The sequence below is a fragment of the Martinezella paranaensis genome, assembly GCF_014200235.1.
In the GTDB taxonomy this organism is placed as follows: Bacteria; Pseudomonadota; Alphaproteobacteria; order Rhizobiales; family Rhizobiaceae; genus Rhizobium; species Rhizobium paranaense.
In genome coordinates this window covers 1-45586 of sequence record NZ_JACHBI010000013.1, presented here as the reverse complement: position 1 = coordinate 45586, position 45586 = coordinate 1, and the positions used below count along the sequence as shown (strand labels likewise).

General features: G+C 60.2%; 36 protein-coding genes and 1 pseudogene. 9 read left to right on the top strand and 28 right to left on the bottom strand.

Annotated features, from left to right (window positions below; translation table 11 throughout):
- Positions 1 to 8655, bottom strand: an 8655-nt coding sequence (locus GGD50_RS25355) for a T1SS-143 repeat domain-containing protein (RefSeq protein ID WP_183939879.1), incomplete at its 3' end; no start/stop codon positions are given.
- Positions 8656 to 8896: 241 nt separating this feature from the next.
- Here GGD50_RS25355 and GGD50_RS25350 point away from each other — a divergent pair.
- Together GGD50_RS25350 and GGD50_RS25345 are read left to right on the top strand one after the other, a co-directional pair.
- Positions 8897 to 10108: a type 1 periplasmic-binding domain-containing protein gene (locus GGD50_RS25350; protein WP_107109489.1), complete on the top strand. Its 1212-nt coding sequence runs from the start codon at positions 8897 to 8899 to the stop codon at positions 10106 to 10108.
- Positions 10109 to 10357: 249 nt separating this feature from the next.
- Positions 10358 to 11308 carry a transglutaminase-like cysteine peptidase gene (locus GGD50_RS25345; protein ID WP_107109490.1) on the top strand — a complete coding sequence of 317 codons (951 nt, stop codon included), beginning with the start codon at positions 10358 to 10360 and terminating at the stop codon, positions 11306 to 11308.
- Positions 11309 to 11369: 61 nt separating this feature from the next.
- Here the strand turns inward: GGD50_RS25345 and GGD50_RS25340 are convergent, their stop codons facing one another.
- The 5 genes from GGD50_RS25340 to GGD50_RS25320 form a co-directional block, all read right to left on the bottom strand.
- Positions 11370 to 12023, bottom strand: coding sequence for a ribbon-helix-helix domain-containing protein (locus GGD50_RS25340; RefSeq protein ID WP_107109491.1), 654 nt, complete (start codon positions 12021 to 12023; stop codon positions 11370 to 11372).
- Positions 12024 to 12031: 8 nt separating this feature from the next.
- The gene (locus GGD50_RS25335; protein WP_107109492.1) at positions 12032 to 13333 is read right to left on the bottom strand and encodes an HlyD family type I secretion periplasmic adaptor subunit; all 1302 of its coding nucleotides are present in this window, start codon (positions 13331 to 13333) and stop codon (positions 12032 to 12034) included.
- Entirely contained in the window at positions 13333 to 15483 is a 2151-nt protein-coding gene (locus GGD50_RS25330; RefSeq protein WP_107109493.1) for a type I secretion system permease/ATPase, read from the bottom strand. Before GGD50_RS25330 ends, GGD50_RS25335 begins: the two co-directional genes overlap by 1 nt.
- A 29-nt stretch (positions 15484 to 15512) precedes the next feature.
- A complete protein-coding gene (locus GGD50_RS25325) occupies positions 15513 to 16919 on the bottom strand; it encodes a TolC family outer membrane protein (RefSeq protein WP_280951176.1) in 1407 nt (468 codons plus the stop codon).
- A gap of 483 nt (positions 16920 to 17402) precedes the next feature.
- Entirely contained in the window at positions 17403 to 17549 is a 147-nt protein-coding gene (locus GGD50_RS25320) for a hypothetical protein (protein WP_183939877.1), read from the bottom strand.
- A gap of 90 nt (positions 17550 to 17639) precedes the next feature.
- Between GGD50_RS25320 and GGD50_RS25315 the strand changes: the two genes are divergently transcribed.
- A complete protein-coding gene (locus GGD50_RS25315) occupies positions 17640 to 18638 on the top strand; it encodes a sensor domain-containing diguanylate cyclase (RefSeq protein ID WP_245407519.1) in 999 nt (332 codons plus the stop codon).
- 95 nt (positions 18639 to 18733) lie between these two features.
- Here GGD50_RS25315 and GGD50_RS25310 read toward each other — a convergent pair whose 3' ends face one another.
- A complete protein-coding gene (locus GGD50_RS25310) occupies positions 18734 to 19276 on the bottom strand; it encodes a YbhB/YbcL family Raf kinase inhibitor-like protein (RefSeq protein ID WP_107109496.1) in 543 nt (180 codons plus the stop codon).
- A gap of 38 nt (positions 19277 to 19314) precedes the next feature.
- A complete protein-coding gene (locus GGD50_RS25305) occupies positions 19315 to 20169 on the bottom strand; it encodes a helix-turn-helix domain-containing protein (protein ID WP_107109497.1) in 855 nt (284 codons plus the stop codon).
- Here GGD50_RS25305 and GGD50_RS25300 point away from each other — a divergent pair.
- Positions 20161 to 20358: a hypothetical protein gene (locus GGD50_RS25300; protein WP_107109498.1), complete on the top strand. Its 198-nt coding sequence runs from the start codon at positions 20161 to 20163 to the stop codon at positions 20356 to 20358. The genes GGD50_RS25305 and GGD50_RS25300 overlap by 9 nt on opposite strands.
- Positions 20359 to 20448: 90 nt before the next feature.
- Here the strand turns inward: GGD50_RS25300 and GGD50_RS33535 are convergent.
- From GGD50_RS33535 to hemA, 4 genes and pseudogenes are all read right to left on the bottom strand, one after another.
- Positions 20449 to 21473: pseudogene (locus tag GGD50_RS33535) on the bottom strand (patatin-like phospholipase family protein); the annotation flags it as partial.
- 261 nt (positions 21474 to 21734) lie between these two features.
- Complete coding sequence (locus GGD50_RS25290; RefSeq protein WP_107109499.1) at positions 21735 to 22688, bottom strand: helix-turn-helix domain-containing protein; 954 nt, start codon at positions 22686 to 22688, stop codon at positions 21735 to 21737.
- 168 nt (positions 22689 to 22856) lie between these two features.
- A complete protein-coding gene (locus GGD50_RS25285; protein ID WP_107109500.1) occupies positions 22857 to 24716 on the bottom strand; it encodes an ABC transporter transmembrane domain-containing protein in 1860 nt (619 codons plus the stop codon).
- Between the two features lie 114 nt (positions 24717 to 24830).
- Positions 24831 to 26042: a 5-aminolevulinate synthase gene (gene hemA / locus GGD50_RS25280; RefSeq protein WP_183939875.1), complete on the bottom strand. Its 1212-nt coding sequence runs from the start codon at positions 26040 to 26042 to the stop codon at positions 24831 to 24833.
- A 146-nt stretch (positions 26043 to 26188) separates the two neighbouring features.
- Here hemA and GGD50_RS25275 point away from each other — a divergent pair, with 146 nt between their 5' ends.
- Both GGD50_RS25275 and GGD50_RS25270 read left to right on the top strand, forming a co-directional pair.
- The gene (locus tag GGD50_RS25275) at positions 26189 to 26953 is read left to right on the top strand and encodes a heme ABC transporter permease (RefSeq protein WP_183939873.1); all 765 of its coding nucleotides are present in this window, start codon (positions 26189 to 26191) and stop codon (positions 26951 to 26953) included.
- Position 26954: 1 nt separating this feature from the next.
- A complete protein-coding gene (locus GGD50_RS25270) occupies positions 26955 to 27110 on the top strand; it encodes a heme exporter protein CcmD (protein WP_183939871.1) in 156 nt (51 codons plus the stop codon).
- 128 nt (positions 27111 to 27238) lie between these two features.
- Here GGD50_RS25270 and GGD50_RS25265 read toward each other — a convergent pair whose 3' ends face one another.
- The 15 genes from GGD50_RS25265 to ccoN form a co-directional block, all read right to left on the bottom strand.
- On the bottom strand, positions 27239 to 27919 hold the full coding sequence (locus GGD50_RS25265; protein WP_183939869.1) for a CBS domain-containing protein: 681 nt from the start codon (positions 27917 to 27919) through the stop codon (positions 27239 to 27241).
- 74 nt (positions 27920 to 27993) lie between these two features.
- Positions 27994 to 28470 (bottom strand): cytochrome c-type biogenesis protein, encoded by a 477-nt coding sequence (locus GGD50_RS25260; protein WP_183939867.1) that lies wholly within the window; start codon positions 28468 to 28470, stop codon positions 27994 to 27996.
- Positions 28467 to 30455, bottom strand: coding sequence for a heme lyase CcmF/NrfE family subunit (locus tag GGD50_RS25255; RefSeq protein ID WP_183939865.1), 1989 nt, complete (start codon positions 30453 to 30455; stop codon positions 28467 to 28469). Before GGD50_RS25255 ends, GGD50_RS25260 begins: the two co-directional genes overlap by 4 nt.
- Positions 30452 to 30901, bottom strand: a complete 450-nt coding sequence (gene ccmE / locus GGD50_RS25250) for a cytochrome c maturation protein CcmE (RefSeq protein WP_183939863.1) — start codon at positions 30899 to 30901, stop codon at positions 30452 to 30454. Before ccmE ends, GGD50_RS25255 begins: the two co-directional genes overlap by 4 nt.
- Complete coding sequence (ccmI, locus tag GGD50_RS25245) at positions 30898 to 32049, bottom strand: c-type cytochrome biogenesis protein CcmI (protein ID WP_183939861.1); 1152 nt, start codon at positions 32047 to 32049, stop codon at positions 30898 to 30900. The genes ccmE and ccmI overlap by 4 nt, the downstream gene beginning before the upstream one ends.
- A 137-nt stretch (positions 32050 to 32186) precedes the next feature.
- Positions 32187 to 32852 (bottom strand): Crp/Fnr family transcriptional regulator, encoded by a 666-nt coding sequence (locus GGD50_RS25240; RefSeq protein ID WP_183939860.1) that lies wholly within the window; start codon positions 32850 to 32852, stop codon positions 32187 to 32189.
- Between the two features lie 21 nt (positions 32853 to 32873).
- Positions 32874 to 33032, bottom strand: coding sequence for a cbb3-type cytochrome oxidase assembly protein CcoS (gene ccoS / locus GGD50_RS25235; RefSeq protein WP_183939858.1), 159 nt, complete (start codon positions 33030 to 33032; stop codon positions 32874 to 32876).
- The gene (locus GGD50_RS25230) at positions 33029 to 35314 is read right to left on the bottom strand and encodes a cation-translocating P-type ATPase (RefSeq protein ID WP_183939856.1); all 2286 of its coding nucleotides are present in this window, start codon (positions 35312 to 35314) and stop codon (positions 33029 to 33031) included. Before GGD50_RS25230 ends, ccoS begins: the two co-directional genes overlap by 4 nt.
- Positions 35311 to 35796, bottom strand: a complete 486-nt coding sequence (locus GGD50_RS25225; RefSeq protein ID WP_183939854.1) for a FixH family protein — start codon at positions 35794 to 35796, stop codon at positions 35311 to 35313. Before GGD50_RS25225 ends, GGD50_RS25230 begins: the two co-directional genes overlap by 4 nt.
- Positions 35793 to 37361, bottom strand: a complete 1569-nt coding sequence (gene ccoG, locus GGD50_RS25220) for a cytochrome c oxidase accessory protein CcoG (protein ID WP_183939852.1) — start codon at positions 37359 to 37361, stop codon at positions 35793 to 35795. The genes GGD50_RS25225 and ccoG overlap by 4 nt, the downstream gene beginning before the upstream one ends.
- 297 nt (positions 37362 to 37658) lie before the next feature.
- Positions 37659 to 37844 carry a hypothetical protein gene (locus tag GGD50_RS32870; RefSeq protein WP_246451507.1) on the bottom strand — a complete coding sequence of 62 codons (186 nt, stop codon included), beginning with the start codon at positions 37842 to 37844 and terminating at the stop codon, positions 37659 to 37661.
- A 9-nt stretch (positions 37845 to 37853) separates the two neighbouring features.
- Entirely contained in the window at positions 37854 to 38717 is an 864-nt protein-coding gene (ccoP, locus tag GGD50_RS25215; protein ID WP_183939850.1) for a cytochrome-c oxidase, cbb3-type subunit III, read from the bottom strand.
- Between the two features lies 1 nt (position 38718).
- Positions 38719 to 38871 (bottom strand): cbb3-type cytochrome c oxidase subunit 3, encoded by a 153-nt coding sequence (locus tag GGD50_RS25210; protein WP_183939848.1) that lies wholly within the window; start codon positions 38869 to 38871, stop codon positions 38719 to 38721.
- Between the two features lie 9 nt (positions 38872 to 38880).
- Positions 38881 to 39615: a cytochrome-c oxidase, cbb3-type subunit II gene (gene ccoO / locus GGD50_RS25205; RefSeq protein WP_183939846.1), complete on the bottom strand. Its 735-nt coding sequence runs from the start codon at positions 39613 to 39615 to the stop codon at positions 38881 to 38883.
- A gap of 11 nt (positions 39616 to 39626) precedes the next feature.
- A complete protein-coding gene (gene ccoN / locus GGD50_RS25200; RefSeq protein WP_183939844.1) occupies positions 39627 to 41249 on the bottom strand; it encodes a cytochrome-c oxidase, cbb3-type subunit I in 1623 nt (540 codons plus the stop codon).
- A gap of 238 nt (positions 41250 to 41487) precedes the next feature.
- Between ccoN and GGD50_RS25195 the strand changes: the two genes are divergently transcribed.
- The 3 genes from GGD50_RS25195 to GGD50_RS25185 all read left to right on the top strand — a co-directional run bounded on the left by GGD50_RS25195 (position 41488) and on the right by GGD50_RS25185 (position 44888).
- Positions 41488 to 42219 (top strand): Crp/Fnr family transcriptional regulator, encoded by a 732-nt coding sequence (locus GGD50_RS25195; RefSeq protein ID WP_183939842.1) that lies wholly within the window; start codon positions 41488 to 41490, stop codon positions 42217 to 42219.
- A gap of 22 nt (positions 42220 to 42241) precedes the next feature.
- Entirely contained in the window at positions 42242 to 44164 is a 1923-nt protein-coding gene (locus tag GGD50_RS25190; protein WP_183939840.1) for a hybrid sensor histidine kinase/response regulator, read from the top strand.
- 280 nt (positions 44165 to 44444) lie between these two features.
- Positions 44445 to 44888, top strand: a complete 444-nt coding sequence (locus GGD50_RS25185; protein WP_183939838.1) for a pseudoazurin — start codon at positions 44445 to 44447, stop codon at positions 44886 to 44888.
- Positions 44889 to 45382: 494 nt separating this feature from the next.
- On the opposite strand, the gene GGD50_RS25180 is transcribed toward GGD50_RS25185, so the two are convergent.
- Positions 45383 to 45586 (bottom strand): cytochrome c1 (locus tag GGD50_RS25180; RefSeq protein WP_246451504.1); only part of this gene is annotated, 204 nt, incomplete at its 5' end.

Genomic DNA, 45586 nt, shown 5'->3' with positions numbered 1-45586 from the left:
CGAAAGCACTCCGTTCGCCGTCGGCACTCCAGCCGTCCCGTTGTTGACACCACCGTCTTCCGTCACACTCTTGGCAACGTCACCAGTGATCACCGCTGGATCGTTCGTGCCGTTGATCGTCACGACGATGTCATGGATCGTTCCATCAACCGAGGAGACCGTGAACGTATCGGTCGTGCTCTGGTTCACACCCAGCTTCTGCACGGCTGACAGGCCGTCATCGACCTTATAGCTCCAGTTGCCGTCCGCATCGATCGTCAGCGTACCGAGATGCGTATTGTCCGGGTCTATGGTCGCCGGCTGGAATTTGCCTTCGCCCCGATCCGCATCGTTGATCGCCAATGTGCCGCTTACCTGCAGATAACCGTCGGGGGAAACGTTCAGGTCTTCCGTGACGGCGCCGGTATCGGCACCGCCGATCTCCGCCGGGTGATTGACGTGGTCCACAGCGATGGTGAAGGCGCCTGTGCCCAACGTCACGGAGTCGCCGTCTGAATCCGTAGCCTTCACGTATTGCGAGAAGTCGAGCGTCTGATCCTTGGCACCGTCGATCGTCTGGTCAAGCACGAAGGTGGTATGGCCGTTGCTGTCGACGGTCAACGTGAAGACCGTGACGCCTCCGGCCGAGCCGGTGATCGTGTGCCCATCCGTGCTGTCGAGGGTGATGGCCGCACCGTTGTACGTCAACGCGGCGCCGCCTGTCAGCGTGCTGGAAGAGGTACCGGCCGCGACGGCGTTCGCCGACCAGCTCAACGGGCTGTCAGCACCGGAGTTAACGAGCGAGGTCAGTTCCGCTGTCGTCGTTGCGGAATGTTCGGCGGTCGTCACCACACCATCGTCGGAGACGGTTGCGGAAATCCCGGTACCGGTCAGCGTCGGCGCGTCGTCGGCGATATTAAACGTCAGGGTCTCCTGAGCCGTTTTGCCGTTCATGTCCGTCACCATATAGGTGAACTGATCCGTATCTCCCGATGGGTTCGAGCCCGCATGCGTCAGCGTGTAGGTATACGCGCCGTTCGCGTCGATTACGAGATCACCGTAGGAACCGTGGATCGTTGTCGTCTGGCTGTCCGGGGCCGTTTGATCGACGCTTACCGCCGTGCCGTCGGCACCCGCAACGCTGGTGATGTGCGGATTATCCAGGGTGCCCAGGGCAATGGTGCCCGTGGCTGTCAGCTCAGAAGGCTGCGGGTTGGAGCCATCCGAAAGATTGGCTTCCGACAGGGGCGTTGCATCGACTGTCGGAGCGAAGACCGTCGGAGCGATGACAGCAGACGTCGTCTGCGTCGCGACATCGCTGAAGCCCTGGCCATCCGTATAGTTCACCGTCAGGATCAACGAATGCCCGACATCGGCGCTCGTCACCGTGTAGGACGATCCGGTTCCGAGAACCGTATGGGACTGATCGTCCGCCCAGCTCCACGCATAGGTCAGACCGGACTGCCCGTGATCCGGGTCGTTTGTCGCGATCGCCGCGTTCAGCGTGTCGCCTGCAACGAGCGCTTTGCCCGTATGCGTCGTCTGATCGGCGATCGAGACCTTCGCCGCACCGTCGTCAACGGCGGTCACGGTGACCGTTATCGTATGAGCCGCCGAGGTGTCGACGCCGCCGTTGGCGGTACCGCCATTATCCTGCACCGTGAAGCCGAAGTTCGCGGTTTCGGTCGTGCCGGCAAATCCCGCCGAAGGCGTGAAGTGAAGCGTTGAAAGCGCGCTCGCGGCGATGTGTTGACCGACCGTGACGGCTGTCTCGCCGAGATAAAGCGTCCCACCGGTCGGAAGGGTGGTGATGGTGACGGATTTGAGCGTATTGCCGTCGATGCTATCGCTGAAGGCGAAGTCCTTCGACGAGAAATAATAGGCCGCATGTTCGCCGGTGGTGACGCTTCCGTCCGCCGTGGTCGGCGCGTGGTTGACGCCGTCGACCCTGATGGTGAAGGTGCCGCTGGTTTTGCTGCCGTCGCCGTCGGTGACCGTGTAACCGATCGAGAGTGTCGACGAGTGGCCGAGCGGCAGCGTATCGAGTGCGCTGCCCGGCGTGACGGTCACGTGACCGGCGTCGATCGTGACCATGGAGGTGCTCAGCGTCGACCCGGCGAGATCTCCGTTGGCGCTGACGCTGTCGACATGGATCGCGCCGCTCTGGGCCGCTCCGTCGGCGCCGAAGGCGATGGTCCCGGAAGCCAGCGCGAAGGTCGCGCTGCTGTCGTTCTCATGCATCGATCCGACCAGAATGGTGCTTGCGATCGGCTTATCATCGGCGATGTTGAAGGTCAGGGTTGCAGTCTGGCTTTCACCGTCAATCGGCGCGTCGCTGACCCTGACGGAGAAGGAGTCATGGTTGCTCGCCCCGCTCGTGGTGCTGGTCAGCGTATAGGTGTAATTAATGGCTGTCGTGGTGACGCTGAGGATATGCAGCGTTCCGTAGGCACCCTGAATGGTGGCATTGGTATCGCCATTGGCGATTGTGGCACCGACGTTGAACGTATGGCCTGCGATTGTCACCGTCGAAGGTGCATCGCCTGCAGTGATTGCGATACTACCCGAATGAACATTGGCAACGCCTGCCGTCCCCGTACCACCCGGCAAGCCGCTTTCGCTGACGCTCGACACCAGGCCGGCCGAAGAGATTGTCGGAAGGCTGTCCGTGGCCGACTGCACGACGATGGTGACGGAGCCGTTGCCCAGGGTGACAGCATCGCCGTCGAAATCCGTCGCCGTAACGTATTTCGAGAAGTCGAGCGGCAGCGTTTTGCCGCCGTCGATCGCATGGTAAAGGTCGAATGTGGCGTGACCGCTCGCAGGATCGATAGTCAACGTGAAGACCGTGACGCCTCCGGCCGAGCCGGTGATCGTGTGTCCATCTGTGCTGGCGAGCGTGATGGCCGCGCCGTTGTAGGTCAATCCGGTACCGCCTGTCAGGTTACCGGAAGACGTTCCGGCGGCAACCGTGTTCACCGACCAGGTCAACGGGCTGTCGGCGCTGGCGTGGACGAGCGAGGTCAGATCTACCGTCGTCTCGGCGGGAGCTTGGGTGGGCGTCGTCGTCGTGTCGGTGACATGGATGTTGTCGACCGTGACTGTCAGCGAGTTGTCATGCGGATCGATCTCGAGCGATGTCAGTTGTTTGCCTTCGAGGGCAGTGCCGGCAGCAGAGAAGGTCGTACCGGTAGTCGTTGCCGAATACGTATGGCCCTGCGCATCGGTACCGATGATCGTGACCGTCTTGGACGACGGGCCTTTGTGGTCAAACACACCGATATCCATCTGTGTCACGACAAAGGTCGTTCCCGTGTTGGACACGAGCACGATCTCACCACCCTTGGACGACGAGCCTACCTCACCGCCGCTGACGCTGCCTTCGGTAACCGTCAGTTTGGCGGCCGAAGGGTTCACCGCGTCGAAATCGACGGTGTAAGATCCCGTCGTCACCACGGGAGCATTGATCGCCGTTTCCGAGACGGTCGCGGAAACCGAGGCATGATTAACCAGTGTCGGCACATCGTCTATCACATCGACCGAGAAGCTCTGCGTGCTGCTCGTGGTGTCGCCATCGCCATCATGGCCAGCAACCTGGAAGGTCAGCTTGACATCCGAGAGGTTGGCTTGACCGTTGACGTCGTCGAGCGACTTGTAAAGCGTGAAGTTGTAGGCACCGCCGGCATGGCCGCTGTCCTGAGACAGGACAACCTTGAAGACCCAGCTCGACTGGTCGGCGGCATTGCTGCCGGTGTAGGCGATGAGCGTCATGCCGTCGCCGCTGAGCGAATAGGACAGCGCATGGCCGCCAGAGCTGAGCTTGGTCGCGTCAAGCGTCTGATTGTTGCCGTAGCTTGCGGTGAAATAGCTGCCGTTCGAACCCGCTACCAAGGTAGCAGCATGGGCGGCCGGGCCGTCAGCGCCGAAGGCGAGATTGAGCGCAACCGTGCCAGTGCTGATGCCAGAGGGCGACAGCGAACCCGAATTCGTCAGAAGGTCATGCTCGGCAAGTGTCTTCGTCGATACGGCACCGCCGATCGACGGGCCGTCATCATCGAAACGAATGCTGCTGCCGATGGAAACGGACTTGGCGACGGTGTCGCCGTCACTATCGGTCGCGCTCAGCACCGCCGAGAGCTTGCCGGTGAGATCGATCGTATCGCCGTCCGACTTCGACGTGTTCGGGTTGGCGAGCGACATGTACTGGGCGATGCTGACCTTGCCGCTATTGTCGAGGCGGATCGCAAAGGCGATCTCGCCGTCGGCGATCTTGCCGACAACCGTGCCGTTTGCGAGCTGCGAGAGCGTGATCGCCTGACCAGCTGTCGTCGTCAAGCCGGAGTCGGCATTGTCGATATGAAGCGTCAGGCTGCTCGTCGTACCCGACGCATCGTCGGCGCCCATCGAGACCGACGGCGAGACGACGTTGTGCTGAGCGTAGACGGTCGACATATCGGGATCGGTGCCGCCGGTGATGCCGGCAAACAGGCTCTTGACCGAATTGCTGGCGTTGACGTCGTTGTCGCCGCTGCCGCTCTCGTCGATCGTGATCGAGCCCGTGAGGGCAAGATCGACCTTCGGCGCGTCGTCGACGATGGTGACCTTCAAAGCGCCGGTCAGCGTCACGCTGTCGCCGTCACCGTCAGTCGCCTGGATGACTGAGCCGAAATCGATGGCCGAGATCGAGCTATTGCCTGAGCGCAGGTCGTTGCCGGGACCAGCGACGTTGTCGAGCTGATCGTACTGCTGGAAGGTGAAGCTGCCGTTGCCAGACAGCGACAATGACAGGACCGGGCGGTCGAGGAGCGGATTGTAGCCGCTGTGGTGGTCATTATCGACATAGCCGATGATCACGTTGTTGACGACGGCATAGGAGAGAGCTTCGCCACCCGAAGTCAGATGCAGAGCGGTAAGCGTCGACGCCGCATTGGCGGTGAAGCTGAAGCCGCCACCGACCGCTGCGCCGTCAGCACCGAAGGAAACGGTGGAAGCAACGGAGCCGGATACCGTTGCCGCAAAGCCGAAACCGAACAGTGCGGGCTGCGAGGACGATCCGTCATGCGTGCCATCGAGCGCGCTGTTGCCATGCGACAGGAGATTGTAAATGTCGCCCTCGTCGGCCCTGACCGCAACGGTCGTGCCGGAAGCAACCGGGACGTCGTCCGTGATGGCAATCGCCAGCGAGCCCTTCGCTGTATCACCGTCGCCATCCGTGACCGTGAAGCCGAAATTCAGCGTCAGGCTGTCTTCGGTCGTCGACGACGTCGAATGAACAAGCGGCGCATCCGCGGTGAAGCTGTAGGAACCGTCCGAATTGATCGTCAGAACCGCAACGGTAGCATGGCTGGAGGCACCGGTTGCTGTCCAGGTCGTCACACCGTTCGCCGCAGATGACGTCCAGGACACGGCTTCCTGATGGCCGATGCCGTGGCTGTCGAGGTAGATCGCCTTCAGCGTCGGCAGGCTGTCCATCGACACGCCCTTGACGCCATCGGCACCGGCGGAGAACAGAGCTCCTGCGTCGCCATTGATCGTCTTCGCGTCGGCGGCGCCATCCAGGTTGCCATGTGCCTGCGCATCGTCGTTGAGCGGCGTCGAGGTGGCATCGACCTTATAGGCGATTGGTGCGTCGTCCTTGACGGTGACCGTCAGCGAGCCGCTGGCCGTATCGCTGTCACCATCGGTGACGGTGAAGTTGAAGGTCAGATTCTGCGTATTTTCCGCGGCCGCATGGACGACTGGCGCACTGAGCGTGAAGCTGTAGGAACCATCCGTGCCGATCGTCAGCGTCGCGACCGTCTGGCCGCTGTCCTTGCCCGTCGCGATCCAGATCGTCTCGCCGCCCGCCGCCGTCGTCGGGCTGCCCCAAACGACCGACTCGACATGGGCAAAGCCGTCCTTGCCGGTATAGATGGCGCTGAAATCCGTTGTCGCTCCGAGCGTCACCTGATGGACGCCATCAGCGCCGCCCGAAAAGAGCGTGCCGCTCGTGCCGCTGACCGTGTCGGTATCGGTTACGCCGACCGTGTCGGGATTTCCGCCCTTCAGCGCGTCGTCGTTCAGCGTCACGCTGGTCACGGTGACGCTGTTTGCCAGCGGCACGTCATCCGTAACATGCAGAGTCAGCGAGCCGGTCGAGGTATCATTGTCGCCATCGGTCACCGTGAAGGCGAAGGTTAGCGACAAGCTTTCTTCCGTCGTGCCGGAGGTCGGGTGGACGAGCGGCGCGCTGGTGCTGAACGTGTAGGAGCCATCGGCATTGATGGTCAGCGTGGCGACGGTTTCGTGATTGGCGCTGGAAGCAACCCAGGTCGTCGCACCGCCAGAAACCGTCGGCTTGCCCCAGGTAACGTCTTCCTGCTGTGCGAACCCGTTGGCGTCGACATAGATCGTCTTCAGAGCCGGAAGGCTGGACTGATCGATCGAGACGCTTGCAGAACCGTCGGCGCCAGCGCTGAACAGGGCGCCGGCAGCGCCCGAGACGCTATGCGCGTTGGCGTCGTTGGCATCCAGGTTTCCGCCGATCTGCGCATCGTCATTCAGCGGTGAAGCAGTATTGTCGATCGTGTTAGCGACAGGCTTGTCGTCGGCGACAGTGATGGTGAAGCTGTTCGCGGCGGTATCGCCGTCGGAATCGGTTGCCGTGTAGCCGAAGGTCAGTGTGATGGCATCCGAGCCCTTGGCATCGTCAAGCGACTGCACCAGCGTGAAGTTATAGTGGCCGTTATCGGTGTCCGAGACCGTCGCATAGAAGACGATGTTCGAGCCAACCCCGCCCTCGCCATTCGTCACGGCCGTTGGAGCAGTCTCGCCGGTGTAGCCAACCAGCGTGCCGTCAGCCAGCAGTACTGTATGAACAGCCAGACCATGCGAGCTCAGTGCTTCGCCATCCTGGCCCTGCGTCGTGACCGAGGCATCGGTGAAGGCGACAGAGCGGTCGCCGGCGCCACCATTGTTGGTGTTGGCGTTATCGGCACCCCAGGAGATGTTGAGCGAGCCGGTGGTGATGGCGTCGGTCTCGACATGCGGGTTCTCATTGCCGCTCGTCAGCGCGCCTTCGGTAACCGAGCCTGCATCGCCGGTCGAGGCGACAGGCTTGTCGTCGGCGACAGTGATGGTGAAGCTGTTCGCGGCGGTATCGCCGTCGGAATCGGTTGCCGTGTAGCCGAAGGTCAGTGTGATGGCATCCGAGCCCTTGGCATCGTCAAGCGACTGCACCAGCGTGAAGTTATAGTGGCCGTTGTCGGTGTCCGACACCGTCGCATAGAAAACGACGTTGGATGCAGAGGTTGCCGTCGGAGCGGTCTCGCCGGTGTAGCCGACCAGCGTGCCATCGGCCAAAATCGCCGTGTGAACGGCCAGACCATGCGAGCTCAGCGCGCCGCTGTCCTCACCCGTCGCCGAAACTGCGGCATTGGTGAAGGCGACCGAGCGATCGCCAAGGCCGCCCTTGTCGGTGTTGCCGCCGTCAGCGCCCCAGGAGATGTTAAGTGAACCAGTGGCGGTCGCGGCGCCGGTCGCATGGGTCAGGGCTGCATTACCGGCAGACAGAGCTGCTTCGGCAACCGAACCCGCCGTACCGACGGCCGCAACCGGCACGCTGTCCGTGATATCGACGGTCGCGACAGCCGAAACCGTATGGCCGCTCGTGTCGGAGACCGTGTAGCGAAATTGCAGTTCAAGCACATCGCTGGCCGAATTGGCGCCGCGGGGATGGTCGAGGGCAGCGAGCTGGGTGAAGGTGTACGCGCCGGTCGAGGCGTTGAATACCAGCGTGAAGACAGTGACGCCATTGGCGACACCGGTGACGGTCTGGCCGTTCTGGGTGACGACAACAGGAACACCGCCGGAGGTCAGGCCCGATAGCTGCTGCGTGCCGCTGCTGGTGATTTCTGTCTCGCCGACCAGCGTGACAGTGGTGATCGAGGCATTGTTGCCGCCGAAGCCGAAGCGGCCAGTGCTGCTTGTCGTGAGGAAGGCGCCAGTGCTGCTGCCGCGTTCGGTCAGCGAGGCTGTTTCGGTCGCCTGCTGAAGGATAAAGGGAACGCGAGTCTGGGTGCCAGACAGATTGCCGCCGTTACCGTTGCCGCCTATGTCGCCAGGACCGAGGAGACCGATCAGATTAAGCGGCGTGCGGGCATTCGCGGCCTGGCTGTCGGTGAACTGGTGGCCGGAATCCGTGCTATTGCCGGCGTGAACCGAACCGTCGGGACCCTCAGCGACGTTGATGCCCTGCTGCTGTAGTGCAGCGACAACGGCCTGCTGCGGCAGCGTGACTTCGCCGATCAGGAAGGTCGGGACGTGCAGCGCGCCGTTGATGATGACGATGCGCGTGCCGTCAGCCTGGATGAGAACAAGGTTGCGACCCTCGACATGGATATCGTCGATCGAGGTGTTCGCCGGCAGGTGGACGATGTTGCCATTGTCCGGCACGATTTGGATCGGCTGATGGCTGTCGGCGTTTTGCGGCTCGTTGGCGGCGACGCGCGCCGTCTTGCCGTTTGCCTGCTGCTCGGCGGCCTGCGCCACTTCGAACGCGGCAACATCAGCATTTTGCGACAACGGCAACCGCTGATCCACACCGATATCGGCTGCAAGGCCCCCGTTCCGGTCGCCCGATGCGAAATCGTTCGAAACCGCTTCGTGGTCTACCGTCGAAATGCGCGAATCTTCCATAAGTCTAACTCCCGGTGTCTCGTAATGTGGCGCCAATCAATTACGAGAGCGGGATGATTGCAATACTTCATTAACCTCACCGATATAGCCGGTTATGCACGACCGCAGATATATTTACCCATGGTTAACTCAACAACCGAACAACTCCTTAAGTATACCGCTTGACTTTCCGCCGGCCGCCGTGTGCAAATGCGCCACCATAGGCTGTCGCAGCCTGCGTTCGAGAATTGGGGAGTGAGTGGTGCCGTTCGCGATCAGCCTTTCGTCGAGCTTTTTGACCAATTGGCTGCGGCGCAGACAGCGTCGACGGCCTGCAGGCGGTGCCGTTCTCATTCTCTGCGCCAGTCTCGCCGGATGCCAGATGAACGGTGCCGGCTTGAGCAGCAACAGCAAGAACGACGACATAAAAATGCCGTCCACGGCCATCGAGGAAACCTACGGCGGCGAAAACGGCACGGAAATCACGCTGTTGCTGCGCAAGGGCGCGGCAGGCCTCTACGAAGGTCCGGCTCGCGACGTGCGTGATGGGGCAGTGCTTGGCGTCGGCGAGCTTGGCAACAATCAGATTCGGCTGCGCGTAAAAGATGTCGGCCCCGGTCTTGCGGGAATCGCGGCGCAGGTCGCTGCGGCCAAGGGCCGAAATGCCGCGCTGATCGTCAGCTATCTGCCGCCGGCCGAGACCGCTGCCATCGCCGCCATTCCCCCCGCTCAACGCCCGCCATTGCTTAACCTTGCGAGCGCTATGGCCTCGACGGGCGGCGATGTCTTCAACCTCGCTTCGGAAGAAATCGACAGCGCGGCCGAGGGCGTCAAGGCGGCCGGTCCCAGCGGTCACAAGAAGGTGTCGGCGCTCGTGCCTGCTGATTTTTCTCAAACCGATAGCACCCGATTGAGCAACGCCATCTGGAACAGCGGCAACACTTTCATGGGCCTCGGCCGTTACAACACAAGCGATCAGGCCGCGGATATCCTGACCAAGAACCGGCCGCTCATCCAATCGGCCGAAGTCGTGGTCATTCTCGGCGGCACGCCGGAAATCGGTATGGTGGCGGGCGCCGTGCGCAGTGCCGCCATTCCCGGCCAGGCACTCGTGGGCACCAACAGGTGGCCACAATCGGTCTATACGACGCCGGCTGTGACGGGGGCATTTGTCGCGACGGACGATACGCAAAGCAGCGGGCTCATTGCCGAGCGTTACCAACGCCACTTCAACCACCCGCTGACAACCTCGGGTGCCTATGGCTACGACGCCATGGCGATCGCCTCCGGCCTCATCCGCTCCCAGGGGCCGCAAGCCATCACCGCCGCCAACCTCATGAACAAGGTCGGCTTCCGCGGCACGACAGGCCTCTTCCGCTTCAATGCCGCCGGCATGGTGGAGCGCAAAATGGTGATCAATACGATCGACGGCGGCAAGCTGAAAGTCGCCGCGCAGCCCTCACAATCGTTTTGAAGCAGACCGGTAGGCATCCAGCACCAGCGCGCGTTGGAGTGCGCTGGTGCTGTTGCGTCATCGATTCCCGCACCATGCCAGATCATTTAGATGCGCCCGGTGACATCATCCTTAATGCTTTCACACCAAACCCAGTGGAATTTTATACTTATTTGATCGCTCAATTTATACTTAGATTATCTACGCTTCCGAACGCCATATTCAGAGGTATCGCGCATTATTCTCTCAACCAGGGAGAAATAAGCGCCAATGGAACGCAAGAAAAATAAAATTATACTTGCAGCACTTGCTGCGACTTCCCTTGCCTTTGGTCTGTCGTCATCAACCATTTGCCTGGCGGCAACCGGTGATACTGTCCGTCCGGTAGTCAACCTGCTTGCCGATCCGCGGGTCGCTACAGTGATCGATCTCTTTGCGCCGGCCGCAGCAAACGCAGCAAAGGCGATAAGAGGCGTCGACCTTGCCGCGCTGAGCCAGAGCCTTGCCGCCGAGCCGGCCGGCCTTCCGAGTAACGATACGGCCACTCTCCAGCCGGTACATCCCGCACAGCCGACCAATACCCCGATGGGCGACTCGGTGTTCGGAACCGTCGCCATTCCCTTCAAGCATCTTGCGGCGCTCGACAAGTTCGCTGGCCCGCTCGCCGAGATCCGGTCGGGCAAAGCGCTCGATTGCGCCGCGAGCGGATGCGACGCAGCCGCAGCCGCCGTCGCGGCCGCCGAGACAAAGACTGCCGGCGCCTCGATCCGCGACAAGATCAACACGATCAATTTCACCGTCAACCATGCCATCCGCTACGCCAGCGACAAGGATACCTATCATGTGGCGGATTACTGGGCGAAGCCGAGTGAGGCCCTATCGCACCAGCAGGGCGATTGCGAGGACTATGCCATATTAAAGATGGCCGCCCTCTACAAGGCAGGCGTCGACCTCGACCATATGACGCTGGTCGTCCTCTTCGATCAGCAGCGGCATTTCTACCACGCCGTCCTGTCGGTCTCTGTCAACGGCAACAACCTTATCCTAGACAACATGCGCGATGAGGTTTTGCCCGACAAGCGTATTGCCGAATATCTGCCGCTCTATTCGATCGTCGCCGGCCGCGGCTATCTGCACGGCTCCCGCGATCCTCATGCGCAAGCGGTTGTCGCCGCAATGCCGATCGCCAAGGTGGCTCCCGGCGAAGGCGAGATCCACTGATCGGACTGACCTTTTCGACCGTCCAGGACGAAGGCCGCGCATAACGAAAGTTGCGACGTTTTCAATAAACGGAAATATAACCGATCAGCATCGGCGCTTCATGCGTCGGCGCCAACGCCAGATTGATCTGGCCCGTTAGCGATTGCGAACCGAGGCCGATCTTGAAGCCGGTGTTCAGCGTCTTGCCGCGATTGGCCGATAGGACAGAGAGCACTTCCTCGACCTGGGTATCGATGGAAAAGCGCAGGGTGCGCGCCGTCTGCTGGACGTCATCAATCAGCGGCAGGCGATGGCGCAGCATCTTCAGGAAGGCATCGTTGAAGAGCTTGATCCCACGCTCCTGCGTCAACACCACCGCCGGCGTCGGCGACGCCTGAAGGACAGCATTCAGATTGGTCAGCGACGCGACATCCTCGATGGCATCCAGACGGTTCAGCGCCCATTTGAAGCTCAGCACGCGCAGCAAAGAGGCGAGATTGCCGGTTTCCGGCATGTCGGCGGCCGTGTGGTAAACGAGGTCGCCGATGCTAATGCCGCCAGCTTCGGACATTCGTCCGAGGCCGTCCCAATAGATCCGCTCCAGGCGAATGCCGCGACGCTCGCCGCCTCCGGTCACGGCGCGGAAACGAGGTTCCAGTTCGTCGCCATCGACAGACGGCAAGGCTTCGCTGCGGGCCATCGTCGTGACTTCGTCCTTTCCGGCTATTTTGCGCATGACCGCCCTCACCGCTCCGTCAGCGCTTCGGAGCGCGCCTTGTTGATCGGCTTCATCAGATAGGCGAGGATCGCTTTGCGGCCCGTCATAATCTCGGCCGAAGCCACCATGCCGGGGATGATCGGATAGTGCTTGCCGTCGCGCTCCAGGTCCGACTTGTCGGTCTTGATGCGCACGAGGTAATAGGTCTCGTTCTTGTCCTTATCGACGAGGCTGTCGGCAGAGACGTTGACGACCGTACCGTCCAGCGCGCCGAAGATCGAGAAATCGTAGGCCGAGATCTTGATGACCGCCGGCTGGCCGACGCGCACGAAGGCAACGTCGCGCGGTGAAATCTTCGCCTCGATCAGCAGATTGTCGGCTGTCGGCACGACGCCGGCGATGACCTTGCCGGCGTCGACATAGGCGCCGATCGTATTGACCTCCAGCGTATTGACGATGCCGTCGACCGGGGAACGAATATCTGTATGCTTGACCCGGTCGGATGCCCCGCGGATCGTCTCGTCGACGACGGACAGCTCCGACAGTGCCTGCCCCTTGTCGGTCAATGCCTGCTGGCGCAACTGCAGCCCGAGGTCGGTGACCTGTAGAGTCGCCTCCTTGACGGCCGCCTGCAGGCGATCCAGGCTTTCGACATAGACTTTGAGCTGACCTTGCAGGTCGACCAGGTCTCGCTGGACCTTCAGCACTTCGGTTTGGGCGACGAGCTTCTTCTCGCCGAGGGGCTTCAGCAGATCATACTGCTTCTGGGCACCGGCGATATTCTGCGTCAGCCGGTCTATATTGGCGTGCGCCTCGTCCAACTCGTTCTGATGCTGCTTCAAACGCTGATCGAGAACATCAAGCTTGTTCTGATAGGCGGCACGATCCGCCTCGAAGAGCTTTTCCTCGTTGTCGCAGACGTTCTTCGCCATGGCCAGAATATCGGCCGGGCAGACGAATTGTGCGTCGTAGTTGCCCGCCTCCTCCAAGGCAAGACGCTCGACCTTGGCACCGAGAGCACGGGCCTTGGCCACGGACTCGCCGAGCGTCGATTGCGTCGTGGTATTGTCGAGCTGGACCAGAAGATCGCCCTTATGGACGACCTGGCCGAGATTGACATTGATCTGCTGGACGATGCCGGGCTCGGACGACTGTACGATCTGCGTCTTCGATACCGGTATCACCTTCCCCTCGCCCCGTGCGATCTCGTCGATGTCGGCCAAGGCCGCCCAGGCGATGAAAGCGGCGATCATCAAGGCGCAGATACCGAGGATCAACCGGGCGAAAAGCGGAGGATTGTCGTGGATGTTGCGACGATGAGCAAGCATTATGACACCGCCTTGCGCTGCATCGCCTCGATGACGGCGTGCTTCGGTCCATCGGCAATGATGCGACCCTTGTCGATGACGATCAGCCGGTCGACGAGTTCCAACATACTGTGGCGATGGGTCGCCACCATCAGCGTTGTTTGCGGACCGAAGGCATTCGTCAGCTTGTTGATCAGGTGCCGTTCGCTCGCCAGATCCATCGCCCCCGAGGGCTCATCGAGGAAGACGATCTTCGGCCGGGTCAGGAGCAAGCGAGCGATGGTCAATGCCTGCTTCTGACCATTTGAGAGGTTCGCGCCGCGCTCGCCGACCGGCATGTCGAAACCGCGCGGGTGCACGGCGACGAATTCCTCGACACCGGTCATACGTGAGACGGCCAGCAGCTCCTCGTCGCTGGCATCGGCACGGCCGAGCAGCAGGTTTTCCTTCACTGTGCCGGAGAACAGGTCCGACGACTGACCAGCGACAGCCACGGCGGCGCGCACCTCGGCCATGTGATACTGGCGGATATCGACGCCATCGATGAGCACGCGGCCGCTGGCCGGCTGGAAAAGCCCGTCGAGCAGCCGGCCGATCGTCGTCTTGCCCGAACCGATACGGCCGATAACCCCGATCTTCTCGCCGGGCGTGACCGTGAAGGATAGCTGATTGATGACCGACTGGTCAGAACCCGGATATTGGAAAGAGACGTTCTGGAAGCTGAATGCGCCGCTGCGGATCTGCCGGTTGACAAAGCCAACAGTCGACGGCCGATCATCCGGCTGTTCCATGATCTTATCGAGGATGCGCAGCGACATAGTGGCCTGGCGGAAGCGCGCCAGTGTCATGGCGATCTGCCCGAAAGGCGCGCCGGCACGGCTCGCCAGCATGACGGTCGCGACGATCGCCCCCATGGCAATTTTTCCATCGGCGAATTCATAGGTGCCCGCCACGACGATGAACACGCTAACCATCTGCTGCAACAGCATCGTCAAGTTAATGGCGTTCGACGAGATGTGCTTGATGTCCTCGCTGGTGCGGCTCGAATATTTCGTCAGCTCCTGCCAGCGGCGCAGCATGGTCGCCTCGGCTCGAAGGCTCTTCAATGTCTCGATCGTCGAAATCGTCTCGACCAGCATCGACTGGCGACGCGATGCTTCATTCGTCGCAGTCGCCATGCGTTTGCCAATCTGCGCCTGGGCCACGAGGCCAATCACGACAGACAGAACGAAGGCAACGGCCGGAATAATCACCAGCCAGTCGGCGATCATGTAGATGACGATCAGGAAAATGATGACGAAGAGGCTGTCGATCAGCACGCCGATCGTGTTCGAGGTGAAGAATTCGCGCACGAATTCATATTGCGTCACGCGGTTGGCATATTCGCCTGTCGACATCGGACGGGAGGCCAGCGTCGAATTCAGGATCTTGTCGAAGATCAGTTGCGACAGGCGCAGATCCGCCTTGCGGCCAGCATAGTCGATCAGCGCTGCGCGGGCCGTCTTCAGCAGGAAATCGAAGAGATAGGCCAGGGAAATGCCGATCGTCAGCACCCAGAGCGTTGGGAACGCCTTGTTCGGCAGCACCCGGTCATAGACATTCATGGTGAAAAGCGGTGAGGCCAGCGCGATGACGTTGATAAACAGCGCCGCCAGCATGACGCGAGCATAGGTGCGCCAATAGGGCACCAGCGTCGTCGCGAGCCAGTGGCGCTTCTCGATCTCCATCGCATGACCGACGCGCGCTTCCTCCGAAGCATTCTGATAAAAGAGCGTGAAGGCAAAGGCCGCCTGCGGATTGAGCGCAGCAAGCTCATCCCGCGTCAAGCGGAGCGGCGCTCCGGTTGACGCGATGTCGATGACATAGGAGCCGTTTTCGGTCATTTCGAGCAATGGCAGCACACCGCCACCGGCAAAGGTGACGATGGCGGGACAGTCGAAATTGCCCAGCCGGCAATCGCGCTCCTTGTGCTTCAGCACCTGCAGGCCGACGCGTTCTGACAGCCGCTCGACATCGTCCTGCTCCATGGCTTCCAGAACCTCGTCCGGAACCCCTGAATAAAGCACTGTATCGGAGCTCGGGCGACCATAAAACGCGGCGACCGATTTAAATGCCGATTTAAAAGTCTGCAGCGGTACGCTCGCAGACACCTCAGGTGCCACGTTCAACATGGAGCACTATCCAATCCGGATCGCGACGATTAGCGAATCGGCTCGAGCAGATCCATCGGCAGGCCGGGCTTCTGATGCGAGTCGTATTTGGTATAGCCAGGATCAGCCGTGTTCGACGAAACAGCGAACTGATCACGGGCATAAGGCGTTGCCTGATCGACCGGCTTCAGCTTCATCGTCGACAACAGACTGCCCGATGCGGCGAGGATCTTGTATTCGGCAAAGAGCGAGGCGACATCCGCCGTCTTGGCCAAAACCTCGGTGTTGAAGCGAGTGTTCTGGGCATCCAACAGATCGAGCAGGGAGCGCTGACCGACCTTGAACTGCTCGCGATAGGACGTCACGAGCTGGGCGTTGGTCTTTTCCTGCCCGTCCAGGATATGCGCGAGCTGGGCCTGATTGGTACGCTCGCTCCAAGCGGAACGAACAGACTGATCGACCTCGCGATACGTCTCACTCAGCGCATAACGCTGTTCGGCGGCGCGACGGACCAGTTCCTGCTGATGGGCGGTATCGATGCCGCCGTGATAGAGGTTCCATTTGGCGACGACACCGACCTGGACGTCGTTGGTGTTACCCTTGTTACCGTCAACATCGTCACCCATACGGGCGCTGCCGACAAGGTCCAGCTTCGGCAGGAAGGCAGACTTGGAACCGCGGACATCGGCGTCAGCGGCATTCACGTCGGCCTTGCCCGAGGAAATCTGCGGATTGTTCTTTTGGGCAATGAAGACAGCGTCATCCAGCGTCTTCGGCAGGTAATGCGCCACGGAGGCCGGGCGCTGCGCATTGCTGATCGGCTCGCCGACGACCTGAAGGTAGCGGATCTTCGTCGCATCCAGCTCCTGCTTGGCTTCCTGAAGGCGGGCATTGGCCGCCTGCAGGCGCTCGCGGCCCTGATAGCGATCGGCATCGGTAAGGGCGCCGCCCTTGATGCTATCCTCGATGTTGCCGACCATCTGCTTGTGGAAGGCGACGTTCTTTTCCGCCGCCGCGACGATTTCCGTCTGCAGCATATATTCGAGATAGTCCTGCGTCACTTCAAGCGCTAGTGCTTCCGAGCGCTGCTGGACGCGAAAGGATGCGCTGTCGACACGAGCCGCCTGCTTGTCCTTCTGTGCCTTGCGGTCGCCCCCGTCATATAACGTCTGCGTAATCGTCAAGCTGACGTCGGCCGGATTCAGGTAATCCGTGCTACGCGACAAGGCTCCCGACGTGACGTCCGAAAGTCTACGGCGACCATAACCCGACTCCAGATCGACTGAAGGCAGATAAAGCCCCCTCGCCTGGCGCAGTTGGAACTCGGTTGCCTCCCGATTCTGGGCAGCCTCCATGATCTGCGGGTTGGTCTTCATTGTCTTGTCAATTGCCTGCTGCAGGGTCGTAGCGTATGCAGCGCCGCTCAATAAAGAACTAATGGCTACCGAAATCCCGATCGCCCCAATCAATCGCTTTCTACAAACCAAAATATTACCCTTCCCTATAGCAATACTTTGCTAATATACTGTCTAATAGCTTGTTCAACTATTAGGTAGACGAAATCACGCCCACTTGCAAAGTAGATTCCCATTCATTTTTCTGAAAGCAGTTAATATCCCGCCGCGCAAGCCTTATGGGCGAACAATTCGTCGACCATTTTTGGTCTATTCACAGCCGCAGCAAGATTGTTGCATAATTGCAAGAAGTCTTTGTCGGCGGTTTGATCGATGATGTCCCGTTAGGTTACGTACGGGGCCACACGGGATGTCGCTCAAAACCTAGAGAATGTCTGGCCTCGTGAGCACCTGCTCTTCGGGCATCAGTCAAACCGCGCAGACCTGGTTCGCTCCGGGACAGTGACAAAATTGCGCGAATACCTATCAACCGGTTTACTTTCTTCAATCTCTGTGGTTGCAGGAATGGGGATCGTTTGGGGCCGCTCAGAAAAAGCCTAAGAATAGCGGCATGGCCATCGTCATCACAAAACAATCCGCCTGACTCTGGATTTTCTTTTCCAGCCAGGCCGCCAACTCCATTTTTGATTGCACTAATTTCGTTGGTCCGTATTTTTGGAAACGCGAAAGCAAGTAATTTATGCCATCCTGTGTTGGACATGGTGATTTGGGACATCTTAATGAAGCCGGCAAACATCGTCGTGCGGTTGGCGGGGGCTTTTCATGCCTAGCCATCTAGGTGAAATACCGGAGCCGCACGCGATAGGCTCCCAGGAATTCATGCATTTGAAGGAGCTGTTTGATCGCTCGTTCAAGGCCGCTCAGATAGGTGTATGGGAGTGCAGCCTGCCGGATCAGACGCTAAGCTGGACGAACACGGTTTATGAATTCTTCGACCTTGTTCCGCAGACGCCATTGGCACGCGATGAAATCGTCAAACTCTATACGCCAGAAACCCGTAAACGTCTTAACGAGGTCCGCGAAAGGGCAATCCGTACAGGCGAAGGCTTCACCTTGGACGCCCAGATAGTTACCGCAAAAGGTAATAGCCGATGGATTAGAATAACTGCTTGCGTGGAGTTTACGAACGGCACGGCCGCAAGAATATTCGGAGTTAAACAGGACGTTACCGCCGAGAAGACAATGGTCGAGCAGCTACGCCGTCTGGCGGAACGCGACACCCTCACCGAACTTGCTTCTCGGACAAGGTTTGAAGCTTTCTTCAACGAGATATGCGCAGCCGACAATCAAAGCCCGCGGGCTCTCCTCTTGGCGGATCTCGATGGTTTTAAGGCTGTCAATGATACACTGGGACATCAGGCCGGGGACGACTGTCTCAAAGTTGCCGGCCGCAAACTCTCGCAGGCCGTCCCTGACGCCGACATGATCGCTCGCATTGGCGGCGACGAATTCGCCGTCATCCATCCATGTTCATCGGCTGAAGATCTCGCAAAGATTGCCACTCACATCGTAGAGGGCATGAATTGGATGATCCCTACGCCGACCAAGAACATTCAGATTACAACATCCGTTGGCGCTGCCATCATCGTTGCTGGCCAGTCGCCCAAAGATATATTTGCAAAAGCGGACCATGTCTTATACGGGGCAAAATCGGCGGGCAGGAACGGCTTCCGAATAGCGTCACCTTCGCGCTCTGCACTGGAAATCGCTCAGGCAACCCTGCACAAAGAGGGGAATAGCGTCTCATCAGGGAGATTCTAACGTCCTGAGATTTTTTGCCCCTGAGTCCGATGTGGCCGAGGTTCGGATTACCTCGGCCAACGATTGGCATTCGGAGGGACCGCTATCGACCGGCTTCAACGGCCGTAGGTGACTTCAACGGACGCCTTGCCGAGCGTATTAGCCCTGACATAGAAGCCGACCATGGCAGCAGGCGCTGTCTCCGGCAGGGGAAGCTTTTCCACGGACAGCGCGTAGACGGTGAATTGATAGTGGTGCGGCGCATCACCTGCCGGCGGGCATGCGCCGCCATATCCCGATGTGCCGAAGTCGGTGTGGCCTTCCACGGCACCGCCGGGAAGCTTCTTGTCACCGCTTGCGCCGGTGGCGATCTTCGAGACATTTGCCGGAATGTTGAACACCGACCAATGCCACCAGCCCGAGCCGGTCGGAGCGTCGGGATCGTACGCCATGATGGCGAAACTTTTGGTACCCTCGGGAGCGCCGGACCAGACGAGTTCCGGCGAGATGTTCTTACCCGAGCAGCCGAAGCTGTTGAAGACCTGTTCATTGGCCATGGGTTTGCCCACGGTCAAATCCGTCGAAGTGAGCTTCATTTCGGCGTGCACGGTGGTGGCACCGATCAAGGATGTGGCGAGAAGTGCTGTTATGAAACGCATTTTGCTTTCCTGCGGTTGATCATGCCGCACAGCTATCGTCACCGGGAAAGCACGTCTGCCCCGCTACGCTCAACTTCTGTCCCGATCCGCTCAACCGGCTCGGATCCGTTGCGCACATGGCGAGGACTGACGCCGAACCGCTCCTTGAATCGCGCCGCGAACTGAGAAGGTGAATGATAGCCGACTTCGAGCGCAACCTGCGCCATGGAAAGGGCCGTCGTCTGAACGAGGCCCAGGGCTCTGTTCATCCGGGTATCGCTCAGGATCTCACTGAAGCTCGTATTCTCGGCGGCCAGCTTACGCCTGAGCGTCGCTTCGCTCATGTTGAACGCATGCGCTGCGTGCCGCAGCGTCCAGTCAAAGGCCGGATCGGTTTCAATCATCTGTCTTAGCCGATCTTCGAGCCGAGGGCTCGAGCTTTGGCCCAATACTGCTCCGCATAGCGCAAACCAGGTAATGAGTTCCATTAAGCGCGCTCTGGCGATGGCGCTGGGAAGTCTGGTCAGATTGCCGGGCTGACAGCAATATTCGAACAATGCAGCCGCTTCATCAGGCATATTGGATGAACGTGCGGGAAGAGGCATCGATGGGACAGCAACCGAACCCATGCGGGCATAGGCATCCTCGAACAATTGCCGGGGAACGGAAAGCGCGATGGTCTGATACTGCTGCGGAGCCTTTGGAATGTTTTCCATCGTCAGCGGTTGGTAATCGGGCAACAGGCCATATGCGCCGGCGTCAAGCCGTAGGGGCTTGTCATTCGCCGTGACGATCTTCGTTCCCGATTGCACCTGTATCAGCAACGGGTTCGTATTGACCAGGCGATAGAAACAGGCTCGCCCACCCTGTCGTATCAGGGCTCCGGTCGGAATGGGAAAATCCTGGTGCTCCATGCACTCTCCAGCGATGCGGCGACGGCGGCTCATAAGCTCCGTCTGCCAGATCGTGAGACCGAAGCCAAGATGCCGAACACCACAAGAGCGATTCCGGCGACGGCAAGAGCCGACATGAAAACGCCCGCCTCACCGCCGCTTGCCCTTGAGGATGTCCTTCAGGAAATGGTGGCCTGGAAAAATCCCTAAGATTACGTGATATCGGTCATCGCAACGCTCTTTGTTGAGAGCGTTGCGATGACCTGCATATAGCTCCGCGCAACAATATGTTTCTGGAGATCAGCTCGGATCGTTCCGGTGAACGTCGTGCACGGTCATGCCGATCGATTCCGGCGGCTTTTCCAACCAGCGGCGATGCTTTAGGGTCTTGCGGGTGTCTTGATAGCCAGAATCCCAGTGCTCGCGCATCGAGGTGCCCGAGAATTCGTAGTCCTTGGCGTCGCTCTCGTAGATCTTCTGCTGGTAGATAAGATGGACGATGTTGATCCGCGGCACATCCTCCATAGCGATCAGGAATCGCCGATCATCGTGCGTCAGCGCCTCCGGAGGCACGCGCAGCAGCGCCTGGCGCAGCTTCAGCCGCAGATTGTGCATGCGGCGGAACGTATCCGTATTGTTACGCATAGGGCTGGAATACATGATGTCCTTATGGCGAGCGAGCACATCAGCCATGTCGCGGGGCAGGATGCCGCGTGCGCTGAAGAGATCGACCTGGAAGACCAGCGTGTCGCGCACTTCTTCCTGCTCCAGGAGATATTGCAGAGGCGTATTCGAGACGATGCCGCCGTCCCAGTAATATTCGTTCTCGATGCGGACGGAGGGGAAGGCCGGGGCAGCGCACCGGAGGCCATGACATGCTCCGCGCTCAGCACCTCGAAATGGCTGTCGAAATAGCGGTAGTTGCCAGTGCGCACATTGACGGCACCGACGCTAAGCCTCTGTCGGCGATCGTTCAGCACGTTCCAGTCGATCAGGCGGTTGAGCGTCTTCTTCAGCTCCGAGGTATCATAGAAGCTCGTCGCGCCCATAGCACCCGGAAGCTGGAACCAGGGATTGATCTGATTGGGCGTGAAGAAGCCGGGCAGGCCCGACATCATCGTCAGCATCGAACTCGTCTGGTTGCGCATCTTGCGGAACACCTCGCCTTCCAGCGTGAAATGCCAGATCTTGCGATGGGAGATCGTCTCCCAGAAATCACGCAGCCGGTCGAGCCGGTTACCACGCGTATTCCCGGCGATGATCGCGGCGTTAACCGCACCGATCGAGACGCCGGAAAGCCACTTCGGTTGGCAAGGGCTTTCGGCTGGATCGCATCGCTCATCGGGTTCTCCATTGTCGCTTTGGCGAAGGGCATCTTCACCTAGCTTTGGATCACGCCGACATGTCGCTGATATGACGAGACAGCACGCAAAAGTCGCTGAAATTGGACACGAATGAAAAGTCTGGATTGCGTACTGCGTGTTGTTTTGGACCTGCCCTAGCCGCGCGTCTGGAGCAGCAATCAGGCGGAAGGCCAGATCAACCGCCTAAAGACCGCGTCGCACCTCTGCGACACTTTCGTGCGGTCAATGCAGATCCAGCTTCCTCATCTTGCGATGAAGGGTGGCACGGTTCATACCGAGCGCGAGTGCTGCCTGCGTCACATTGCCATTGGCGCGCGAAAGCGCTCTCAAAAGAGCAGCACGTTCGGCCTCTTGAAGAGCTTCTTCATCGCCCGGATGGCTTTCCCGCAGGGCATCGGCGGCTGGAACGCCGGCGGAAATTCTGTTGTCGTCGAGCTTTAACGCCACGCGTGCGGCTCTCGTCGCGCCAAGCAGCATGTCGTTCCGATCGACCGCAAGAAGCGCCGAGGTCGAACCGCTATCGGTCGGAACCATAACGAAGCGAGCCCCGGCAAACGCGCTCCGGAAAAGACCGAGTTCGATGCGCATGGCCGCCTCGCGAACCGTCTGGTAGATGATAGCCAGCGTCACGTCGTTAACGTCCTCGCGGCACGTCGAAACGTCAAGCGCGCCCGCCATCAGACCGCGATGATCGCGGATCGGCGCCGTAGTGCAGCTCAAATTGATATTGGAGCAGAAAAAATGCTGATCACGGACGATCGTCACCGCCCGATCGTCGGCAAGCGCCGTGCCGATGCCATTCGTGCCGATGCTCGCCTCAGTCCAGACGGAACCGGTCCAAAGGCCGAGATTCTGGAACTCTTGATCGTCGCCCGCCGTACCGCGCCGTTCCAGCGCAATGCCGTCACGATCGGTCAGAAGCAGGCAGCAGCCCGCTCTACCGACCGTCGAGAAAAGCCGGCCGAGTTCATCAGCCGCTTCCACCACCAGCCTTTCCGACTGTTGGCGTGCCAGTCGAAATTCCTGGTCGCTCAGACGAACAGGCAACCGCTTCTCCTCCGGCGCCAGTCGATGCATCGTCATGCAGCGCCGCCAGGAGGCGACGATCGTCGAACTTGCAGCAACAGACTGCGCGGATGCATAGACTGCATCCGCATGCGCAGATTGCTCATACATTAGGTTCCTCCCACCGAATGTTAGATCAATTCTTGCTAAAAAAGTGCCCGATGGCAATCTCTGGGCGGACCGCCACCCGATGTGTTTCGTGGAAAGGCCAATCGCCACCCCCCTTCCCTTGGGTAACGTTGATGCTTCAGAACGATAGCCGCGCGGCGAGATTGGACATCAGGCCGCGTCCTGTTCGCAATATGAGCCATCGGTCTGGAACTGCAATTCGGCCAAGCGCGTGTAGAGCCCTCCCTGACGAAGGAGAGTGGCATGAGTCCCCTCCTCTACAATCCTGCCTTTGTCCATCACCAGTATTCGGTCGGCCTTGAGCACCGTCGCCAAACGGTGAGCGATGACGATTGTCGACCGGTTGTCCATCAGCTCTTCCAGGCCGCGTTGAACCAGGAATTCGTTCTCGGCATCCAGCGACGCCGTTGCCTCGTCCAGGAGCAGAATGGGAGTGTCCTTAAGGATTGCGCGGGCGATCGCGAGGCGTTGCCGTTGCCCGCCGGAAAGCGTGAGGCCCCGTTCGCCAACCACGGTGTCATAGCCACTTGGCAAATTGACCACGAAATCATGAGCCTGTGCCTTGACTGCGGCGGCCATCACTTCCTCCCGCGTGGCACCAGGGCGTCCGAAAGCAATGTTTTCGAAAATCGACGTCGCAAAGATTGTGACATCCTGCGGCACGATCGAAACATTGCGTCTGAGGTCTTCTTGCGAAAGCAGCCGCAGATCGGCGCCATCGACCGAAATGGCACCGGCCTGGACATCATAGAATCCCAGGAGCATGGAGAATACCGTGCTTTTTCCAGAGCCCGACGGTCCGACCAGCGCGACCGTCTCGCCCGGCTCGACTCTCATCGACAGCCCCTGCAGAATTTCCTGTGTCGGAGCGCCGGGGTAGGAGAAGTGCACATCCGCAATGTCGATGGCCCCTCGAACCGGATTGGCCATCGGGACGCATTCGCGCGGATCGCGTTGGTAGGTCGGCTCCTGCATGAGTTCGAACAGCCTTCCGGCGGCACCCGTGGCCTGCGCGAGTTCACCCCATACCTCGGATAGCGATCCGAGCGATCCGGCGGCGATGACCGAGTAGATCAGAAACTGGCTGAGGCTTCCCGCCGACAAGGTTCCTGTGAGGACGCTATGCGCCCCGATCCAGAGCACCCCCACAACGCTTCCGAATATCAGCGTGATCGCGACGCCGGTGAGACATGCCCTGGCGCGGGCGGCCGCAATTGCCTTGCGGTATGAGAATTCTACGTCTCCAGCATATTTCTGGTGGGCGGCATCTTCGCCGTTGAACGACTGCAGCGTACGATTTGCCGCAATGATTTCAGCGGCGTAAGCCGAGGCACTCGCAAGCGAATCCTGCGCGGCGCGCGACTTCTTCCGGACTGATCGCCCGAAGACTATCAACGGTGCGATGATGAGCGGGATTGCGCCGATAGCGATAGCGGAAAGACCCGGACTGGTGACAAACATCATGCTGAGAGCACCGAGGCAGAGGATCGAATTTCTCAATGCTACGGATGCGGTCAGGCTCACCGCCGACTTCACCTGAGCAGCGTCGGCGGTAAGGCGCGAAGCGATCTCTCCAGACCTGTTGCAGTCAAAGAACGTCGCCGGCAGCCGAGCTATATGGCCGAACACCGCCGAGCGCAGGTCGGTGACGATCCGTTCTCCCAGCGCGGTCACATAGTAGTAGCGGAGCGCACTGGCTATTGCCAAAGCGATTGCCAGCACCATCACCATAAGAAAATAGCGATTTATGAAAGCGCCATCTGCCTGGGTGAAGCCATTGTCGATCATACGACGAACAGCCATCGGAAGGGCGAGGGAAATCAGCGCCGCGGCCGTCAGGGCCAAAAGAGCAGAGGCTGAAAGAAAACCATGGCGGCGCAAGAAAGGAAGGAGGCGTACGAGGCGCGTGGCAGTCTGTTTTCTTGATGACGGATGTTGTTTGCCTTCATCGTCTTCACGTGCAGGGCCGTGGGATAGTTGTGCAGGCTGTCGGTCGTGCTGAGCTATCATCAACGCCGTGGTCTCCTAAGATTTACATGATGCTCTTGTCCGTCGGATTGCCGATGGCGTCGTTGATTATTGTCAATTACGAGCCGCGTTTCGGGGCTTGGTACACATTCGCCCCTAAGCGGCGACTCGGGCCAGCGCACAGCGCGACCAGAGGGCATGCAGCGCGCCGACGAGATGGTCGATATCGGCATCCGAATGCAGCGGCGTCGGCGTGATGCGCAGGCGTTCGGTCTTCTTCGGCACGGTCGGATAGTTGATCGGCTGCACGTAGACGCCCATGTCGAGCAGCAGGTCCGAGATCCATTTGCACTTGGCGGCATCGCCGACCAAAACCGGCACGACATGGCTCGGGTTCGGCATATGCGGAATGCCGGAGGCATCGAGCTGGGCGCGCAGCCGGCGCACCCGGTCCTGATGGCGGGCACGTTCGAACTGGCTGGCCTTCAGATGCCGGATCGAGGCGACAGCCCCCGCCGCCAAGGCCGGCGGCAGCGACGTCGTGAAGATGAAGCCGGAGGCAAAGGAGCGGATGAAATCGCAAAGTGCGGTCGACGCAGCAATATAGCCGCCCATGACGCCGAAGGCCTTGCCGAGCGTGCCCTCGATCACCGTCAGCCGGTCCATCAGCCCTTCGCGCTCGGCAATGCCGCCGCCGCGCGGGCCGTACATGCCAACGGCATGCACTTCGTCGAGATAGGTCATCGCGCCATATTGGTCGGCGAGATCGCAGATCTCCTTGATCGGCGCGATGTCTCCATCCATCGAATAGACGCTTTCGAAAGCGATCAGCTTCGGCGCCTTCGGATCGGCGGCCTTCAGCTTGGCTTCGAGATCATGCAAGTCGTTGTGCTTCCAGATGACCTTGTCGCACTTGGCATAACGGATGCCCTCGATCATCGAGGCATGGTTCAGCGCATCCGAGAAGATGATCAGGCCGGGGATCTTCGCACCGAGCGTGCCGAGCGTCGCCCAGTTGGAGATATAGCCGGAGGTGAAGATCAGCGCGGATTCCTTGCCGTGCAGATCGGCAAGCTCCTGCTCCAGCAAAACATGGTGGTGGTTGGTGCCAGAAATATTCCGGGTGCCTCCCGCACCCGCGCCACAGTGATCAATCGCCTCTTTCATCGCTTCGATCACCTTGGGGTGCTGGCCCATGCCGAGATAGTCGTTCGAGCACCAGACCGTGACGTCCTTGGAGCCTTCCGGCGTATGCCAGGTCGCACGCGGAAAGCTGCCGCGCTGACGCTCCAAATCGGCGAACACGCGGTAGCGGCCTTCCTGATGCAGCGCGCCCAGTTCGCCTTTGAAAAATGCTTCGAAATCCATGCTTGGCTCCCTTCTATGGTGTCTGCGATACACCAGTCCAGCCGACAGCTATTTGATCTGCGTCAAGTCTCGAAACTCCTTCGGCGTCTTCGGTCTTTGACACGGATCAATTATCCGCCGGACCGTTCAGGTTAAGGCTCCGGCCCATGAGCACTTTCCTCCGCACCAGAAACGCCATCACCGGCCTCGCCCAACCTTCGAAATTCCTGGAATTCGCCGATCGCGTTCTGCCAACGCTGCTTGTCGTGACCATTTTATGCTTCGCAGCCGGCCTCAATTTCAGCTTCACATCCGACGTCGACTATCAACAGGGCCAGACCGTCAGGATCATGTACGTCCACGTCCCTGCCGCTTGGGTGGCTCTTCTCTGCTATACCGTGATGACGGCGAACGCGATCGGTTCCCTGGTCTGGCGGCACCCTCTTGCCGACGTTGCGGCGCGATCTGCGGCACCGCTCGGGGCCGCGTTCACCTTCATCTCCCTCGTCACAGGCGCGATCTGGGGCAAGCCGATGTGGGGCACCTGGTGGGTGTGGGACGCGCGCCTGACCTCCATGTTCGTCCTGTTCATAATGTATCTCGGGATACTGGCCATCAACCATGCGATCGACGAGTCGACGCAGGCCCCACGATTGACATCGGTCATCATCATCGTCGGCTTCGTAAACATCCCGATCATCAAGTTTTCGGTGAACTGGTGGAACACGCTGCACCAGCCGGCAAGCGTGCTGAGACTGGACGGTCCGGCGATGGACGGCGAATTTCTCCGTCCCCTGCTGATCATGGGGCTCGCCTTCGCCGCTCTGTTTGCAACGCTGCACATTGCATCGATCCGAAACGAGATCTGGCGCAGAAAGCTGATCTCTCAACACAGGCTCGCAGCAAGAGCCGCCATGCATAGGGAGAACTGAAATGGATCAGCTTCAATACGTGTCCGCGGCTTACGTCATCGCGTTCCTGGTCATGACAGCAATCGCTCTTAAAATCTGGCTGGACGGCAACAGCTACCGCCGTCGTGTCGAGGCGCTCGTCAGGATTCGGAGCAAGCAGTCCCCTAGAAATCGATAGAATGTGGCCCTGTTTCCCGGACCCGAATACCGCTAGGTCCGAGAGCGGCTAGTCGTCGAGGATGCTCCGATCCCCGTTGATCCGAATGCCGAATTTTCACCAGTGACTATGGCAGCGGCGTGCGCGCGTTACCGAACTTCGGTCGTAGAGAGACTGCCGACGGCAAGCCGGTCGTGGTAGACGCCGATCCCTACGCTTTCGATCAGCGTGTGGACAGCCTTCCTCGCCAGTTCCGACTCGACGTGGCCATCAAGGGTCACCTCTCCGCCCTTGACGGAAACCTGCACCTTCTGCGGTGTGAGGCCGAGCTCCGATCTTAGACGGGTACGCACGGCAAGCCTGATGGCTTCATCATCCCGAGGTAGCGTCGTCGCCGGGGCTTCTACGATGAGGCCGAGAATATCGCGCCGGCTAACGATCCCGACCAGACGGCCGTCTTGGACGATCGGCAGCCGCTTGATCCGATGCGCCTGCAGGCTTTCCGCGATCTCGGATACCTCGCTGTCGGGCCGAGCGACGATCACGTCCTGCGACATGACATCGGCCACGCACCATCCATGGCTGCCGATATATCGTTGAAGATCGGTCTCCGAAATCGCGTCAGGCGACCGCGCCATCCGAGGCATCGCTCGAATTTCGCGCCGCAGCAGCAGGTCGCCCTCCGTCAGCATCCCGCAGATACGGCCCTCGTCGTCGACGACGGGAAGGCCACTCACATTGTTCTGGATTAATATCGCAGCCGCTCGGCGCACGCTGACCGCCGGGCTGATCGAAACCACATTCCGGGTCATTATATCCTTGGCCAGCATGCCCCGTCTCCTCGCGCATCATAGACTGTGTTTGCTCAATCTAGCGGGAGGCGACGGCGACGCTTTGATCTCGATCAACCGGCATAGCGGTCGCCAGCCTCCGCCAGCAATTTCTCAAGCTTCGAGCGTTCGTCGTCCGTGAGCTTGGCATCTGGAGGGCTCCGCCTCCGTGTCGATCGCGCGACAACGACGGGCACCATCGAACATCCGAGAAGCAAGATCGGCGATGCCCAAAGCAGAAGCGTGGTCCATTCCAGTCGCGGCTTGAGCAGGACGAACTCGCCATAACGAGAGATGATATAGTCGAGCACCTGCTGGTCGCTATCGCCATTGAGGAGGCGCTTGCGCACCAGCAGGCGCAGATCGCGGGCGAGATCGGCATTGGAATCGTCGATCGACTGGTTCTGGCAGACCATGCAGCGCAGTTCCGCCGAGATCGTCCGCGCCCGTGCCTCCAGTGCCGGATTGGGCAGAACCTCATCCGGATTGACGGCAAAGGCGGCGGCGGGGGCGAGGAGCAATGCCAGAGCCAGGAACAACCGTCTGATCATTCCGCCGGCTCCATGGCCGGACGGGCCGGCTTTGCCCTGCGGCTTGGCGCGCCGATGCGCAGACGGCGGTCGCTGAGCGAGACGAAGCCGCCGAGCGCCATGACGATGGCACCGCCCCAGATGCAGATGATGAACGGTTTCCACCAGAGCCGCACCACCATGCCGCCATCCTGGATGGGATCGCCGAGCGAGACGTAAAGCTGGCTGAGACCCAGCGTCAGAATGCCGGCCTCGGTCGTGGCGGTGCGGCCGGCGGTGAACAGCCGCTTGGCCGACGAGACATTGGCAACGGCAACACCGCCGCGGCTGACCGTGAACTTGGCACGATCCTCGGTGTAGTTCGGCCCGACCCCCGGCTGAATGCCATCGAAGCGCAGCGTATAGCCGCCGATCTCGGCCGTGCCGCCCGGCTTCATCTCGGTGATGTTTTCCAACTGGAATGTCGTCACCGCAACGATGCCGAGCACGGTGATGCCGAGCCCGGCATGGGCAAGTGCCGTCCCGAAGGCCGAACGCGGCAGACCGATCAGCCGCCGCCAGGCGACATTCCCAGCCACCTTGCCGATCCCGGCGCGGTACCAGAGATCGGTGAGCGCGCCGAAGAGCAGGAAGAAACCGGCAGCCAGGCCGAAGACGGCCAGCACCGGTCCGCCATGGCGGATGTAAAACAGGGCAAGGCCGGCGACCAGGGCCAGGCCGGCGGCAACATAAAGCCGCTGCAGCACGCCGAGCAGATCGCCGCGCTTCCAGGCCAGCAGCGGCCCGAAGGGAACCGCAACCAGGATCGGCGTCATCAGCAGCCCGAAGGTCATGTTGAAGAACGGCGGCCCGACGGAAATCTTGTCGCCGGTCAGCGTCTCCAAGGCCAGCGGATATAACGTGCCCGTCAGCACCGTGCCGCAGGCAACCGTCAGGATGAGGTTGTTCAGCACCAGCGATCCCTCACGCGAGATCGGCGCAAACAGGCCGCCGGCGGCAAGCCGCGGGGCGCGGAAGGCAAACAGCGCCAAAGAGCCGCCGATGAAGAGCAACAGGATACACAGGATGAAGATGCCGCGGGTCGGATCGCTGGCAAAGGAATGCACCGAGGTCAGCACGCCGGAGCGCACCAGGAAGGTGCCGAGCAGCGACAGCGAGAAGGTGAGGATTGCCAGCAGCACCGTCCAGATCTTCAAGGCATCGCGCTTCTCCATCACCAGCGCCGAATGCAGCAGCGCCGTGCCGGCAAGCCAGGGCATGAAGGAGGCGTTCTCCACCGGGTCCCAGAACCACCAGCCGCCCCAGCCGAGTTCGTAATAGGCCCAATAGGAGCCCATGGCGATGCCGAGTGTCAGAAAGGTCCAGGCCGCCAGCGTCCAGGGGCGAACCCAGCGCGCCCAGGCGGCATCGATGCGGCCTTCGAGCAAGGCGGCAACCGCAAAGGAGAAACAGACGGAAAAACCGACATAACCGAGATAAAGCAGCGGCGGATGGATCGCCAGGCCGATATCCTGCAGCACCGGATTGAGGTCCTTGCCTTCGGCCGGCGCCGGATTGAGACGGAGAAACGGATTGGAGGTCAAAAGGATGAAGATCAGAAAGGCGGCCGAGATCCACGACTGCACGGCCAGCACATTAGCGCGCAACGTATCCGGCAGATTGCGCCCGAACAGCGCCACCAGGGCACTGAACAGCGCCAGGATCAGCAGCCAGAGCATCATCGATCCCTCGTGATTGCCCCAGACACCGGAGAGCTTGAAGATCAGCGGCATCAGCGAATGGGAATTCTCCCAGACGTTCAGCACGGAAAAGTCGGAGACGACATAGGCATAGGTCAAAACGCCGAAGGAAAAGGCAACCAGCGCAAACAGCACGATGGCGCCGACCGGGGCGATGTCCATCATCGACACTTCGCCGCGCCGTGCACCGATCACCGGCAGGATCGAGACGATGATCGCGGTCGCAAGCGCCAGCACCAGCGCATAATGTCCGAGCTCGATGATCATTGGCTTTGTTCCTCGCCCTTCCAAACGCCGTCCGCCTTCAGCTTGTCGGCGACCTGCTTCGGCATATAGCGCTCATCATGCTTGGCAAGGACGCTGTCGGCGACGAAGACGTTGCTGCCCGCCTCGAACCTGCCTTCGGTGACCACGCCCTGCCCCTCGCGGAAGAGATCCGGCAGGATGCCATTATAGCTGACCTTGATCGCATCGGTGCCGTCGGTGACGGCAAACTGCACCTGCGTCCCCTGGCCGCGCACCAGGCTGCCTTCACCGACGAGGCCGCCGAGGCGGATCAGCGTGCCGGCACTGACCGGGGTCTTGGCGAGGTCGGCCGGCATATAAAAATAGGCGACCGACTGGCTGAAGGCGAAGAGCACGAGCAGCACGGCGGCGGCGATGAAGCCCATGCCGCCGGCAATGACGGCCAGACGTTTCTGCTTGCGGGTCATTGCTGCGTCACCTCCGTCGGCAATCCCAGCGTCTTTGCCAGCGCCAGAAGCTGCTTGCCTTCGTCGCCATCGGCGGGGAAGGTCGCAAGGCCGCGCTTCAGCGCATCCATCGCACGGTCCTTGTCGTTCAGCACGGCATAGGAGCGGATCAGCCGCATCCAGCCTTCGAAATTCTTCGGGTCTTCCTTCAGCTTAGCGTCGAGGCTGTCGACCATGCCGCGGATCATCTGCTGACGATCGCCCGCGTTCATCGCATCGGCGGAAGCCACCTGATCGGCCGTCGGATTGCCGGGTGTTTTGGCATTGGCCGAGCCTGCCGCAGTCCCAGCGGCCGCGCCGCCATTCTTGGCGATATGGTCGTTGACGGCCATCATCCACGGCGCCTCGGGCGGCGATTGCTGTGCCAGCGCCTCGAAGGCCGCCTTCGCATCCGCCGCCTTGCCATCCTGCTCCAAGGCAAGCGCCAGGTAGAAGAGCGCACGGGGGTTGTTCGGCTCAAGTTGCAGGATCTGCGCGAGGATCGTGCGGGTTTCGGCAGCCACCTTTCCATCGGCGAGAGCCATTGTCGTCTCCGACAATCCGTCAAGCCTCGCAACGCTCGGACCAAGGATTCGAATGACGTTTCGATACGCAGTTTCGGCCTCGGCGACGCGACCCATCTTCAAATAGACCGGAGCGACGACGTCCCAGCCTTTCCCGTCTTCAGGAAAGAGCCGCAGATGATCTTCGATCTTCCGGACCAGGATCGGGGTGTCCTCGCCGGGATTTCTCAGCCGTTCCTCCAGTGGTTTGGAAGGAAGCTCCGGCGAGCCTAGAACGGTGTAGATACCGACGCTGAGAAGCGGCAGGAAGACCACGACGATCAGCTTCCACCACCTGTAGGACCTCGCTGTCGTCGACACTTCGGTTCGATCGCGCTCGGCCGCCTTCAAAAGACGCCTGGCCGTCTCCGCCTTCGTGATTTCATACTCGTTCGCCGAAATCCGGCCGAGCCCGAACTCCCTGTCGAGCTCCAGCAATTGATCGCGATATACGGCGGTCGCGTCGACGGAAACCGCCGCGGATGGTATCCGGCCCGAAGACAGCGGATGTAGCAATGCCGCCGTTGTTGCCGTCGTAACGACCGCGAATAATATCCAAATCATCATAGGTGGAGACGCCTTTCTTCGTCCGCACCTTACCTTCGCTCAGCGGCCCGACATTGATCGGGATCAAATATTCGCTGACGAACCCACCCTACTCGCCCGATATATCGAGCAGCAAAAGATTCCAAATTTGGAGCGGTTCAGCAGATTGTGCGAAGCATTTCGACGTTGTCGATCCGCACCGTTTTTCCCGCCACGACGACGCCGACGTCCGAAAGTGCCGAGAATGCGCGAGAGAGAGCCTCCGGCGCCAATCCAAGTTTTCCGGCAAGAATTCGTTTTCGATATGGCAAGCGGAACGACGCCTGCGTCGCAGACCTCGGACAATGGCGCAGAAAGTAGTTTGCCACCCGCTGGGCTGCCGTCTGAGACCGATCGCCCGCGATGCACTCGAAGGCCTCCACGAGATGCCGCGAGGCGATCCGCATCAGGTTCAACAGCACGCCCGGATGTTCCGCGGCAAGAATGCGAAGCTGGAGGAGATCAATCGCGGCAACCTCGGCAGAGTCTGCCGCCCATGCGGTGAGCGCATGGGAGCGACCTCCCGGGACAAGATATTCGGAGAAGACGTCTCCAGGTTCGCAGATGCCGACGTCGGTCTCGCGGCCACTCGCTCTTCCCCTCGTGAGCCGCACGATGCCGGTCACGACGAAGAAGACATGGAGAGCGTCCTCGCCTTCCGAGACGATGCATTCGTTCGGACCAAACCTCCGGAACTCCACCAGCGAAAGAAGGTTCGTTACGGTATGCTCGTTCAATCCCTCGCAGAGCGGGGATCGTTGAAGCAACTGTATTTTTGCAAGCATCAAACTGCCCCCAAACGACGGCTATGGTTTCGGTGGGTCGGTTTCGTCATCCGCGAGTATCCTCCATGCGGCGCCCTGCAGATCGTCGTACTGACCGTTTTTGAGCGACCAGAGAAACGCGGCCAGCCCCATGCCACCCATGAACAACGCGATCGGGATCAGGTAGATCAGCATGTTCATGCGAGCTTGGCCTCCTGGCTTCCACCGGCCTCTCCTGGCATTCGCGACCAGCGGGGTTTTGCCAGCGCGCTAAGCCGCAAGGCGTTGGTCACGACAATCAGGGACGATGAGGACATTGCGACGGCAGCAATCAGCGGCGTGGCGAAGCCTGCGATTGCGATCGGAACCGCAAGCACGTTATAAGCAATGGCCAAAGCAAAGTTCTGGCGGATGAGCATCGCTGCTCGCCTTGCGACTTGGATAGCTTCGGGGACCACATCCAGCCGATCGTTGAAGAAGACCAGATCAGCCGCCTGGCGACCGATGTCCGAGGCGGTGGCGGGCGCCATCGAAACATGGGCGGCGGCGAGTGCCGGCGCATCATTGATGCCGTCACCGACCATCAGAACGCGGCAGCCGCCGTCGCCGAGCGCCTTGCACTCCTCAACCTTCTGCGCAGGCGTCAGTCCGCCGATCGCCCGATCGATATGGAGCGCTCGCGCAGCATGATCCACCACGTTCTGCCGGTCGCCGGAAAGGATGACTGTTGCGAAGCCTGCAGTCTCGAGCCCGGCAACCGCCTCGGGCGCGCCTGGTCTCAGGGCATCCTCGAAGAAAAACCGCGCGAGAACCACGTTGTTTCGTGAAAACACGACTTCGGAGAACGGACCCTCGGTTGCCGGCGCCGCAGGCGCGCCACCGGCTGCGAATGAGGCACTGCCAAGTCTGTAGACGTCGTCGCCACGCCGACCCTCCAGGCCGCCGCCGGGAACTTCCGTTACTCGGTCGAATTCCATCGGAACTTGGTTCGAGCTTCGCGCCAGAGCCCGGGAGAGAGGGTGCCGCGAATGAGCTGCAAGCCCGGCGGCCGATAAAACATATGTCTCGCTGGCCGCCTCACGCGCCACAAGGTGGGGCGTCCCCATCGTCAGCGTGCCGGTCTTATCGAACGCCACGGTGTCGACTTCGGCCAGCCTTTCGAGCGCAGAGCCATCTTTGACCATCACGCCCTTGCGAAAAAGCTCGCCGGCTGCCACGACCTGAACGACCGGGACGGCAAGTCCCAAGGCGCAGGGGCAGGTGATGATCAGCACCGCGACGGCGACGAGCATCGCATGCTTCCAATCACCTTCGGCAAAGCCCCAGGCGAGGAAGGACACCAAGGCGAGAAGATGTACTGCTGGCGAATAAAGCGCGGCGGCTCGATCGGCTATGCGCCGGTAACGGGCGCGACCGCCCTCGGCAGCCTCCATCAGCACGATGATTTCGGCCAAAAGGGATTCTTTCGCCAGCTTCGTCGCCCGTATCACCAGCGAGCCCGTCAGGTTCATGGCGCCCGATCTGACGTCTGCGCCCGCGAAAACCGCGACAGGACGGCTTTCGCCGGTGACGATGGAAAGATCGAGGTCGCCTTCGCCCTCGACGACGACGCCGTCCACCGGAACGCGCTCGCCCGCAAAGACCGCAATTTCGTCACCGACCGCGATTTCATCGACGGCGACATAGGTTCTCGACCCGTCTGGAAGGATTCGAAGCGCACCGCGAGGCGCCAGCCTGGCCAGCCCATTGATCGCGGCGCGAGCCTTTTCGCGCATCACGTGATCCAGTGTCCTTCCGATCAACAGAAAGAGCAGCAATGAGACCGATGCATCGAACCAGGCATGTTCGCCATGGTGGATGGTCTCCCAAACCGAGACTGCATAGGAGAGCGTCACGGCAAGCGAGATTGGAACGTCCATGTTGGTGCGGCCGCGGCTTAGCGCGTTCCACGCCGATCGGAAAAAGAAACGGCCGGCATAGATCAGCGCCGGAGCGGCGATCATTGCCGAGATCCAATGGAACAGATCGCGTGTCGCCGCGTCCGCGCCCGACCAGACCGATACCGACAGAAGCATGATATTCGTGGCCGCGAACCCGGAAACCCCCACGGCGAGCAGGAGCTGGTTCTTCATGCTGTCATTTTCCGGGGCAAAGGGCGTGAAGAGATGGGCGCGATAACCGGCGGCTTCGACGGCGGCCACGATTTCCGAAGGATCCGTCGTGCCCTCCGCCGTCTGCTCGGCGTAGACGCAGGTCACCCTCTTGGAGGTGAGGTTGACCCTGGCCTTTTGCACACAAGGAAGCGCCGTCAAGGTTTTCTCGATCGTCGAGATGCAGGCACCACAGTGCACATCCGGCGCGCTGAGGTCGAGCTGCCTCAAACCTCCGCCCAATGGCTGGCTGGCAAGGGTGATCTCCTCGGCGCTCAAATTGCTTCGGCTCATGGCCATCGCGGCTTCAGCACTCATCGTACAGCAGGTCATTGATCTGTCTCAGCGGTGTCGATGCGCACGGCCTGATGCATGACGAGGGTCTCTCCTCGTTTCGCGACGATCTCGACGATCCAGTCGCCGGTGGCAACGTCGTGATCCGCTAGAAAGTGGCCCTCGGAGAGTTTTTTGAGAGCGACGGCGAAGTCCTCGTGGTCTCCGACGGGCCTCTTGAAGTTGGCGGTCACGTCGTCGACTGCCGCCGGCGATCCATTATTATTGCGGATGTCGTAATGGATCTCCCGACCCTTGATCGAAAGGCTGCCCGCGATGCCGGATGCGGTCATCGCCTTCATCGCGGCAGCGTTCTTGTTGAATTCCTGGCTGGCGAGATAGGTGTCGTTCACCACCAGGCCGCTCCAGGTCGACGACGCCAGCCATGCCATCGTAACATTGACGGTAATGATGACGCCGAAGAAGGCGACGGTCGTCAGCAGCATGTGTCTGCCGGTAAACCCTTGGGCGCGAATGCTCATTTGACCTCTCCTGGTGCGTTGAATGCCGCGCGGTAAGTTGCTCTGTCTGAATGGTCGGCATCTTCGACCGAGAACAGGAATTCGTTGACGGCGACGCCGGTCTGTTTGCGGGTGACGAAGACTTTGAGCGTGTTGGCCACGTCCGGTGAGGCGTCGACAATGAAACTGCGGGTATCCTTTACGCCGAACTCAGGGATGCGCATGGTCGCGTCCTCCATCCCGATCAGCCTCAACTCGATCTTTCTGGGCTTCGGGACCATGTTGAGAATGCGCAGCGTGTAACCGTTCCGGATCGACCCATCGCTTTCAAGGACGTATTGCGGATTGCGATCGTGGAGGACGTTGAGCTCCAGGCGCTCGCGCATCGACAGATGGGCCAACATGGCGAGGCCGATTGCAGACCAGACGACCGCGTAGAAGACCACTCTCGGACGGAAAATGATCCGCCAGTTGAAGTGGCGAACCGCATCGATGAACGTGCCGTCCGCATTTCTCACCCTTGCCGGCTGGACAGCGGTCCTTCCGCCATCCGTTGCAAGGGCCATGTTGGCCGAATATTCGCTAAGCGTTGCATATGCGATCAGGCCGCGGGGCTTTCCGAGCTTGTCCATCACGCCGTCGCAGGCGTCGATGCAGAGGGCGCAGGTGATGCACTCCATCTGCTGGCCATCCCTGATGTCGATTCCCATCGGACAGACGGCGACGCAGGCATTGCAGTCGACGCAGTCACCGACGACTTCGCCCATCGCCTGCGCCTTTTTGGCATGGCGCGAGCGCTGTTCGCCGCGCCAGTCGTTGTAGGTGACGACGAGCGAGTTCTCGTCGAGCATCGCTCCCTGGATGCGCGGCCACGGGCACATATACGTGCAGACCTGTTCGCGCATCAGACCACCGAGAACATAGGTCGTCGAGGCCAGGATAGCGACGGTGGCATAAGCGACTGCGGGAGCTTCGCCGGCCAGGAGGCTATGCAGAAGCGTCGGTGCGTCGGCGAAATAGAATATCCATGCACCGCCGGTCGCAACGCCGATAACGAGCCAGATGGAATGCTTGAGCACTCTCTTCCTGATCTTGTCGAAGCTCCAGGGGCCGGCGTCGAGCTTCATCCTGGCGTTTCGATCCCCTTCGATCGCACGCTCCACGACCAGGAACAGATCGACCCAGACGGTCTGCGGACAGGCATAGCCGCACCAGGCGCGCCCGACCGCGGAGGTGACGAGAAAAAGGCCGAAGCCGGCCATCACCAGCAGGCCGGCGACGTAGTAGAACTCCTGCGGCCATATCTCGATGAAAAAGAAGAAGAAGCGCTTCGATGCGAGATCGACCAGAATGGCCTGATCGGGCGCATAGGGTCCGCGATCCCACCGAATCCAGGGCGCTAGATAGTAGATGCCGAGCGTTATCAGCATCACAATCCATTTGAATCGGCGGAAACGGCCCTCAGCCCGCTTCGGAAACACCTTCTTGCGGGCGGCGTATAGCGGGCGCCGGTTTCTGCGCGCGTTGACGGGCTCCACGTTGACCCGTTCGACTTCCTTTGGATCTGGCGCTGTATAGAGGTTCATGAGAATCGTCCGCTGTTCTTCCATCTCTTCTGCCAGCGTCCGAGGCGGTCATCCTTGATCCAGGTCAAGAAACAGACGATCAAAAAAGAGGCTGCGTCCGGGGAACCAAGACGCAGCCTTAAGGAGTCGTGCGGCATCTGGATAGCAGCATGGGCGTGCCCCGTATTTGGCCGGCATCAAACAAAATCGATCCGGCGGACTCGCGCCACCTCTTAAAATGAGGCCACGCCCTGGTGACCGAGGCGTGACCCTGAAGATTGCAGGAGAAGGCGCTTCCACGCCTCCCCGCATTCAAATTTAGCGGCTTTCGGATTTATGATCTTTCAGCGAGGTCAAACTGACGACGGGATTTCCAATCTTCTCCGGATCGTCCTGATCGCACGAAGGCGCCATCGATTTTGCCCGGGCGGACACCCTTGAATGGACGACTGCGCGTGGTGTTCCGTAAAGTGCAAGAAGCGGGTTGTGTTCGCGATTGATCATGTGAACCCCCTATTTTCCGCCGCCCAGCGAGTGGACGAACACGGTCAGTTCCTTGACGGTCGTGTCGCCAAGCCGGGCGGACCACGCCGGCATCACCCCGTGCTTCGGTGCGGTGACCTGGCGAATGATCGCGTCTTCCCCTTTGCCCTTGAGCCATATGGCGTCGGCAAGATTAGGCGCGCCAACTTCGAATTTGCCCTTCGCATCCTCTCCGTGGCAGGCGGCACAGTTATCCATGAATACCTGCTTGCCGGCCGAAGCCAGAGCCGGATCCGAAGGCGCATTCGTCAACCCCCAGACATAGGCCGCGACCTGGCGAATCTGGGTCTTGTCGAGCATTTCGCCGAAGGCCGGCATCTCGGAAAGGTGCGTGTCGGGATCGGCGTCGAATCGAATGCCGTGCGAGATCGTCTTCTGTATCGAATCGAGATCTCCGCCCCAGAGCCAGTCGTCATCGTTGAGATTGGGAAAGCCCGGCCCACCGCTCGCGCCCGAACCATGGCAGGGCGCGCAATTCACCTTGAAGGCAGACGCGCCGCCGGCGACCGCGAATTCGCGGAGCTTTGGGTCGGTGTCGATCTCCTGAACCGTCTTCGCCGCGATCATATCATGGAACTTCATCTGGGCCGTCTTGGCCTGGTCAAGATCCTGCTGGAGCGCAGCACGGCTGGAGAAATTTAGGTATCCCTTCGTGGCCGACGCAATCATCGGGATGGACGGATAGAGTATCGCATATCCTATTGCCCAGACGATGGTTGCATAGAACGTCCATACCCACCATCGCGGCATGGGGTTGTTCAGTTCGCGGATCCCGTCCCATTCGTGTCCGGTGGTTTCGACGCCGCTGAGTTCGTCTACATGCTTTTCCGACATCTCAGTCATCCTTCAAGGGTATGTTGGCGGCGGCGTCCGCGGCCTTCTTGCCACCGGGCCGCAGCGTCACGAGGATCGCGCCCACAAAGAAAGCGGTCATGGCCAGAAGACCCCAACTGTCGGCGAAGTGCCGCATTGCGTTGTACGTTTCCATTGCTTCACCTCATCGGTAACCGGTGGCGTCGTCGTAGGTCGAAAAGTCGACCAACGTGCCGAGCATCTGCAGGTAGGCGACAAGAGCATCCATCTCGGTGAGCTTGGTCGGATCGCCATCGAAGTCGCCGGTCTTCGCTTTTGGATAGCGCTTGAGGAGGCTGGCCGTGTCCGCATTCGGGTCGGCCTGCGCCTTCATGTCCGCCTCGGCATTGGCGATCATATCGTCGGTGTAGGGGACCCCCACGTCCTCGTTGGCTTTCAGATCCATCCCTACGTCTTTGACGGTCACCTCCTTATCCCTGAGGAAGGCGTAAGTCGGCATGATCGACTCAGGCACGACCGCTCTAGGGTTCGAAAGGTGCTGGACGTGCCATTCGTTTGAATAGCGGCCTCCGACACGGGCAAGATCCGGTCCCGTCCGCTTGGATCCCCATTGGAACGGGTGGTCGTACATCGACTCCGCGGCAAGCGAATAGTGCCCGTAACGCTCAACCTCGTCGCGGAACGGTCTGATCATCTGGCTATGGCAGAGATAGCAGCCTTCGCGGATGTAGATGTTGCGGCCGGCGAGCTCCAAGGGCGTGTAGGGGCGCATCCCCTCCACCTTCTCGATCGTGTTCTGGAGATAGAACAGCGGAGCGATCTCGACGATGCCGCCTATGCTGACCACGAGGAGCGAGCCCAGCAGAAGCAGCGTGGCGTTCTTCTCGAGGAACTGGTGTTTGTCTAGTATCGATGCCATTTTTTTTCACCTCACTCGGCGGGCTGTGCCTGAGGCACGTAAGAGGTCGGAAGAGCAGCTTCGTTCCGCAGGTGACCGCGGACCGTCATGAAGACGTTCCATGCCATGACCAGGCCCCCGGCCAGGTAGAGGCCGCCGCCGACGGCGCGCAGGACGTAGTATGGGAACATGGCTGCCACGGTTTCCGCGAAAGAGTAGACGAGGAAGCCCTGCGCATTGTATTCGCGCCACATCAGGCCCTGCTGGATGCCGGCGACCCACAAGACGGCGGCGTAGATGACGATGCCAAGAGTGGCGAGCCAGAAGTGCCAGTTGACCATGCGCAGGCTATAAAGACGCTCCCGGCCCCACAGCTTCGGCGTCAGGTAGTAGATCGCGCCGAAGGTGATCATGCCGACCCATCCAAGCGCGCCGGAATGCACGTGGCCAATGGTCCATTCAGTGTAGTGGCTGAGAGAGTTCACCGTCTTCACCGACATCATCGGACCTTCGAAGGTCGACATTCCGTAGAAGGCGAGCGCGACGATCATCATGCGGATGATTGGGTCGGTCCGGATCTTGTCCCAGGCGCCCGAGAGCGTCATGAGGCCGTTGATCATGCCGCCCCACGACGGCATCCAGAGCATTACCGAGAAGACCATGCCAAGCGTCTGGGCCCAGTCGGGCAGCGCCGTATAGTGCAGATGGTGCGGACCGGCCCAGATGTACATGAAGATCAGAGCCCAGAAGTGGATGATCGAGAGCCGGTACGAGTAGATCGGCCGATTGGCCTGTTTGGGGATGAAGTAGTACATCATGCCGAGGAAGCCGGCTGTCAGGAAGAACCCGACGGCGTTATGACCGTACCACCACTGGGTCAGCGCATCCTGGACACCGGAAAAAACCGAGTAGCTTTTCGTTCCGAGGAAAGAGACCGGAACCGCGAGGTTGTTCACGACGTGGAGCATCGCGATGGTGACGATGAAGCCGAGGTAGAACCAGTTCGCGACGTAGATATGCGGTTCCTTACGCTTCAGGATAGTTCCCAGGAACACGACCAGATAGGCGACCCAGACCACGGTAAGCCAGATGTCCTCGTACCATTCCGGCTCGGCATATTCGCGCGCCTGCGTGATTCCAAGGACGTAGCCGGTGGCCGCCATGACGATGAAAAGCTGATATCCCCAGAAGACGAACCAGGGCAGACTTCCGCCGAAGAGGCGCGCACGACAGGTGCGTTGGACGACATAGAAAGAGGTCATGATCAGACCGTTGCCGCCAAACGCAAAGATCACGGCCGATGTGTGAACCGGCCGGAGCCGTCCGAAATTCAGGTACGGCGCGAAGTTCAGATCGGGAAACGCCAGTTGTAGCGCGATCACGAGACCGACAAGGAAACCGACGACGCCCCAGAAGACGGTGGCGATCAAGCCATACCGCACGACCTCGTCGAAGTAGCCTGATGCCTCGACCTTCGGCACCTGGCCCGCCGGAGAAAAGTCGACCCGTCTAATGAGCAGGATTGTTCCAATGGTCAGGCAGAAACAGATTATGCCCATATGGACGGCGAATAGATGGTCGTGCGCGAGCCCTGCCATCACCAGAGTCGCGAACGCTGCGATGGCGACCGCCATCGTCTCGACGGTATAGTTCATGGTGTCATCCCCAGTGCGCTGGCGACCGCATGCCGGCCGGCTTCCTCGCACTCTGGGGAAGGACTGTCATGAAGCGGGCCGCACCTCCTTGATTTAGATCAACGAAAGGCGGACGCGGCCCCAGCTTCCGGGCTTGTTACAAACCGTTACACTTTCGCACGCTTTCGAACACGGCGCTCATTCTCTTGTGACGGGGCCGGCATCTATTGCGGTCACAGTCAAACGAAGGGACGCAACGATGCTTATGCAGAGAAACCAGGCATTCGACCATGCGGAAGTCGCGAACGAAGCGATTACAATCGGCCAGCAGCCGCTTGCATCAGTTTTTCAAACCGCGCCGACTGAGACGGTGGAAGCCGGCAAGGCGCTCTGTTGGGAGGGCGATGCGGTGAAGCATTTCTTCCACATCCAGCAAGGCGTGGTCCGCCTGCATCGCATCATCGGCGAAGGGCGCCGGGCCGTCACGGGATTCCATTTCGCCGGCGATGTGATCGGCGCCTTCCTGCAGGACGATTTCCTCTTTACCGCCGAAGCGGTCACCGACTGCAAGGTTCGCCGGATTTCGCGCAAGAGCTTCCACGAGGAAGTCGTCCGCTCCGAATCGCTGCGGCCTGAATACATCAACCTGCTGTGTCGGGAGACCATGGCCGCGCACGACCAGATGGTTCTGCTCTCCAAGAAGAATGCCGAGGAACGCCTCTGCAGCTTTATCATGACGATGGCAAACCGGCGTGGGACGACGCAGAAGGGTCTCCTTCACATTCCGATGAACCGGCAGGACATCGCCGACTACCTTGGGATGACCATCGAGACCGTATCGCGCACCATCAGCAAGCTGGCATTGAGGAATGTCGTCGCTTCGGAAGGACGGCACGACCTCAGGATCCTGAGCTTCTCGCGTCTTCAGCAACTATCCGGCAATGCTGATGATTTCTCAGCCGAAACCTGTCATAGGATGAGTGTCCATTAACGTCTCGAAGAATATCGTGGCCATGCCTCATCGCCTCATTTCGCCTCGTACCGCATCGCCACAGGAACTGGATGCGCTGGTGCATGTGCTCGACGGGGCCGACATCATCGTCTACCGCCTCGAGGGAACCATCACGCATTGGTCGATCGGCAGCGAAAACCTTTATGGCTGGACCCGTGAGGAAGCCGTCGGGGAGAACGTCCACGATCTCCTCGCGACGCGCCCTTCGGAACCGCAGGACTCAATCCGCGCCCAGCTCAGGTCGCGGGGGTTTTGGCGCGGCGAGATCGTTCATCGCCACAAGGACGGCCACGATATCTTCATCGCCAGCCGGTGCGTGCTGGTGAACCTGCCGGACGGCGAGCCGGCCGTCATCCAGACCAATAGCGACGTCAGCGCGCTCAGAAAGGCGGAACAGGATGTCCGCACGCGCGAAGCGCATCTGAGATCGATCCTCGACACCGTTCCCGATGCCATGGTCGTCATCGATCAGAAGGGCATCGTCATTTCCTTCAGCAAGGCCGCCGAAAAGCTCTTCGGAATGTCGGCCGACGAAATCTGCGGCCGCAACGTCAGCAATCTGATGCCAAACCCCTACCGGGCCGCACACGATGGCTATATCGACCACTACCTCGATACGGGCGAGAAGCGAATCATCGGTTACGGCCGCGTGGTCACAGGCCAGCGGGCAGATGGCACGGAATTTCCGATCGAACTGCATGTCGGTGAAGCGACATCCGACGGCGAGCGGATTTTCACCGGTTTCGTGCGCGATCTGACCAGCCGCTTCAAAATCGAGGAAGACCTCCGTCAGGCCCAGAAGATGGAAGCGGTCGGACAATTGACCGGCGGCCTCGCCCACGATTTCAACAATCTCCTGACCGTCATCAGCGGAAATTTGGAGATGATCGAGGACAAGCTTCCGGAAGGCCGGCTCAAGGATATCCTGCGGGAGGCACAGGCGGCAGCCGCGGATGGTGCGAAGCTGACAGGGCAATTGCTAGCCTTCGGCCGACGCCAGCCTCTCAACCCCAAGCCAGCCGATCTTAGCCAACTCCTCACCGGTTTCTCCGACCTATTACGCCGTACGCTCGGCGAGAACATCAAGCTCTCCACGGTTTTGTCGGGATCGGACTTCAACGTCCTCGTCGACCCATCACAGCTTCAGAATGCGATCCTGAACATTGCGCTCAACGCGCGTGATGCGATGCCGAGAGGCGGCAGCCTTACCACCGAAGTCTCACGCGTCCACCTCGATGCTGACTATGCGAAGATGTATCCCGAAGTCCGCAGCGGCAACTTCGTGCTCATTTCCATGACCGATACCGGTATCGGCATGAGCGGGGATGTGCAGAAGCGCGCCATCGAGCCTTTTTTCACGACTAAGGAGGTGGGATCGGGAACCGGTCTCGGCCTCAGCATGGTCTACGGCTTCGTCAAGCAGTCCGGCGGACACCTGCAAATCTACAGCGAGGTCGGACGGGGCACGACGATCCGGATCTACCTTCCAGCGGAGACCGGCGCCCGGCTTGGCGACACCGGCGGAGCAACGAAGGTCGAGAGCGCCCTGCCAGGCGGCCATGAACTGGTCCTCGTCGTCGAAGATGATCCTCGTGTCCGCCGTGTCGCCGTCGCGCGGCTTTCAGACATGGGATATTCGGTGCTTGAAGCGGAAAACGGCCATCGCGCACTCGATGTCCTAAAGGAAAACGAGGAAATCGAACTACTCTTCACCGATATCGTCATGCCCGGCGGTATGACCGGTGACGAGTTGGCGCGAGAGGCCCGCGAACTCAGGCCGGATATCACCGTCCTCTTCACTTCGGGATATTCAGAACCGGGGCTTGCCGAAAAGGATATCATCTCCGGGGCGCAGTGGCTGCGGAAGCCCTATACGGCGCGCGAGCTGGCATCCAGGGTCCGGGACCTTATCGACCGGAAATGATCCAAACCAGAGGGTGTGTCTCGCCCTGGCGGTCCCGCGGGACCAGCCCGGAACAATGTGCTCGTTGCACTGGAAGTCGTCTCCGTCATCCAGACGCAGCGCTGGCGGCCCACCGGCAATCAAGGCAGCCTCGAACAATCCCGAACCCGCGAAACTCTTGAATCATTTTCAAAAAGCTTGAATCACTTCCCAAATTGACGAGCGTCAAAGAACGCACCGTCCACATCTCCTAGAAACGTTCTCGAGGCCAACGAGGCCCCATAGAATAGGAGATATCCAGATGCGTTTCAAAGTCGGTCTTATCGCTGCAACGGCTGCCCTCATTGTATCGGCAGCTCCGTTGATGGCCGCCGATCACCAGATTCAATTGCTCAACAAGGGCGCCGACGGTGCGATGGCATTTGAGCCCGGCTTCATCAAGATCGCTCCCGGAGATACCGTCACCTTCGTCCCCACCGACAAGAGCCACAACGTCGAAACGTATAAGGGTCTGATTCCTGACGGCGCGCCTGAGTTCAAGTCCAAGCCCAGCGAGCAATTCCAGCAGAAGTTCGACGTTGCCGGCGATTATGTCGTGAAGTGCACGCCGCATGCCGGCATGGGCATGGTCGCGCTGATCCAGGTTGGCGACAATCCGGCAAACGTCTCCGCAATTAAGACTGCTCAGGTTCCTCCGATGATTCGCAAGCGCCTGGATGCCGATCTCGTTAAGGCCACCCAGTAACGAAACTCACGCGGGCGGCCCTTGCGCCAGCCCGTACAGGAACCGGAACTTAGACGAACCTGTGAGGCTCATACGGGGCAGCCTCACATTGGGGGGGAAGCGTCGGCCGGGGGGTCACGGCCGACGCTTCTGAATCCAAAACCCGACTGCACCTCAAGTCCGATCGACGGCAATACCGCAATTACTGCGTCGAATCCGCCGATGGTCATCCCGCCGGCGGATCGCTTGCGTTTGGTGTCGGATCTCTGTCAAAACATCCCAACAGATGGCGGGGAAGCTGCTTTATCTGGCTCGATCCATCCATCTGGACGGTTCACGGCTTCTCGATCCTCTTCGCCACCGAAGCCGCTTCACTTTCTAGCAAATATCGACACCGTTCTAGCGCTGTTGTGATTTGCTCTGGCAACCTCACCAAAGGAACGGTCACTTTCGAGAACAGCATGTCAATATGATGCGGCCCGCTCCTGATGAGGAACGAGCCGCACCACCACCAATCACTTGCACGCGTAAACCGAGCGCTTGGTGAGGTAGATCAGCGCCGAGAAGATCAGCAGGAAGATGATGACCATGAAGCCGAGTTGCTTGCGGTCTTCGAGATGCGGTTCCGAGGCCCACATCAGGAAGGAGGCAACGTCGCGCGCATATTGGTCGACCGTCTGCGGCGAGCCGTCGTCATAGGTGACCTGGCCGTCGGAGAG

What these genes read in the sequence shown, in the direction of transcription:
- GGD50_RS25255 (WP_183939865.1), bottom strand. Translation starts at nt 30,455, where the DNA reads ATGATCATCGAGCTCGGACATTATGCGCTGGTGCTGGCGCTTGCGACC.
- ccoO (WP_183939846.1), bottom strand. Translation starts at nt 39,615, where the DNA reads ATGGCATCGATACTAGACAAACACCAGTTCCTCGAGAAGAACGCCACG.
- GGD50_RS25305 (WP_107109497.1), bottom strand. Translation starts at nt 20,169, where the DNA reads ATGGAGCACCAGGATTTTCCCATTCCGACCGGAGCCCTGATACGACAG.
- GGD50_RS25190 (WP_183939840.1), top strand. Translation starts at nt 42,242, where the DNA reads ATGCCTCATCGCCTCATTTCGCCTCGTACCGCATCGCCACAGGAACTG.
- ccoG (WP_183939852.1), bottom strand. Translation starts at nt 37,361, where the DNA reads ATGAACCTCTATACAGCGCCAGATCCAAAGGAAGTCGAACGGGTCAAC.
- GGD50_RS25230 (WP_183939856.1), bottom strand. Translation starts at nt 35,314, where the DNA reads ATGACCTGCTGTACGATGAGTGCTGAAGCCGCGATGGCCATGAGCCGA.
- GGD50_RS25330 (WP_107109493.1), bottom strand. Translation starts at nt 15,483, where the DNA reads ATGTTGAACGTGGCACCTGAGGTGTCTGCGAGCGTACCGCTGCAGACT.
- GGD50_RS25345 (WP_107109490.1), top strand. Translation starts at nt 10,358, where the DNA reads ATGGAACGCAAGAAAAATAAAATTATACTTGCAGCACTTGCTGCGACT.
- GGD50_RS25225 (WP_183939854.1), bottom strand. Translation starts at nt 35,796, where the DNA reads ATGAGCATTCGCGCCCAAGGGTTTACCGGCAGACACATGCTGCTGACG.
- GGD50_RS25310 (WP_107109496.1), bottom strand. Translation starts at nt 19,276, where the DNA reads ATGCGTTTCATAACAGCACTTCTCGCCACATCCTTGATCGGTGCCACC.
- GGD50_RS25335 (WP_107109492.1), bottom strand. Translation starts at nt 13,333, where the DNA reads ATGCTTGCTCATCGTCGCAACATCCACGACAATCCTCCGCTTTTCGCC.
- GGD50_RS25265 (WP_183939869.1), bottom strand. Translation starts at nt 27,919, where the DNA reads ATGCTGGCCAAGGATATAATGACCCGGAATGTGGTTTCGATCAGCCCG.
- hemA (WP_183939875.1), bottom strand. Translation starts at nt 26,042, where the DNA reads ATGGATTTCGAAGCATTTTTCAAAGGCGAACTGGGCGCGCTGCATCAG.
- GGD50_RS25290 (WP_107109499.1), bottom strand. Translation starts at nt 22,688, where the DNA reads ATGTATGAGCAATCTGCGCATGCGGATGCAGTCTATGCATCCGCGCAG.
- GGD50_RS25240 (WP_183939860.1), bottom strand. Translation starts at nt 32,852, where the DNA reads ATGCTTGCAAAAATACAGTTGCTTCAACGATCCCCGCTCTGCGAGGGA.
- GGD50_RS32870 (WP_246451507.1), bottom strand. Translation starts at nt 37,844, where the DNA reads ATGATCAATCGCGAACACAACCCGCTTCTTGCACTTTACGGAACACCA.
- GGD50_RS25185 (WP_183939838.1), top strand. Translation starts at nt 44,445, where the DNA reads ATGCGTTTCAAAGTCGGTCTTATCGCTGCAACGGCTGCCCTCATTGTA.
- GGD50_RS25195 (WP_183939842.1), top strand. Translation starts at nt 41,488, where the DNA reads ATGCTTATGCAGAGAAACCAGGCATTCGACCATGCGGAAGTCGCGAAC.
- ccoN (WP_183939844.1), bottom strand. Translation starts at nt 41,249, where the DNA reads ATGAACTATACCGTCGAGACGATGGCGGTCGCCATCGCAGCGTTCGCG.
- GGD50_RS25285 (WP_107109500.1), bottom strand. Translation starts at nt 24,716, where the DNA reads ATGATAGCTCAGCACGACCGACAGCCTGCACAACTATCCCACGGCCCT.
- GGD50_RS25340 (WP_107109491.1), bottom strand. Translation starts at nt 12,023, where the DNA reads ATGCGCAAAATAGCCGGAAAGGACGAAGTCACGACGATGGCCCGCAGC.
- ccmI (WP_183939861.1), bottom strand. Translation starts at nt 32,049, where the DNA reads ATGATGATTTGGATATTATTCGCGGTCGTTACGACGGCAACAACGGCG.
- ccoS (WP_183939858.1), bottom strand. Translation starts at nt 33,032, where the DNA reads ATGAACATGCTGATCTACCTGATCCCGATCGCGTTGTTCATGGGTGGC.
- GGD50_RS25210 (WP_183939848.1), bottom strand. Translation starts at nt 38,871, where the DNA reads ATGGAAACGTACAACGCAATGCGGCACTTCGCCGACAGTTGGGGTCTT.
- ccoP (WP_183939850.1), bottom strand. Translation starts at nt 38,717, where the DNA reads ATGTCGGAAAAGCATGTAGACGAACTCAGCGGCGTCGAAACCACCGGA.
- GGD50_RS25315 (WP_245407519.1), top strand. Translation starts at nt 17,640, where the DNA reads ATGCCTAGCCATCTAGGTGAAATACCGGAGCCGCACGCGATAGGCTCC.
- GGD50_RS25260 (WP_183939867.1), bottom strand. Translation starts at nt 28,470, where the DNA reads ATGATCAGACGGTTGTTCCTGGCTCTGGCATTGCTCCTCGCCCCCGCC.
- GGD50_RS25275 (WP_183939873.1), top strand. Translation starts at nt 26,189, where the DNA reads ATGAGCACTTTCCTCCGCACCAGAAACGCCATCACCGGCCTCGCCCAA.
- ccmE (WP_183939863.1), bottom strand. Translation starts at nt 30,901, where the DNA reads ATGACCCGCAAGCAGAAACGTCTGGCCGTCATTGCCGGCGGCATGGGC.
- GGD50_RS25270 (WP_183939871.1), top strand. Translation starts at nt 26,955, where the DNA reads ATGGATCAGCTTCAATACGTGTCCGCGGCTTACGTCATCGCGTTCCTG.